This window comes from Microbacterium sp. MYb66, from assembly GCF_002979435.1.
GTDB lineage: Bacteria > Actinomycetota > Actinomycetes > Actinomycetales > Microbacteriaceae > Microbacterium.
Genome location: NZ_PCOV01000004.1, coordinates 109692 through 166152 on the forward strand (window position 1 = coordinate 109692; position 56461 = coordinate 166152).

General features: G+C 68.4%; 54 protein-coding genes and 2 tRNA genes (2 of these 56 only partly in view). 45 read left to right on the forward strand and 11 right to left on the reverse strand.

All coding sequences use genetic code 11. The features are described 5' to 3' along the window. Nucleotides 1–1060: the 3' portion of an NtaA/DmoA family FMN-dependent monooxygenase gene (locus CQ045_RS10530; protein WP_105723437.1), read on the forward strand. It extends 320 nt beyond the left edge of the window; only the last 1060 of its 1380 coding nucleotides appear in the window; the start codon falls outside the window, past its left edge; it ends in the stop codon at nucleotides 1058–1060. After that, complete coding sequence (locus CQ045_RS10535; RefSeq protein WP_105723439.1) at nucleotides 1053–1937, forward strand: ribokinase; 885 nt, start codon at nucleotides 1053–1055, stop codon at nucleotides 1935–1937. Before CQ045_RS10530 ends, CQ045_RS10535 begins: the two co-directional genes overlap by 8 nt. A gap of 4 nt (nucleotides 1938–1941) precedes the next feature. Here CQ045_RS10535 and CQ045_RS10540 read toward each other — a convergent pair whose 3' ends face one another. After that, nucleotides 1942–2541, reverse strand: coding sequence for a PadR family transcriptional regulator (locus CQ045_RS10540; protein ID WP_105723441.1), 600 nt, complete (start codon nucleotides 2539–2541; stop codon nucleotides 1942–1944). A gap of 103 nt (nucleotides 2542–2644) precedes the next feature. Between CQ045_RS10540 and CQ045_RS10545 the strand changes: the two genes are divergently transcribed. Next, a complete protein-coding gene (locus tag CQ045_RS10545) occupies nucleotides 2645–3154 on the forward strand; it encodes a flavin reductase family protein (protein ID WP_105723443.1) in 510 nt (169 codons plus the stop codon). A gap of 29 nt (nucleotides 3155–3183) precedes the next feature. Beyond that, a complete protein-coding gene (locus CQ045_RS10550) occupies nucleotides 3184–3558 on the forward strand; it encodes a riboflavin kinase (RefSeq protein ID WP_258131031.1) in 375 nt (124 codons plus the stop codon). A 118-nt stretch (nucleotides 3559–3676) separates the two neighbouring features. Here the strand turns inward: CQ045_RS10550 and CQ045_RS10555 are convergent, their stop codons facing one another. Beyond that, entirely contained in the window at nucleotides 3677–5185 is a 1509-nt protein-coding gene (locus tag CQ045_RS10555) for a PucR family transcriptional regulator (RefSeq protein WP_105723447.1), read from the reverse strand. Nucleotides 5186–5283: 98 nt separating this feature from the next. Between CQ045_RS10555 and gabT the strand changes: the two genes are divergently transcribed. From gabT to poxB, 8 genes are all read left to right on the forward strand, one after another. Next, entirely contained in the window at nucleotides 5284–6651 is a 1368-nt protein-coding gene (gene gabT, locus CQ045_RS10560; protein WP_105723449.1) for a 4-aminobutyrate--2-oxoglutarate transaminase, read from the forward strand. Between the two features lie 105 nt (nucleotides 6652–6756). Continuing rightward, on the forward strand, nucleotides 6757–8139 hold the full coding sequence (locus CQ045_RS10565; RefSeq protein ID WP_105723452.1) for an NAD(P)/FAD-dependent oxidoreductase: 1383 nt from the start codon (nucleotides 6757–6759) through the stop codon (nucleotides 8137–8139). Further along, nucleotides 8139–9023: a universal stress protein gene (locus tag CQ045_RS10570; protein WP_105723454.1), complete on the forward strand. Its 885-nt coding sequence runs from the start codon at nucleotides 8139–8141 to the stop codon at nucleotides 9021–9023. Before CQ045_RS10565 ends, CQ045_RS10570 begins: the two co-directional genes overlap by 1 nt. Next, nucleotides 9023–10567, forward strand: coding sequence for an APC family permease (locus tag CQ045_RS10575; RefSeq protein ID WP_105723456.1), 1545 nt, complete (start codon nucleotides 9023–9025; stop codon nucleotides 10565–10567). The genes CQ045_RS10570 and CQ045_RS10575 overlap by 1 nt, the downstream gene beginning before the upstream one ends. Nucleotides 10568–10592: 25 nt before the next feature. Continuing rightward, on the forward strand, nucleotides 10593–12059 hold the full coding sequence (locus CQ045_RS10580) for an NAD-dependent succinate-semialdehyde dehydrogenase (RefSeq protein WP_105723458.1): 1467 nt from the start codon (nucleotides 10593–10595) through the stop codon (nucleotides 12057–12059). A 56-nt stretch (nucleotides 12060–12115) separates the two neighbouring features. Then, nucleotides 12116–13480, forward strand: a complete 1365-nt coding sequence (locus tag CQ045_RS10585; protein ID WP_105723460.1) for an NAD-dependent succinate-semialdehyde dehydrogenase — start codon at nucleotides 12116–12118, stop codon at nucleotides 13478–13480. Nucleotides 13481–14055: 575 nt separating this feature from the next. After that, nucleotides 14056–14544 (forward strand): endonuclease domain-containing protein, encoded by a 489-nt coding sequence (locus CQ045_RS10590; protein WP_146115231.1) that lies wholly within the window; start codon nucleotides 14056–14058, stop codon nucleotides 14542–14544. A 111-nt stretch (nucleotides 14545–14655) separates the two neighbouring features. Further along, complete coding sequence (gene poxB, locus CQ045_RS10595) at nucleotides 14656–16380, forward strand: ubiquinone-dependent pyruvate dehydrogenase (protein ID WP_105723464.1); 1725 nt, start codon at nucleotides 14656–14658, stop codon at nucleotides 16378–16380. Nucleotides 16381–16389: 9 nt separating this feature from the next. Here poxB and CQ045_RS10600 read toward each other — a convergent pair whose 3' ends face one another. Beyond that, complete coding sequence (locus CQ045_RS10600) at nucleotides 16390–19188, reverse strand: hypothetical protein (RefSeq protein ID WP_105723466.1); 2799 nt, start codon at nucleotides 19186–19188, stop codon at nucleotides 16390–16392. Between the two features lie 24 nt (nucleotides 19189–19212). After that, nucleotides 19213–21042 (reverse strand): HSP90 family protein, encoded by a 1830-nt coding sequence (locus CQ045_RS10605; RefSeq protein WP_105723468.1) that lies wholly within the window; start codon nucleotides 21040–21042, stop codon nucleotides 19213–19215. A 187-nt stretch (nucleotides 21043–21229) separates the two neighbouring features. Between CQ045_RS10605 and CQ045_RS10610 the strand changes: the two genes are divergently transcribed. The 9 genes from CQ045_RS10610 to CQ045_RS10650 all read left to right on the forward strand — a co-directional run bounded on the left by CQ045_RS10610 (nucleotide 21230) and on the right by CQ045_RS10650 (nucleotide 26887). Beyond that, a tRNA-Trp gene (locus CQ045_RS10610) sits at nucleotides 21230–21302 on the forward strand. 40 nt (nucleotides 21303–21342) lie between these two features. Further along, a complete protein-coding gene (gene secE / locus CQ045_RS10615) occupies nucleotides 21343–21615 on the forward strand; it encodes a preprotein translocase subunit SecE (RefSeq protein WP_105723470.1) in 273 nt (90 codons plus the stop codon). Between the two features lie 42 nt (nucleotides 21616–21657). Continuing rightward, nucleotides 21658–22701: a transcription termination/antitermination protein NusG gene (nusG, locus tag CQ045_RS10620; protein ID WP_105723472.1), complete on the forward strand. Its 1044-nt coding sequence runs from the start codon at nucleotides 21658–21660 to the stop codon at nucleotides 22699–22701. A gap of 190 nt (nucleotides 22702–22891) precedes the next feature. Next, on the forward strand, nucleotides 22892–23323 hold the full coding sequence (rplK, locus tag CQ045_RS10625) for a 50S ribosomal protein L11 (RefSeq protein WP_105723474.1): 432 nt from the start codon (nucleotides 22892–22894) through the stop codon (nucleotides 23321–23323). An 11-nt stretch (nucleotides 23324–23334) separates the two neighbouring features. After that, on the forward strand, nucleotides 23335–24024 hold the full coding sequence (rplA, locus tag CQ045_RS10630) for a 50S ribosomal protein L1 (protein ID WP_046747865.1): 690 nt from the start codon (nucleotides 23335–23337) through the stop codon (nucleotides 24022–24024). Between the two features lie 177 nt (nucleotides 24025–24201). Continuing rightward, nucleotides 24202–25023: an amino acid ABC transporter substrate-binding protein gene (locus CQ045_RS10635; protein WP_105723476.1), complete on the forward strand. Its 822-nt coding sequence runs from the start codon at nucleotides 24202–24204 to the stop codon at nucleotides 25021–25023. A 3-nt stretch (nucleotides 25024–25026) separates the two neighbouring features. After that, nucleotides 25027–25692, forward strand: a complete 666-nt coding sequence (locus tag CQ045_RS10640) for an amino acid ABC transporter permease (protein ID WP_105723478.1) — start codon at nucleotides 25027–25029, stop codon at nucleotides 25690–25692. Continuing rightward, nucleotides 25679–26482, forward strand: coding sequence for an amino acid ABC transporter ATP-binding protein (locus tag CQ045_RS10645; RefSeq protein ID WP_105723480.1), 804 nt, complete (start codon nucleotides 25679–25681; stop codon nucleotides 26480–26482). Before CQ045_RS10640 ends, CQ045_RS10645 begins: the two co-directional genes overlap by 14 nt. Nucleotides 26483–26530: 48 nt before the next feature. Beyond that, nucleotides 26531–26887, forward strand: a complete 357-nt coding sequence (locus CQ045_RS10650) for an iron chaperone (protein ID WP_105723482.1) — start codon at nucleotides 26531–26533, stop codon at nucleotides 26885–26887. Nucleotides 26888–26893: 6 nt separating this feature from the next. Here CQ045_RS10650 and CQ045_RS10655 read toward each other — a convergent pair whose 3' ends face one another. Continuing rightward, nucleotides 26894–27556 (reverse strand): LysE/ArgO family amino acid transporter, encoded by a 663-nt coding sequence (locus CQ045_RS10655; RefSeq protein WP_105723484.1) that lies wholly within the window; start codon nucleotides 27554–27556, stop codon nucleotides 26894–26896. A gap of 70 nt (nucleotides 27557–27626) precedes the next feature. On the opposite strand from CQ045_RS10655, the gene CQ045_RS10660 reads away from it, so the two are divergent. Next, nucleotides 27627–28568: a LysR family transcriptional regulator ArgP gene (locus CQ045_RS10660; RefSeq protein WP_105723486.1), complete on the forward strand. Its 942-nt coding sequence runs from the start codon at nucleotides 27627–27629 to the stop codon at nucleotides 28566–28568. Here the strand turns inward: CQ045_RS10660 and CQ045_RS10665 are convergent. From CQ045_RS10665 to CQ045_RS10675, 3 genes are all read right to left on the reverse strand, one after another. Continuing rightward, on the reverse strand, nucleotides 28507–28995 hold the full coding sequence (locus CQ045_RS10665; RefSeq protein ID WP_105723488.1) for a MarR family winged helix-turn-helix transcriptional regulator: 489 nt from the start codon (nucleotides 28993–28995) through the stop codon (nucleotides 28507–28509). The genes CQ045_RS10660 and CQ045_RS10665 overlap by 62 nt on opposite strands. Further along, nucleotides 28982–30709, reverse strand: a complete 1728-nt coding sequence (locus tag CQ045_RS10670) for an MDR family MFS transporter (protein ID WP_105723490.1) — start codon at nucleotides 30707–30709, stop codon at nucleotides 28982–28984. Before CQ045_RS10670 ends, CQ045_RS10665 begins: the two co-directional genes overlap by 14 nt. Before the next feature lie 211 nt (nucleotides 30710–30920). Beyond that, nucleotides 30921–31601 (reverse strand): YqaJ viral recombinase family protein, encoded by a 681-nt coding sequence (locus CQ045_RS10675; protein ID WP_105723492.1) that lies wholly within the window; start codon nucleotides 31599–31601, stop codon nucleotides 30921–30923. 414 nt (nucleotides 31602–32015) lie between these two features. Here CQ045_RS10675 and rplJ point away from each other — a divergent pair, with 414 nt between their 5' ends. Further along, nucleotides 32016–32504, forward strand: coding sequence for a 50S ribosomal protein L10 (gene rplJ / locus CQ045_RS10680; protein WP_017829129.1), 489 nt, complete (start codon nucleotides 32016–32018; stop codon nucleotides 32502–32504). A 48-nt stretch (nucleotides 32505–32552) separates the two neighbouring features. Continuing rightward, entirely contained in the window at nucleotides 32553–32936 is a 384-nt protein-coding gene (rplL, locus tag CQ045_RS10685) for a 50S ribosomal protein L7/L12 (RefSeq protein WP_017829128.1), read from the forward strand. Between the two features lie 73 nt (nucleotides 32937–33009). Here the strand turns inward: rplL and CQ045_RS10690 are convergent, their stop codons facing one another. Then, a complete protein-coding gene (locus CQ045_RS10690; RefSeq protein ID WP_105723494.1) occupies nucleotides 33010–34014 on the reverse strand; it encodes a LacI family DNA-binding transcriptional regulator in 1005 nt (334 codons plus the stop codon). A 288-nt stretch (nucleotides 34015–34302) separates the two neighbouring features. Here CQ045_RS10690 and CQ045_RS10695 point away from each other — a divergent pair, with 288 nt between their 5' ends. The 8 genes from CQ045_RS10695 to CQ045_RS10730 all read left to right on the forward strand — a co-directional run bounded on the left by CQ045_RS10695 (nucleotide 34303) and on the right by CQ045_RS10730 (nucleotide 43378). Then, the gene (locus CQ045_RS10695) at nucleotides 34303–35622 is read left to right on the forward strand and encodes an ABC transporter substrate-binding protein (RefSeq protein ID WP_105723496.1); all 1320 of its coding nucleotides are present in this window, start codon (nucleotides 34303–34305) and stop codon (nucleotides 35620–35622) included. Nucleotides 35623–35725: 103 nt separating this feature from the next. After that, nucleotides 35726–36865 (forward strand): carbohydrate ABC transporter permease, encoded by a 1140-nt coding sequence (locus CQ045_RS10700; protein WP_105723498.1) that lies wholly within the window; start codon nucleotides 35726–35728, stop codon nucleotides 36863–36865. Further along, entirely contained in the window at nucleotides 36862–37821 is a 960-nt protein-coding gene (locus CQ045_RS10705) for a carbohydrate ABC transporter permease (protein ID WP_105723500.1), read from the forward strand. Before CQ045_RS10700 ends, CQ045_RS10705 begins: the two co-directional genes overlap by 4 nt. Before the next feature lie 97 nt (nucleotides 37822–37918). Continuing rightward, nucleotides 37919–39295, forward strand: coding sequence for a cystathionine beta-synthase (locus CQ045_RS10710; protein ID WP_105723502.1), 1377 nt, complete (start codon nucleotides 37919–37921; stop codon nucleotides 39293–39295). Between the two features lie 74 nt (nucleotides 39296–39369). Further along, a complete protein-coding gene (locus tag CQ045_RS10715; protein ID WP_105723504.1) occupies nucleotides 39370–40524 on the forward strand; it encodes a cystathionine gamma-synthase in 1155 nt (384 codons plus the stop codon). 130 nt (nucleotides 40525–40654) lie between these two features. Further along, nucleotides 40655–42085, forward strand: a complete 1431-nt coding sequence (locus CQ045_RS10720; protein WP_374955021.1) for a multidrug effflux MFS transporter — start codon at nucleotides 40655–40657, stop codon at nucleotides 42083–42085. Between the two features lie 31 nt (nucleotides 42086–42116). After that, nucleotides 42117–42746 carry a phosphatase PAP2 family protein gene (locus CQ045_RS10725; RefSeq protein ID WP_258131033.1) on the forward strand — a complete coding sequence of 210 codons (630 nt, stop codon included), beginning with the start codon at nucleotides 42117–42119 and terminating at the stop codon, nucleotides 42744–42746. A 29-nt stretch (nucleotides 42747–42775) separates the two neighbouring features. Then, nucleotides 42776–43378 carry a GNAT family N-acetyltransferase gene (locus CQ045_RS10730; RefSeq protein WP_105723508.1) on the forward strand — a complete coding sequence of 201 codons (603 nt, stop codon included), beginning with the start codon at nucleotides 42776–42778 and terminating at the stop codon, nucleotides 43376–43378. A gap of 80 nt (nucleotides 43379–43458) precedes the next feature. On the opposite strand, the gene CQ045_RS10735 is transcribed toward CQ045_RS10730, so the two are convergent. Continuing rightward, nucleotides 43459–43546 (reverse strand) — tRNA-Ser (locus CQ045_RS10735). A gap of 179 nt (nucleotides 43547–43725) precedes the next feature. Here CQ045_RS10735 and mpaB (CQ045_RS10740) point away from each other — a divergent pair. The 13 genes from mpaB (CQ045_RS10740) (at nucleotide 43726) to CQ045_RS10785 (ending at nucleotide 54429) form a co-directional block, all read left to right on the forward strand. After that, nucleotides 43726–44802, forward strand: coding sequence for a daptide biosynthesis RiPP recognition protein (gene mpaB / locus CQ045_RS10740; RefSeq protein ID WP_105723510.1), 1077 nt, complete (start codon nucleotides 43726–43728; stop codon nucleotides 44800–44802). Further along, a complete protein-coding gene (gene mpaB / locus CQ045_RS10745; RefSeq protein WP_258131034.1) occupies nucleotides 44799–45851 on the forward strand; it encodes a daptide biosynthesis RiPP recognition protein in 1053 nt (350 codons plus the stop codon). Before mpaB (CQ045_RS10740) ends, mpaB (CQ045_RS10745) begins: the two co-directional genes overlap by 4 nt. Then, entirely contained in the window at nucleotides 45848–47107 is a 1260-nt protein-coding gene (mpaD, locus tag CQ045_RS10750) for a daptide-type RiPP biosynthesis aminotransferase (RefSeq protein WP_105723512.1), read from the forward strand. Before mpaB (CQ045_RS10745) ends, mpaD begins: the two co-directional genes overlap by 4 nt. Further along, a complete protein-coding gene (mpaC, locus tag CQ045_RS10755; RefSeq protein WP_105723762.1) occupies nucleotides 47104–48294 on the forward strand; it encodes a daptide-type RiPP biosynthesis dehydogenase in 1191 nt (396 codons plus the stop codon). Before mpaD ends, mpaC begins: the two co-directional genes overlap by 4 nt. Before the next feature lie 12 nt (nucleotides 48295–48306). Further along, nucleotides 48307–48429, forward strand: a complete 123-nt coding sequence (mpaA1, locus tag CQ045_RS19055) for an MpaA1 family daptide-type RiPP (protein WP_258131035.1) — start codon at nucleotides 48307–48309, stop codon at nucleotides 48427–48429. A 41-nt stretch (nucleotides 48430–48470) separates the two neighbouring features. Further along, nucleotides 48471–48596 carry an MpaA2 family daptide-type RiPP gene (gene mpaA2 / locus CQ045_RS19060; protein ID WP_258131036.1) on the forward strand — a complete coding sequence of 42 codons (126 nt, stop codon included), beginning with the start codon at nucleotides 48471–48473 and terminating at the stop codon, nucleotides 48594–48596. 35 nt (nucleotides 48597–48631) lie between these two features. Then, nucleotides 48632–48751: an MpaA3 family daptide-type RiPP gene (gene mpaA3, locus CQ045_RS19120; RefSeq protein WP_308737017.1), complete on the forward strand. Its 120-nt coding sequence runs from the start codon at nucleotides 48632–48634 to the stop codon at nucleotides 48749–48751. Nucleotides 48752–48837: 86 nt separating this feature from the next. Then, nucleotides 48838–49641 carry a daptide-type RiPP biosynthesis methyltransferase gene (gene mpaM / locus CQ045_RS10760; protein ID WP_258131037.1) on the forward strand — a complete coding sequence of 268 codons (804 nt, stop codon included), beginning with the start codon at nucleotides 48838–48840 and terminating at the stop codon, nucleotides 49639–49641. After that, nucleotides 49628–51301 carry a daptide biosynthesis intramembrane metalloprotease gene (gene mpaP, locus CQ045_RS10765; RefSeq protein ID WP_308737018.1) on the forward strand — a complete coding sequence of 558 codons (1674 nt, stop codon included), beginning with the start codon at nucleotides 49628–49630 and terminating at the stop codon, nucleotides 51299–51301. The genes mpaM and mpaP overlap by 14 nt, the downstream gene beginning before the upstream one ends. A 13-nt stretch (nucleotides 51302–51314) precedes the next feature. Next, a complete protein-coding gene (locus tag CQ045_RS10770) occupies nucleotides 51315–52031 on the forward strand; it encodes an ATP-binding cassette domain-containing protein (protein WP_105723518.1) in 717 nt (238 codons plus the stop codon). Then, nucleotides 52028–52756, forward strand: coding sequence for an ABC transporter permease (locus tag CQ045_RS10775; protein WP_105723520.1), 729 nt, complete (start codon nucleotides 52028–52030; stop codon nucleotides 52754–52756). Before CQ045_RS10770 ends, CQ045_RS10775 begins: the two co-directional genes overlap by 4 nt. Continuing rightward, nucleotides 52753–53487 (forward strand): hypothetical protein, encoded by a 735-nt coding sequence (locus CQ045_RS10780; RefSeq protein WP_105723764.1) that lies wholly within the window; start codon nucleotides 52753–52755, stop codon nucleotides 53485–53487. The genes CQ045_RS10775 and CQ045_RS10780 overlap by 4 nt, the downstream gene beginning before the upstream one ends. Before the next feature lie 51 nt (nucleotides 53488–53538). Continuing rightward, the gene (locus CQ045_RS10785; protein ID WP_105723521.1) at nucleotides 53539–54429 is read left to right on the forward strand and encodes a rhodanese-related sulfurtransferase; all 891 of its coding nucleotides are present in this window, start codon (nucleotides 53539–53541) and stop codon (nucleotides 54427–54429) included. A 37-nt stretch (nucleotides 54430–54466) separates the two neighbouring features. Here CQ045_RS10785 and CQ045_RS10790 read toward each other — a convergent pair whose 3' ends face one another. Beyond that, nucleotides 54467–56461, reverse strand: partial view of a DUF3488 and transglutaminase-like domain-containing protein gene (locus CQ045_RS10790; protein WP_105723766.1) — the 3' portion only. It continues 270 nt past the right edge of the window; only the last 1995 of its 2265 coding nucleotides appear in the window; the start codon falls outside the window, past its right edge; it ends in the stop codon at nucleotides 54467–54469.

The window sequence follows — 56461 nt, forward strand, 5'->3', positions numbered from 1 at the left end:
CGCCACCGGCTCGACCCTGCTCGAGCCTCCCTATTCCTTCGCCCGCCGGATGGCGACGCTCGACATCCTCTCCGGCGGCCGTATCGGCTGGAACGTGGTCACCACGGGCACGGCCGACACCGCGGTGCAGGGCTTCGGGGTGCCGATGGTCGGTCACGACGACCGCTACCTCATGGCCGACGACTTCATGCAGGTCGTCTACAAGCTGTGGGAGCAGGCGTGGGAGGAGGGGGCCCTGGAGCGCGACAAGGCCGGCCGTTTCGCCGATCCCTCGAAGGTGCACCGCATCGCTCACGACGGCCCCTACTTCCGCTCGCACGGCTACGGCAACACGTCGCGCTCGCCGCAGGGAACTCCGGTGCTGTTCCAGGCGGGCGCATCGCCGGCCGGCCGCGAGTTCGGCGGCAAGCACGGTGAGGCGATCTTCGTCGGCAGCGGCTCCGTCGAGCAGCTCCGAGCGCACTCTTCCGCGATCCGCGAGGAGGCCGTGAAGAACGGCCGTGGAGCCGACGAGGTCAAGATCATGTCGGCGTTCGCCGCGATCGTCGGCAGCACGGAGGAAGAGGCGCAGCGCAAGTACTCCGAGGTCGCCGACGCGCAGAACCCCGACGTCACCGTCGCCTCCTACGCGTGGTTCACGGGCCTCGACCTGTCGGCGTACGCGCCGAACACGCCGATGTCCGAGTTGAGCACCGAGCTGTCGCAGACCCAGGTCGCCCGCTTCGCCGACAAGACGGTCGGCGACGTTCTCGGAGACTGGCACGCGCACGGTGTCGGCGCCCGCCCGATCGTGGGCACACCCGAGCAGGTGGCTGACCGGATGATCGAGCTCGCCGACGGCGCCGACCTCGACGGGTTCCTCTTCGCTCCCGTCATCCCGCCGGCATCGACGGTCGATTTCATCGAGCACGTGCTGCCGATCCTCAAGGAGCGCGGCGCGATCGTCGAGCCCTCCGCCGAGCCGCAGTCGCTGCGTGAGCGCCTGATCGGCACGCCCACGCCGGCGCTCGCCGATTCGCACACCGGATCGCAGCACCGGCGGACGATGTCGCGTGTCTGACACCCTCGCCGGTGTCGCCGTCGTGGGGAGCGCGAACCTCGACCTCGTGGTCGAGGTCTCGCGCCCCCCACGCGTCGGCGAGACCCTCCTCGGACGAGCCGGCGGACGCTTCTCCGGAGGCAAGGGGCTGAATCAGGCCGTGGCGTCCGCGCGCAGCGGCGCCCCGACGCGGTTCTGCGCCATCGTCGGAGCGGATGAGGCCGCCGACGTGCTGCAGCAGACGTTGGCGGATGCCGGAGTCGTGGCGTCTCTCCGCCGCAGTGACGCCGCTCCGACCGGGGTTGCTCACGTGCTCGCCCTCGACGGCGGGGACAACAGCATCGTCGTCGCGGCCGGCGCCAACGCCGACCTCGCGCCGGAAGACGCGGTCGCCGGGATCGCGGGAGCCGCGGTCGTGCTCGCGCAGCTGGAGGTGCCCGTCGAGAGCGTTGCAGCCGGACTGCGTGCGGGGCGAGCTGCAGGCGCACTGACGATCCTCAACGCCGCCCCCGCGCATGCCGCGACGATCGGGATGCTCGCCGACGTCGATGTTCTCGTGGTGAACGAGACCGAGTGCACTGAGCTCGGCGGCATCGACCGGCTGCACGCGGCCGGTGCGCAGACGGTCGTCCTCACGCAGGGCGCCGGGGGAGTGACGCTCCATCGCTCGGGGAGGAGGTCCGTGCACGTCGCGGCCTTCCGGATCGATCCGGTCGACACGACCGGTGCCGGCGACGCGTTCTGCGGTGCGCTCGCCGCTGCGCTCTCCCAGGGAGAGCGGATCGAGGATGCTCTGGTCCGAGCCTGTGCGGCAGGAGCCGTCGTGGCTCAGCATCGCGGGGCGACCACCCCGGCGCTGACGCCCGGATCGATCGCGAGGCTCGTCGCCTCCCGCTGAGTCGCTACTCCGCGGGGGCGGCGGCAGGTGCCGCCTCTTCCGTCTCGCCGGCGAACGTGTACTCCCCGCCGCGCAGACGCTCCAGAAGGTCGAGCAGCCACTGCTTCTCGGCCGTGAGCCGCGCCGTGGACAGGTCGAAGATCTCGCGCACGTACTTCGGGGTCGTCTCGGAGCGCAGCGTGTCCTGCACGTCGAAGCCGTTCTGCGTGACGATCGCGTCGCTCTTGATGAGGCGGTGCTCCAGACCGGCGATGACTTCCTGCCGACTCAGCACGAACATGAAGGAGGCCACCGTCATGATCGCCTGGGTGTCGAAGGCCGCCACGTTCCAGAGGTTCTCGCGCAGCATCCGTTGCAGCTCCACCTCGCCGGACGGCGTGATCCGGTAGGTCGTGCGCGCCGGGCGCTTGCCCTCGGCCTCGGTGCCGCTCTCGGCGATGTAGCCGTCGACCTCGAGGGCTCGCAGCGCGTTGTAGATCGACCCGGGCTGGATGTGCGCCCATTCGTCCACGTGCCAGGTCATGAGCTTGCGACGGAGGAAGTACCCGTGCACGGGCTGGAACTGCTTCACGGCGCCGAGGACGACGAGGCGGGTGGTCGACATGCCCCTCATGCTAACGGCTGCGATCTCAGATTCCGGTTGTTTGCATGATCAAGATTGTCTATTATCGAAACTAGTCAAAGTTGACTAACGAAAGGAAGCCGAAATGACGTCTGCCGTGACCGACGCCCTGCCCCGCGACCTGGCCCTCCGCCGGGCGTTCTCGGTGTACCCGACCGGTGTCGTCGCCCTCGCCGCGCACCTCGACGACCGTGCCGTCGGGATGGCGGTCAACTCCTTCACGTCGATCTCGCTCGAGCCCGCCCTCGTCGCGATCAGCGCGGCGCGCACCTCGAAGACCTGGCCGCTGCTCCGCGAGGTGCCCGAGCTCGGCATGAGCGTGCTGGCCGCGCACCACGAGCCGCTCAGCCGCTCGCTCTCGGCGCGCGAAGGCGACCGCTTCGGTGGGCACGATTGGCAGCGCACCGAGGGCGGTGCGGTGCTGATCTCGGATGCCGCGCTCTGGCTCACCTGCCGCCTGCACAGCACGTTCGACGGCGGTGACCATGAGATCGCCCTGTACGAGATCTCCGACGTCACGCTGTTCGACGACGTGGAGCCGCTCGTCTTCCATCAGAGCCGCTATCGCTCGATCGCCGCTCCCGAGAGCGCGTGAGCACCCCGCCGCTCGGGAGGATCGCCGGCGTGGTCGTCCCTGGTGACGGGCGGGGGCGGGAGCTCGGATTCCCGACGGCGAACCTGGCGCTCGACGAGGGCGATCTCCCCGAGGACGGGATCTATGCGGCCTGGGTGCGGATCGACGAGGAAACGCATCCGTGGGCGTCGAGTGTCAGCGTCGGCGCGAATCCGACTTTCGAGGGCGACCGCGAGCGGCGCGTCGAGGTGCACCTGCACGACGCCGACCTCGACCTGTACGGCCGGCGGCTGGCCGTGAGCCTCGTCGCGCACCTGCGTCCGACGCTGCGCTTCGATCGCGTCGACGCGCTGATCGCCCAGACGGCGGACGACGTCGTCCGCTGCCGGATGCTGTTGACCGATCATGCTCGGATCTCCCCCTGACCCTTCCCTCCCGTCGCCGTTCCTGTCGCCCGGGTGCCGGGAGGTTGTCAGGAGCGGCGACCGGAAGGTCTCCTGCAACGCGGGGCGTGCGCAGGAGGGACCCGGATGGGTGACCGGTTCAGTCCCGAGCGGTCTGCAGGATCGTCCAGAGCTCGGCGCGGGCGGGGAACGTCGACAGATCGATGTCGAGCATGGCGCCGGCCTGGGAGATGCGGGAGCGCAGCGTGTGCCGATGCACCCCGAGCGCGATCGCGGCGGACTCCGCCTTCGCATCGTGCTCCAGCCAGGTGCGCAGCGAGCGCTCCAGATCGGACCCGGTGCGGGCATCGTGTTCGCGCACCGGAGCCAGGCGTGACTCGGCGACCAGGCGCGCCTCATCCGTCGCGAGGGCGGTGAGGATGCTTGATCCGACCGTGTCGGCGTACCGTGCGGCGCCGTGCGTGCCCTGCTGCCGCAGTGCCGTGAGCGCCTGGGCATGCGCTCGGGCGAAGGAGTCGTACGCCTCGGGCTCGGAGACGCCGATGCGGATGCCGAAGCGCATCGCCACCTGATCGAGCAGCGCCTCGTCGCCGGCCGAGAGGCACATCGTGACGCCGTCCTCGGACTCGGCGAGGAAGACCGGAGTCCCGTGGTCGGCGCGGTGGCGCTCCCACCAGTCGGTGAGGGGACCGGCCGGGGCGTCCGCTGCCACCGCCACGACCACCGGGGCGGGGGGCAGGCTCCCGAGCACCCGCCTGGCCAGGGCGGGCTCGTCGGAGAGGAGCGAGCCGAGCAGCTGGGCATGCAGGCGGCGACGACTCCGCGCGAGCTGCTCGCTCTGCTCCATCGCGAGTCCGGCCATCGCGATCACCGAGGTCACGACCGCCCGCGCCTCGGGGTCGAGGGCGTCGATGGCCAGCGCGATCACTCCACGCAGGTGTCCGCCCCGACCCACCGTGAACAGCATGAAGGTGTGGTCGCCGAGAGTCAGCGACTGTCCGGCCTCCAGTCCGCGGGTGAGGATCTCCATGACGCGCTCGCCCAGGGCGTCGAGCAGCTCTGCATCGAGTCGGTCGCGCGGGTGCGAGACGAGGAGGGCGCCCGCTGCATCGAACATCCCCGACCACACGTCGAGTCGGCGTCCGAGCTCGGCGATCGTCGCCTCGAGGCCGCTCGGGCGCAGGGCCGCGAGGGCGAGGGCTCGCTGGGTGTCCAGTGCCCAGGACCGCCGGGCGTAGGCCTGCGCCGCGATCGCCTCGGAGTGGGCGCGGGCGACGGCGATGAACGGTGTGCGGTACGGCACCGAGAACAACGGCATCCCGTGCACCTCGCACGCGGAGATGAGCTCGTCCGGGATTCCGGAGCGGTGCACGTCGGTGCCGAACCCGAGGCCCAGGACGCCGCGATCGGCGAGTCGCCCGACGTAGGTGTCGATCGCCACCGCCTCGTCGAACTGCGTGCCGGTGGTCAGCAGCGCCAGATCCTCGGAGAGGAAGGGCGTCGGGTCGGCGAGGTCCGAGCTGTGCACCCATCGCAGCGGTCGATCGAGCGCTCCCTCGGGGAGGTCGGTCTCGCGGGGGACGAGCGCGAGGCCGAGATCGCGACGGCGAAGCAGGGCTCGCAGCGTCGGCTGATCGGTCGTGGCCATGGGGCACTCTCCCTGATGTACGCTGCGGCGAAGTCGTCTTGCAAATTGTACAGTTCGGCGAGTGCGGCGGCATCCGGTGGACACGTACGCTCGCGAACATGGCACTCCTCGACACCGCAGCTCCCGCAGTCCCTCTCGGCGGACCCGACCTCCCTCAGGAGCGTCGTCTGGTCACGGACCTCCCCGGTCCTCGCTCAGCGGAGATCCTCGCGCGCAAGGCGGATGCCGTGGCCGCCGGTGTCGGCCACACCGTGCCGATCGCCGCCGTCGCCGCCGGAGGTGGAGTCGTGGTGGACGCGGACGGCAACTCGCTCATCGACCTCGGGTCCGGTATCGCCGTGACCACGGTCGGCAACGCGCACCCCAAGGTCGCCGCAGCCGTCGCCGCACAGGCCGCGCAGTTCACGCACACGTGCTTCATGATCTCGCCCTACGAGTCGTACGTCGGCGTCGCCGAGGCGCTCAACCGCGTCACCCCGGGTGACTTCGCGAAGAAGAGCGCCCTGTTCAACTCGGGGGCGGAGGCCGTCGAGAACGCGATCAAGATCGCCCGCAAGCACACCGGACGCCAGGCGGTCGTCGCCTTCGACCACGGCTACCACGGCCGCACCAACCTGACCATGGCCCTCACCGCCAAGTCGATGCCGTACAAGAGCGGCTTCGGCCCCTTCGCCCCCGAGGTCTACCGCGCACCGATGTCGTACCCGTTCCGCGACGGGCTCGAGGGCGGCGAGGCCGCGGCCCGCGTCATCCTCCAGCTCGAGAAGCAGATCGGTGCCGACAACCTCGCCGCCGTCATCATCGAGCCCATCCAGGGCGAGGGCGGCTTCATCGTCCCCGCTGACGGCTTCCTGCCCGCGATCGTCGACTGGTGCCGTGCGAACGGCGTCGTCTTCATCGCCGACGAGGTGCAGACCGGCTTCGCCCGCACGGGACACATGTTCGCGAGCGAGATCTTCGGCATCGAGCCCGACCTGATCACCACGGCCAAAGGCATCGCCGGCGGCCTTCCGCTCGCGGCGGTGACCGGGCGTTCCGAGATCATGGACGCCTCGCACTCCGGCGGCCTCGGCGGCACCTACGGCGGCAACCCGATCGCCTGCGCCGCGGCGCTCGCCTCGATCGACGTGTTCGAGAACGACGGCGTGATCGAGCGGGCGCGGGAGATCGGCACGATCCTCACCGAGCGTCTCACCGCCATCCAGCAGAACGACCCGCGCGTCGGCGACGTCCGCGGCCACGGGGCCATGATCGCGGCGGAGTTCGTCGACCCCGAGACCAAGGCGCCGAATGCGGCTCTCACGGCCGCCGTGGCGAAGGCGTGCATCGCGCAGGGCGTCATCGTGCTCACCTGCGGAACCTACGGCAACGTCATCCGCTTCCTCCCTCCCCTCTCGATCGGCGACGACCTGCTGAACGAAGGACTCGACATCGTGGAGGCAGCTCTCGCCGCGGCCACGGAATGACGTGCGGTCGCGCTTCTGCGACCACACCCCCTTGTCCGGTCGCGACCCCAATCGGGGGATTTCGGGTCGCGACCGGCACTACTTCACCCAACGAAGGAGTTGCAGATGGCTGAGATCACTCGCGACGTACTGATCATCGGTGCCGGAGCCGCAGGGCTCACGGCGGCGAACGACCTGCGGAAGGCGGGCCTGTCGGTCGCCGTTCTGGAGGCCCGCGACCGCGTGGGCGGGCGCCTCTGGACCGACGTCATCGACGGCGCCATGCTCGAGATCGGCGGCCAGTGGGTCTCGCCGGATCAGGACGCCCTCAAGGAGGCGATCGAGGAGCTCGGGCTCGAGACCTACAGCCGCTACCGCGAAGGGGACAGCGTCTACGTCGGTCCCGATGGGAAGGCGCACCGCTTCACCGGCGAGATGTTCCCGGTCGCACCGGCGACCGAGGCGGAGATCGCCCGCATCACCGACATCCTCGACGCACTGGTCGCCGAGATCGACCCGGACCGCCCGTGGGCGCACCCGAACGCGGCCGACTGGGACTCCATCACCTGGGACGCGTGGCTGCGTCAGCAGACCGACGACGACGAGGCCGTGCGCAATCTGGCCTTCGCCACCGGATCGGCGATGCTCACCAAGCCGACGCACTCCTTCTCGCTGCTGCAGTCGCTGCTGATGGCGGCATCCGCCGGCTCGTACTCGAACCTGGTCGACGCGGACTTCATCCTCGACAAGCGGGTCGTCGGCGGCCTGCAGCAGGTGCCGCTGCGCCTGGCGGAGCGACTCGGCGACGACGTCCTGCTGAACCAGCCGGTGCGCAGCCTCGAATGGTCGGATGCCGGCGTCGTGGCCACGACCGATGAACTCACGGTCCGCGCCCGCCACGCGATCCTCGCGCACGCTCCCGTGCTGTACAGCCGCATCGCGTTCGTCCCGCCGCTGCCGCGCCGTCAGCACCAACTGCACCAGCACCTCTCGATGGGCTTCGTCATCAAGGTGCACGCGGTGTACGACCGCCCGTTCTGGCGCGAGCAGGGCCTCAGCGGCACCGCGTTCAGCCCGTACGAGCTCTCGCACGAGGCCTACGACAACACGAACCACGGCGACGAGCGCGGCACCCTGGTCGGCTTCGTCTCCGACGCCAACGCCGACGGCGTGTTCGAGCTGTCGGCAGAGGAGCGCAAGGAGCGCATCCTCGAGTCGCTGTCGCACTACTACGGCCCGGAGGCCAAGAACCCCGTCGTCTACTACGAGAGCGACTGGGGCAGTGAGGAGTGGACGCGGGGTGCCTACGCCGCGAGCTTCGACATGGGCGGCCTGCACCGTTACGGCGCAGACCTCCGCACCCCGGTCGGCCCGATCCACTTCGCCTGCAGCGACATGGCGGGCGCCGGATACCAGCACGTCGACGGCGCGATCCGGATGGGGCATTTCGTCGCATCGAACATCGTCGACGCGAGTCGCGAGGCCGGCGCTGTCGAGAGCGGCAGCTGATGACCGGCTCGGTCGTCGTCGGGTACACGGCGACGGATTCGGGAGCGGACGCCGCGGCCCTCGGTGCGCGGCTCGCCCGCAGCCTCGGCGCCACCTTGCACCTGGTGATCGTGCTCCCGAACGAGGGCACGCGCAACGCGGCGGTCCCGCCCGAGCGCGCGTACGAGGAGCACATCAGAGCCCAGGCCAAGAAGTGGCTCGGCGACGCGGTCGTCCGGCTCCCGCAGGAGCTGACCCGCAGCGGTCACGTGCGCTTCTCCGAGTCGTTCGCCGAAGGGCTGATCTCCGCCGGTGACGAGTTCGGTGCCAGGGTGATCGTGATCGGCGCCGCCGGCGGGGGCATCCTCGGACGGCATCGGCTCGGCAGCGTCGCCTCGGAGCTGCTGCACTCGTCGACCATCCCGGTGGCGCTCGCGCCGGTGGGCACCGCGCAGCAGGACGACCACGTCATCCCGCGCGTCACCGTCGCCGTGGGTTCTCGACCGGGGGCCGACGCGCTCCTCGACGAGGCCGTCGCTCTCGCCGGTGACAGCGGCGTCGACCTCCGACTCGTGTCCCTCGTGCCGTTCGACGTTCCCCCGGGGCTCGACACCGGCGCGATCCGCACGGTCGGCGACACGCATGCGCAGGAAGTGCTCGCCGTCGCCACCGAGCTGCTGCCCGACGGACGCACCGCCGCGGTCGAGAAAGCCCCCGGTGACTCCGTGGAGGATGCCGTCGCGCATCTCTCCTGGCTCCCCGGCGAGGTCGTCCTGGTCGGCTCCAGCCGACTGGCCCAGCCCCGTCGTCTGTTCCTGGGCTCCACGGCAGCGAAGATGCTGCACGAGCTGCCCGTCCCCATGATCGTCGTCCCGCGCACCCGCAACGAAGCAGGAGAACGCTGATGAGCAGCACCAACCGGGCGACGGAGCCCGAATCCGGTGTCACGACCGGGATCTCCACCAAGGGCCTGAGCGCCGGAACGGTCGGCCTCATCGGCGCGGTCGTGATCGGCATCTCGTGCATCGCACCCGCCTACACGTTCACGGCCGCCGTGGGCCCCGTGGCATCCACGGTCGGGTCGCAGATCCCGGCGATCATCCTCGTCGGCTTCATCCCGATGCTCCTGGTCGCCTTCGGCTACCGGGAGCTGAACAATCGGATGCCCGACTCCGGCACCTCCTTCACGTGGGCGGCACGCGCCTTCGGGCCGTGGGTCGGCTGGATGGCGGGCTGGGGCCTGGTGGTCGCCACGATCCTGGTGCTCTCCAACCTCGCGGGCATCGCGGTCGACTTCCTCTTCCTGCTGATCTCCCAGATCACCGGCAACCCCGACGTCGCCGGGCTGGCGAGCGTCACCTGGATCAACATCGGCGTCTGCCTGCTGTTCATGCTCGGGGCGACCTGGATCTCGTACCGCGACATGCAGACGACGCAGAAGCTGCAGTACTGGCTCGTCAGCTTCCAGATCCTCGTCCTGCTCTTCTTCGCCGGCGCGGCGATCGTGCAGGCGGTCAACGGCAACGGGTTCGACTATCAGCCGTTCGACCTGAACTGGTTCAACCCGTTCGCGATCTCGTCGTTCAGCGCGGTCGCCGCCGGTCTCTCGCTCTCGATCTTCATCTTCTGGGGCTGGGACGTCACCCTGACCATGAATGAGGAGACCAAGGATCCGGAGAAGACGCCGGGTCGGGCGGCCACCGTCACGGTCCTCATGATCGTCTCGCTGTACCTGCTGCTCGCCGTCGCCATGATCATGTTCGCGGGCGTCGGCACCGGGGCTCTCGGGCTCGGCAACGAGGACATCCAGGAGAACGTGTTCTTCCATCTCTCCGGACCCATCCTCGGCCCGCTCGCGTTCCTCGTGTCGCTCGCGGTGCTGACAAGCTCGGCGTCGTCGCTGCAGTCCACCTTCGTGGGCCCCGCGCGCACTCTGCTGGCGATGGGGCACTATGGCGCCCTGCCGAAGTCGTTCGCCAAGGTCAGCCCGCGCTTCTTCACTCCCGGATACGCGACCATCGTGTCGGCCATCGTGGCCTCGGCCTTCTACGCCGTCATGCGGCTGGTCAGCGAGGACACCCTCTGGGACACCATCCTCACGCTCGGCATGATGATCTGCTTCTACTACGGCATCACCGCCTTCGCGTGCGTCTGGTACTTCCGCAAGCAGTGGTTCGACTCGACCCGGAACTTCTTCTTCACGTTCCTGTTCCCGCTCGTCGGCGGCGCGATCCTCGCGGTGCTGTTCTTCACCACGCTGATCGACTCGATGGACCCGGGCTACGGCTCCGGTTCGCAGATCGGCGGCGTCGGCATCGTGTTCATCCTCGGGATGCTGATCATCGTCGTCGGCATCGCGGTGATGATCTGGAACGCCGTCCGTCGCCCCGCCTTCTTCCGCGGCGAGACGCTGGGCATCGACGCACCGCCCAGCCGACGCAAGCGGTAATAGCCCTCCTCACAGAAAGAGAATCATGAGCACTCAGACCGAACAGGCGCTCCTAGACAGCATCCCCACCGGCCTCTTCATCGGCGGCCAGTGGATCGACGGCGAGACCGGTGGCACCTTCGACGTGCAGGACCCCGCGACCGGCACCGTGATCCGGACGATCGCCGACGCGACGCCGGCCGACGGCCTCCGGGCCCTCGACGCCGCGGTCGCCGCTCAGGACGAGTGGGCTGCGACCGCTCCCCGGGTGCGCAGCGAGATCCTCCGCCGCGCCTTCGACCTCGTGCAGGAGCACAAGGAGGACCTGGCGCTGCTCATGACGCTCGAGATGGGCAAGCCGCTCGCCGAGGCGCGTGGCGAGGTCGTCTACGGCGGCGAGTTCCTGCGCTGGTTCAGCGAGGAGGCCGTCCGCATCAGCGGCCGCTACGGGATCAACCCCGAGGGCACCGGCCACATGGTCGTGTCGCAGCGTCCGGTCGGACCCTCGTTCTTCGTGACGCCGTGGAACTTCCCGTTCGCGATGGCGACCCGCAAGATCGCGCCCGCCCTGGCCGCGGGCTGCACCGTGGTGATCAAGCCCCCGGCACTCACCCCGCTGACGACGATCTTCTTCGTCTCGCTGCTCGAGAAGGCGGGCCTCCCCGCGGGCGTCGTCAACGTCGTGCAGACGTCGAAGTCCAGCGCGCTGTCGGCGCCGATCATCGCCGACCCGCGTCTGCGCAAGCTCTCCTTCACCGGATCGACGGAGGTCGGCCGCAAGCTCATCGCCCAGGCGGCCGAGGGCGTGCTGCGCGTGTCGATGGAGCTCGGTGGCAACGCGCCGTTCGTGGTGTTCGACGACGCCGACCTCGACAAGGCCGTGGACGGCGCGCTCGCCGCGAAGTTCCGCAACATCGGGCAGGCCTGCACCGCGGCCAACCGCTTCATCGTGCACAAGGATGTCGCGGGCGAGTTCGCCACGCGCGTCACCGAGCGTGTCAACAGCATGAAGATCGGCCGTGGCACCGAGGACGGCGTCTCGATCGGCCCGCTCATCGACGCGGATGCCGTCGCCAAGGCCGGCGAGCTCGTCGACGAGGCCGTCGGTCGCGGTGCGACGCTGCTCGCCGGCGGCAAGGCCGTCGAGGGCACGGGCACCTTCTACGAGCCCACCGTGCTCACCGACGTCGTCGCCGGCAGCGCGATCCTCCGCGAGGAGATCTTCGGGCCGGTGCTCGCGATCGCGACGTTCGAGGACGAGGACGAGGCCGTGCGTCTGGCGAACGACACCGAGTACGGACTCGTCTCCTACGTCTTCACCGAGAACCTGCAGCGCGGGCAGCGGATGATCGACAAGCTCGAGACCGGCATGATGGGTCTCAACGTGGGCGTGGTCTCCAACGCCGCGGCTCCCTTCGGCGGCGTCAAGCAGTCCGGCGTCGGCCGCGAGGGCGGGTTCGAGGGCATCCACGAGTACCTGTCGACCAAGTACACACTGATCCCCGTCTCCTGACTTCCGATGCGGGGCCCGCACCGCCGGGCCCCGCACACCACACGAGAGGACATGTCATGACCGACTACGCCGTCATCAACCCCGCCACCGGAGAGACGCTGGCGTCCTTCGACACCTTCACGGATGCGCAGATCGAAGAGGCCGTCGCGGCCGCCGACGAGGCCCACCGCGAGTGGTCCCGCTCGTCGACGGTCGCCGAGCGCGCGGCCCTGGTGCGCCGTGCGGCCGAGCTGCACAGAGAACGTCGCGAAGAGCTCGCCGACATCTTCGTGCGCGAGATGGGCAAGCCCCGCGAGGCCGCTCTCGGTGAGGTCGACTTCGCCGCCGACATCGCCGAGTACTACGCCGACCAGGCGGAGTCGATCATGGCCGATCAGCCGATCGCGATCCTGGGGGAGGGGTCGGCCATCATCCGCCGTTCCTCGCTCGGCCCGCTCGTCGGGATCATGCCGTGGAACTTCCCGGCGTACCAGATCGTGCGCTTCGCCGCTCCCAACCTGATCGTCGGCAACACGATCCTGCTGAAGCCCGCGCCGCAGTGCCCGGAGTCCTCGACCGCGATCGAGAAGATCTACCACGACGCCGGTTTCCCGAAGGGCGCCTACCAGAACGTGCTCGCGACCAACGAGCAGATCGCGACGATGATCGCCGACCCGCGCGTGCAGGGCGTCTCGCTCACCGGTTCCGAGCGTGCAGGCGCCGCTGTCGCCGAGATCGCCGGCCGCAACCTCAAGAAGGTCGCGCTCGAGCTGGGCGGGTCCGACCCGTTCATCGTGCTCTCGACCGATGACCTGGATGCGACCGTGCAGGCCGGCGTCGACGCACGTCTCGACAACAACGGCCAGGCCTGCAACGGCGCCAAGCGCTTCATCGTCGTCGACGGGCTGTACGACGCGTTCGTGGAGAAGTTCACGGAGAAGATGGCCGCCGTCGAGGCGACGGATCCCACGCTCGACGACACGGTCCTCGGACCGGTCTCCTCCGAGACGGCAGCGGAGAACCTGCAGAAGCAGATCGATCAGGCGGTGGAGCAGGGCGCGACGCTGCTCACCGGCGGCACCCGCGACGGTGCGTTCTTCGCTCCGACCGTGCTCGCCGATGTGACGCCCGAGATGAACGTGTACCGCGAGGAGCTCTTCGGCCCGGCGGCGGTCGTCTACCGCGTGGCTGACGAGGATGCAGCGGTCGAGCTCGCGAACGACACCACGTTCGGCCTCGGCTCCTACGTCTTCACGACGGACGCCGAGCAGGCCGAGCGTGTGGCCGACAAGATCGAGGCGGGCATGGTCTACGTCAACCTCGTGCTGGCCGACAGCCCCGAGCTGCCCTTCGGCGGCGTGAAGCGCAGCGGCACCGCCCGCGAGCTGGGACATCTGGCCGCAGACGAGTTCGTCAACAAGAAGCTCATCCGCATCGGCTGACGCTCTCGCCCTGAAGAGTCAAAGAACGCCGCCTCCAGGCCTCAGGAGGCGGCGTTCTTTGGCTCCTCGCCTGCTGCTTATGTCGTTCTGCACGGCAGCACACGCGGGAAGGGTGTGCACAGCACGTGGGGCTGGCGCACGCCCCAGTCGTGCGCAGAGGTCAAGATCGGCGGATGCATCCATCGCCACTGCCCTCCGGGACTCCGATCGGCTTCACCGTCGCCGATGCGCTCGCACGGGGAATCACCCCGCGCCGTCTGCGAGCGAAGGATCTCTCGAGCCCCTTCCACGGCACGCGTGCTCGCAGACGGCTCGTCGGCGCGGAGACCGTATCCCTGCTGTTGGCAGCGCTTCCGCCGCACGCGTTCGTGTGCGGCACGACGGCCGCCTGCCTGTGGGGATTGCCACTGGCTGCGCAGCATGAAGCGGAGGCGTGGGCGCGACCGCGAATCGGCGTGCCCTCGGAGGAGACCCGAATTCGCAGGACGGGTGTTCTCGGTCATCGGCTCGCGTTGGAAAGTGGCGACGTGGTGCCACGCCGAGGTCTGGCCGTGTTGTCGCCTGCCCGGATGTGGGTGGACGTGTCTCGCGTCCTGCGTCTGCCGCGGTTCCTCGCCCTCACGGATGCGCTCCTCAGTACCCGGCATCCGCTCGTCTCGGCGGAGGAACTCGCACGTCATCATGAACGATTCGCGGGTGGCCGCGGGGCGAGGGTGCGGCAGCGCGCGCTCGAACTGGCAGATGGTCGGGCCGAGTCCCCGCGCGAATCCATGGTGCGGCTGATTCTGATCGAGGCGGGGCTCCCGCGTCCGGAGTGCAATGTCGAGATCTGGCACGATCGCCGATTCGTGGCGCGAGTCGACATGCTGTACGCCGACGAATGGCTCATCATCGAGTACGACGGGGATCACCACCGAGATCCTCATCAGTGGAGTCGGGATCAGATCCGCCGCGCCGAGCTCGAATCGCTCGGCTATCGCATGATCGTGGTCACCCGCCGAGATTTCGACGATCCCGATGCGCTCGTGCGCCGGATTCGTCGTCTGCTCACGGCGGCTCGTTGAGGTGAGAAGCCAAAGGAAGTCGGCTGCTGAGGTTTGCGAGCGACGTTTCTTGACCTCTCAGCGTGGGCGTAGCCCCGCCCCGCACGAGCGCCTCGGGCGTAGGGTCGAAGTATGGCCAACGTCGCTGAGAACATCGTCAAGACTCTGCACGCCAACGGGATCGACCGTGTCTACGGCATCCCGGGGGACTCGCTGAACGGCTTCACGGATGCGCTGCGCAAGGACGGCACCATCCGCTGGGTGCACGTGCGGCATGAGGAGTCCGCCGCCTTCGCCGCCGCCGCGGACGCCGCCACGACCGGGGAGCTCGCGGTCGTCGCCGGATCCTGCGGACCGGGGAACCTGCACCTGATCAACGGGCTGTACGACGCCAACCGCTCCCGCGTTCCGGTGCTGGCGATCGCCGCGCACATCCCCACCACCGAGATCGGCACCGGGTACTTCCAGGAGACGCATCCGCAGGAGCTCTTCCGCGAGTGCAGCGTCTACGTCGAATACGTCGCCGACCCGAAGCAGATGCCGCGGCTGCTGGAGATCGCCATGCGCGCCGCGATCGAGCAGCGGGGCGTCGCGGTGCTCGTGATCCCCGGCGACGTCGCCCTCGCCGACATCGCCGATGACCGTGCCGTCGTGATCGAGCGTGCGCAGCCCGTGGTGGTGCCCAACGCGGCCGAGCTCGAGAAGGCGGCGACACTGCTGAACGCCGCGAAGAAGGTCACGATCCTCGCCGGAGCCGGTGTTGAGGGTGCGCACGACGAGGTGATCGCCCTCGCCGACAAGCTGGGTGCGCCGATCGTGCACGCCCTCCGCGGCAAGGAGTTCATCGAGTACGACAACCCGTTCGACGTCGGGATGACGGGTCTCCTGGGCTTCGCCTCCGGGTTCCGCGCCATGGAGGCCGCCGATGCCCTGTTGGTGCTGGGCAGCGACTTCCCGTACGAGCAGTTCTATCCGGACGGCGCGACCACGATCCAGGTCGACATCCGCGGCGCGCAGCTCGGCAAGCGGCATCCGCTCGATCTGGGTCTGGTCGGCGATGTCCGCGCGACGGCCGAGGCCCTCCTGCCCCGGGTTGCGAGGAAGGACGATCGCGGACACCTCGACGATGCCATCGCGCACTACCGCAAGACCAGGAAGAAGCTCGACGAGCTCGCGGTGCCCGCCAAGGGCAAGCGGCCGATCCATCCTCAGTACCTGGCACGGCTCCTCGACGAGTACGCGGCTGACGACGCGATCTTCACCGCGGACGTGGGGTCGCCGACCGTATGGGCGGCACGCTACCTCTCGATGACCGAGCAGCGTCGCCTGATCGGCTCCTTCACCCACGGCTCCATGGCCAACGCGCTGATGCACGGCATCGGGGCGCAGGTCGCGCACCCGGGCCGGCAGGTCGTCGCGCTCGCCGGCGACGGCGGACTGTCGATGATGCTCGGCGAACTCCTCACCCTGACGCAGAACAAACTGCCGGTGAAGACGATCGTGGTGAACAACTCGTCGCTGAACTTCGTCGAGCTGGAGATGAAGGCCGCAGGCTTCGTCACGTACGGGACCGGACTCGAGAACCCGAGCTTCGCCGCGATCGCCGAGGCGATGGGGATCTTCGCCCGCCGCGTGGAGCGCAGCGAGGACCTCCCGGATGCGGTGCGCGAGGTTCTCGCCCACGACGGTCCCGCTCTGCTCGACGTCGTGACCGAACGGCAGGAGCTCTCCATGCCGCCCGCGATCGAGGCCGCGCAGGTCAAGGGCTTCGCGCTGTATGCGATCCGGACGGTCATGTCCGGCCGCGGCGACGAGCTCCTCGACCTCGCCAAGGCGAACTGGCGCCAGCTGTTCTGAGCAGACCGCTCAGCTCTGCACGTGGGAGCGGACCTCTGCCGCTTCCGCGTGCCGCCCGAGGGCCTCGAGCACGTCTCCGAGTTCGAGCGAGGCCACCTGCAGCAGGGGCGGGTGAGCCGCCCCGTGCTCGATGGCGCTGCGGTACACGGGCACCGAGTCGGCTGAGCGGTCGTTGCCGGCGAGCACACGGGCGGCGAAGAGCTCTGAGCCTCCGGCGGAGCCCACGTCTCCGAGCGCGGCGAATCCGTCGGCGGCGGTGAGCGCGGCCGAGACGGCTTCGTCGATCCGGCCGAGCTCGGCCAGAGCCCGTCCGCGCGAATCGGTGACATCGGCGAGAAGCCATGCCGCCTCGTGCTGCTGCGCGAGAGAGGCGACCTCGTCGAAGAGGGGGAACGCCCGCTCGTCGCTCCGGCCGCCGTAGGCCTGACCGAGACTGTGCAGCACCTCGGTCAGGGCGCCGACGGCATCCGGTGCCCGTCGCACGATCTCGGCCGCCGACTCGAGCAGGGCGATCGCGTCGTCCTGCTCGTCGAAGCGCGCGAGAATCTTGGCCTGCTCCGTCATCGACATCGCCTGATCGGCGTGCTCCTCGGCCTGCCCGAACAGCTCCGATGCGTAGCCGTGAGCGCCCACGGCCTGGCCGAACTCGCCGGATGCGCTCAGGGCGCGCGCCAGCATCGACGCAGTCATCGCGCGGGAACCGGCAGCGACCTCCGCTTCCTCTTCGCGCTGCAGCACGTCTCCGAACAGCTCGGCCGCCTCTTCGGCATCCCCGACCCGCAGCATGGCGCGGGCGAGGCGGAAGTCGAGGCCGGTCGTGTCGCCGCCTGCCTCACCGCCGAGTCGTGCCGCGAGCCGGTAGCGGGAGACGGCCTTATCGGGCTCGTCCGCGTCTTCCCAGAGGGCCCCGGCGAGCACGTGGGCCTCGCCGAGCGCGCGCGTCGCTCCGATCTCCGCGAGCAGTCGGCAGGCCTCGTCGGCGTCGACGGCGCCCTCCAGGTAGGAGTTGCCACCGCCGCGCACGCGGGCGCGGGTCTGCAGCGCCTGCGCCCGGTGACCCGTGCTGAGGTCGTCCTGGTCGAGGAAGCGGTCCAGCAGCGAACTCCCCGCCTCGAGGTCGCCCTTGCGGAGCACGGCCGAGATCGCCAGCAGAGTCGTGGTGTTCGTCAGCCGCGTGTCCTCTGCCTCCGCGAACGAGCGGGCCGCGACCTCGGCGTGATCCAGGGCGGCATCCGCCTCTCCCGCCTGCAGGTGCAGTGCGGCACGGCTGATCGCGAGGTCGCCCCGCGTCCAGGCGGGAAGCGCGGCGGAGACGGCGATCTCCTCCTCCAGGGCGGCCGTCGTCTCCGGAGTGTTCAGGCCGAAGGTCGCAAGCCCCAGCCGCTCCTCCAGGTCGGCCTGCACGTCGCGTCCGGCGGCCCGCAGTGCCGCGACGCGCTCCGGAAGCAGCTGCAGGGCCTCGTCGGCCCGATCGAGCGCGATCAGGATGCCCAGGCGCATCGAGAGCAGCTGGGCGAGCTTGGCGGGGTCTTCGACCTCGAGGGCGCGAGGGAGGGCTTCGAGCGTCTCGTGCTCCGCACCGAACTGTGCGAGCTGCATCGCGCGCTCGAACCAGCCGTCCGCATCGACCGGGGTGTTCGAGGGGGCAGGGGCGACGAAGGCATCGGAGCGGATGGGCACGTCGTACTGCTCGCCGCGGAGAGCCCGCATCCGCTCCAGGCTGCGTGCGTGGCCGTCGGTGCCGTCGCGGCTGTCGAATCCGGCCCCGATCCGCTCGGCGGCGGCCCAGGCGGATGCCGCGAGGTCTGCGGCGCTCCATCCGCCGTCGTGCTCCCCGAAGAACGGGACGAGCGCGGCGGATTCGGCACCGCGCACCGGGGTGTCGCCGTGGCCGACCGCCGTGACGCGGTCCAGCGCGACGGCGAGCGCGGCGAGGGCGGCGAAGTGCGCATCGACGTTCAGCCCGTCGTGCGCGAGCCAGGCGATGTGCTTCTCGACCAGGGCGAGCGCACGGGCCTCGTTGCCGGTGAGCGCCGCGAACACGATGTTGTTGGCGACGATGCGCAGGTTGTCGGGGTTGTCCTTCGCGAGCCGGTAGCTGCGCAGGTGCGCGGTCTTCGCCTCGTCGAAGCGTCCGGCGCGGAGGTAGGGGAGCAGCACGCGCGAGAGGGCGTGCTCGGGCTCCTCACCGCAGGAGAAACCGCCTTCGATCATCTCCTCGACGAGGACGATGGCCTCCGCGTCCCGGTCGGTGTCCGCGAAGAAGCCGGCGACCTGACTGCGGCCGCAGGCGTCGCAGTGGCTGTGGTCGTCGCGCGGAGTGGCCTCCAGCTGCACCCGCAGCGCCTCGGCCTCATCCATGCGCCCGGCGTCCCACGCGTCCTCGAAGCGGGCGGTGAGCACGCCGCTCACGCCGAGGCCGCCGGCGCGGTAATGCGACTCCATGTCGTCGAGCACCGCGGCGATCTGCTCCTGCGAGAAGGCGGGGGAGGAGCGCAGCGAGGAGGCCATCCACTTGAACTGCCACATCAGGTCGGCGCCGCCGTTGTCGAGGTCGGCGGGGAAGCGCTGGGGGTCGGCGTCGTGGCGGGCGAGGCACCAGGCGAAAGAGTTGAGCATCACGTCGGTCGCACCGTTCATGTTGGCCGAGGCCGTCTGGCGCATCCGGGCCTCGTACTCCAGGCGCTCGTCGCCGATCTCGACCGCCAGCGCGACCGCCTCTGACACCAGGGCCTGCTCAGCAGGACCCCAGGGGGTGCGATCGATCTCCTCGATCAGCTGCTGGAAGCGCTTCTTCGGACGTGCCATGGACGGAACCCTTCGGTGGAGATGTCAGCGGGCGTCGCCGAAGGGGATGGTGTCCCCCTCCAGACCGGCCGAGAGCGAGACGAGGTCGGCCAGCGCGCTGGTCATCAGCGCACGGTCGGCATCGGCGAGCGGATGGTGTCCGGCGAGCAGCGCCTGGATGTAGAGCAGCTGCACGGTGCGGGCGAAGACGGCGTCGTCCTGCACGCGCACCAGGGCGCGCACGACCCGGTTCGACCAGTTCAGGCACAGTCGGGCGCGGAGGTCCTCCTCCCGCGCGGCGGAGAGGGTCTGGTCGATGCGGTCCAGGACACCGCCCCACAGGGCGCCGGTGATGCCCTTGGTGCGTCCGCGGTCGATCGCCCGCAGCACCTCGGGGTCGGCCACGTAGAGCCCGGCGAGGTCGGGGCGGTCGATGGATCGGACGACGACCGAGCAGTCGGATGCCGCGAGCACGGCACCCGCGCGGGCCTCGAGGGCTACGGCGGCGTCGCGGTCGTCGAGCGGTGGCGGGTCCAGGCGGTCGAGCTCGCCGGTCACGTCCACCTGTTCGACGGTGACGTGCGGGTAGAGGTCGGGCAGCATTCGCACCAGGTCGGCGTCGTAGAGGTATCCGCCGTTGACGAGTACCTCGTCGGCGGGGGAGATGCCGGCGACCTGGCGGAACTCGTCGACGGTCTGCGCGTAGCGGATGTGCGGATAGCGCTCGACCAGGTCGCCGATCCGCAGACTGCCGTGCGTGGTCTCGACGGTCAGCCAGCGGGAGATGAAGTGCGCCAGCTCCTCGTCGTGGCGCACCAGCGACTTGAGCCCGACCTCGTGCACCGCGACGAACTGCGCGAGGCGGTGCGGCTCGCGCAGGCCGAGCTCGAGCACCCAGCGGCGGATGCCGGCACCCAGCTGCTCGCGCACGTGTTCGAGCGACGGGTCCTCGACCAGGGACTCCCTGCTCGCGGTGGGAGCGAGACCGGTGGAGTCGATGACGGCGCGGACGAAGAACGCCCAGTCGGGGAGCACGTCGTCGACGCGCTCGGAGAGCAGCATGCGCCCGAGATACATGCGGGTCGCCTGCCGGGCGCCGGGCGGCGGTGCGTACGGCAGCACGTAGGCGAGTCCGCGGGTGCCGGTGGCCGGCTCGCCCAGCTCGATGATGTCGAGCGGGCTCGCCCCGAGCAGGTCCCGTCCGTACTGCAGGGCCGCGTCGGGATCCTGCCCGGCGTCGAGGAACGGAGCGCCCCGCGTGATGTCGATGTCGCCGGCGGCGGTGTCGACCGTCACCCGCACGGGCAGGAACTCGCCGAACGTCGTCGCCAGCTCGTGCACCGCGGCGGGTCGCAGCAGCTCGTCGGCGTCGAACCGCGGCACGAGGTGCACGCTGGTCCCGATCGGCAGCTCTTCGTCGATCTCGGCGACCTGGAAGGTGCCGTCCGCGCTGCCGGTCCACTCCACCGAGGCGCCGCCGCGGGCGCTGCGGGAGCGGATGACGATCGTGTCGGCGACCATGAAGCAGCTGAGCAGGCCGATCCCGAACTGTCCCAGGTAATCGCTGCGGGGGAGGTCGAAGATGTCGCGCTTGGAGCTGCGGCCCACGGTCGCCAGCAGATCGGCGACCTCTGCGGCAGTCAGTCCCACGCCGTCGTCGCGCAGCACGAACTCGCCGTTCTCCGCGGTCAGCGGGGTGATCCGGATGCGTCCGCCTCCGCCGTCGACCTCGCGGCGGGCCGTGATCGCGTCGCGCGCGTTCTGCAGGAGCTCCCTCAGGTACACCCGTGGGCTGGAGTAGATGTGCCTGCTGAGCAGATCCACGACACCGCGCAGATCCACCTGGAACTGCTGCACATCCGCGCCCACACGCACCTCTTCCCCCTGTATCCGCTCGCCGAGCCTAGCAAGAACGCGTGTTCTCGACCCCGGTTCGGCGCCACCGGATCGATGCCGTATGCTTGTGGGGCAGTTGTTTTCTGCATTCTTTCGCCATGCCTGGGGCCCACGCGCCGCAGGATCGTGACAGGGTGGGAAGACACCCCGAGACCTCCAGGTCTCTAGGGCGGTAGCTCAATTGGCAGAGCAGCGGTCTCCAAAACCGCAGGTTGCAGGTTCGATTCCTGTCCGCCCTGCGCGTCAGCGCAACGCTGACACACGAAAGGTACATTCAGGATGGATCAGGACGAACCGCGCGGCGAGGTCGTCGCGGCCGGCGCCACCCGCGAGAAGAAGGGCAACCCCTTCTCACGGTTCTTCGGGGGCATCGCCCTGTTCATCCGCCAGGTCATCGCCGAGCTCCGCAAGGTCGTCACCCCGACTCGCAAGGAGCTGTTCAAGTTCACCGGGGTGGTGCTCGTCTTCGTTCTGATCGTCATGGGCATCGTCTACGGCTTGGACACGCTGTTCGCGTTCCTGACGCACTGGGTGTTCGGAATCCCTGGCTGATGACCCTCGCGGCTCGCGCCGCAGCTATGGAGAAGAAACAACGTGTCTGAACGATATTCCGACGACGCCGACTGGGCGACCGCTGCAGAGCAGTCCAGCGAGGAAGACGAGGCCCAGGAGGGCAACGTCCTCGCCGAGGAAGAGCTCTCCGTCACCCCGGCCGAGCACATCGCGGTCCACGTCGAAGACGAGGACGGCGAGTCCGACGACACGGCTGACAACGACATCGACATCGACGACCCGGAGGCGGACGCGATCGTGAACGACGCTCTCAACCTGGACGAAGCGGCTGAATCTGAGGCTGCCGCTGAGGTCCTCAACGAATCTGTGGCCGAAGAGGTCGCCGAGCTGGATGCTGCGGCGGCTGACGAGGTCACCCCGTACGACGGCCCGGACCTCGGTGCCGATGACGCGCAGGGCGACGAGGACTCCTCCGCCGATGAAGACGACGAGGACGCCGAGGAAGACCCGTACGAGGCCTTCCGCATGGACCTCCGCATGCTCCCGGGCAAGTGGTACGTCATCCACTCCTACGCCGGTTTCGAGCGCAAGGTGAAGGCCAACATCGAGCAGCGCAAGTCGACGCTCGAGGTCGAGGACGAGATCTACCAGATCGAGGTGCCGATGGAAGACGTGGTCGAGATCAAGAACGGCCAGCGCAAGATGGTCACCCGCGTGCGCATCCCCGGCTACGTGCTGGTGCGCATGGAGCTCACGGAAGACACCTGGTCGGTCGTGCGCCACACCCCGGGTGTCACCGGCTTCGTGGGCAACGCCCACAACCCGACGCCGCTGCGCTTCGAAGAGGCCTTCAACATGCTGAAGTCGCTCGTCGAGGTCAAGGACGTCCCCACGGCCAAGAACATCGCGTCGAAGGGCGGCGTCGCCGTCGCTCGTCCGCTGCCGGCCGAGGTCGACTTCGAGGTCGGCGAGACCATCACGATCAAGGAGGGCTCGTTCGCGGGTCTTCCGGGTTCGATCAGCGAGATCAAGCCCGAGAGCGGCAAGCTCACGGTGCTCGTCTCCCTCTTCGAGCGTGAGACCCCGGTCGAGCTGTCGTTCGACCAGGTCACCAAGATGGTCTGACACATACCTCACGAGAACGGCCGCCCCTCCGGGGGCGGCCGTTCTCGCGTGATCGGCACCCGGTTCGATCAGGTAGACTTGTGTGGTTTGTGTGCCGCTTCGGCGTGCGCAGAGACGACCACGGTCCGGAAACGCCGGATCTGTGGGAGAAGCGGATGCTCCGGCATCCGATTCGATGAAAGGAAAGAGAATGGCACCGAAGAAGAAGGTGACCGGCCTGATCAAGCTTCAGATCAACGCCGGTGCAGCCAACCCGGCGCCGCCGATCGGCCCCGCGCTCGGTCAGCATGGCGTCAACATCATGGAGTTCTGCAAGGCGTACAACGCCGCGACCGAGTCGCAGCGCGGCAACGTCATCCCCGTCGAGATCACCGTCTACGAGGACCGCAGCTTCACGTTCATCCTGAAGACCCCGCCTGCCGCGGAGCTCATCAAGAAGGCCGCCGGCGTCCCCAAGGGCTCCGCGACCCCGCACACCGTCAAGGTCGCGAAGATCACCAAGGACCAGGTCCGCCAGATCGCCGAGACCAAGCAGGCCGACCTGAACGCGAACGACATCGAGGCCGCGATCTCGATCATCGCCGGCACCGCCCGTTCCATGGGCATCACGGTCGAGGGCTGAGGAGAATAATCATGGCTACCAAGTCCAAGGCTTACAAGGCTGCCGCCGAGAAGATCGAGGCAGACCGTTTCTACACTCCGACCGAGGCCGTCGCCCTCGCGAAGGAGACCGGCTCGTCGAAGTTCGACTCGACCGTCGAGGTCGCGCTGAAGCTCGCCGTCGACCCCCGCAAGGCGGACCAGATGGTGCGCGGCACCGTCATCCTGCCCCACGGCACCGGTAAGACCGCCCGCGTCATCGTCTTCGCCACCGGCCCCGCGGCCGAGGCAGCGATCGCCGCAGGTGCAGATGAGGTCGGCGGCGCCGAGCTCATCCAGAAGGTCGCCGATGGCTGGACCAACTTCGACGCCGCTGTCTCCACCCCGGAGCTCATGGGCCAGGTCGGTCGTCTCGGAAAGGTGCTCGGACCGCGTGGTCTGATGCCGAACCCGAAGACCGGCACCGTGACCCCGAACCCGGCCAAGGCCGTCGAGGAGATCAAGGGCGGAAAGATCGAGTTCCGCGTCGACAAGCACGCCAACGTGCACTTCGTCGTCGGCAAGGCATCGTTCACCGCAGAGCAGCTCGACGAGAACATCGGCGCAGCGCTCGAGGAGATCGTCCGCCTCAAGCCGTCGAGCTCGAAGGGCCGTTACATCCAGAAGGGTGCGGTGTCGACCACGTTCGGCCCCGGCATCCCGCTGGACGTCAACGCCATCTGAGTCTGATTCGCAGAACACGCCCCCGGGTCCGCCCGGGGGCGTTTCTGCGTCTTCCGGCGAGAGCCGCGAAACGCAACGTCATCGGATGCGGGGAACAGCGATGCGCCGCGTACTGTGGGTGAGTTCCCGCGACGGTCGCGTAAACTCGCACCCGCGCTTCTCACCCCAGGAGGGTCCATGTCTCGTCGTCTCATCGCCGTCACCGCACTCGTCGTCGCCGCTGCGGCGCTCACGGCCTGCAGCGGGTCGAGCACGCCTGCAAACACCTCGGACAGCGGCGAGAGCTCCGCGAGTTCGGACTTCGGCCTCGCGAAGGACGGCACCCTCACGGTCGGGACCGAGGGCACCTACCGCCCGTTCAGCTTCCACGATGACAACGGCGCCGGAGATCTGACCGGGTACGACGTCGAGATCATCGAGGCCGTGGCGGACAAGCTCGGCCTCGATGTGAAGTTCGAGGAGACCCAGTGGGACGCGATCTTCGCGGGTCTCGACGCGGGCCGCTTCGACGTCATCGCGAACCAGGTCACGATCAACGACGAGCGCGAGGCGAAGTACCTGTTCAGCGCCCCGTACACCGTCTCTCCCGGCGTGATCGTGGTCGCGGAGGACGACGACTCGATCACGTCCTTCGACGACCTCGAGGGCAAGACCACCGCGCAGTCTCTCACGAGCAACTGGAACGACCTCGCCACCGAGTCCGGCGCGAAGGTCGAAGGCGTCGAGGGATGGGCGCAGGCCGTCGAGCTCCTGCGCCAGGGACGGGTGGACGCGACCATCAACGACAAGCTGACCTTCCTCGACTATGAGACGACCAACAGCCCGACCGGTCTGAAGATCGCGGCGGAGACCGAGGACGCGGGCGAGCAGGCGTTCGCCTTCACCAAGGACAAGGAAGCACTCGTCGCGGCGGTGGACGGCGCGCTCGACGAGCTGCGTGCCGACGGCACCCTGGCCGAGATCAGCAAGAAGTACTTCGGCGAAGACGTCTCGCAGTAATCGATGGAGAGCCCCTGGCAGCTGTTCCTCGACTCGCTCGGCCCGATCGCGTGGGCGGGTCTGACGGCCACGGTGCCGCTCGCGCTGGCGTCGTTCGCCCTGGGGCTCCTCATCGCGATCGGCATCGCCCTGATGCGGATCTCGGTGAATCCGATCCTCTCGGGGGTCGCCCGCTTCTACATCTCGGTGATCCGGGGGACCCCGCTGCTCGTGCAGCTGTTCGTGATCTTCTACGGCATGCCGTCGATCGGGATCACGATCGACCCGTGGCCCAGCGCGATCATCGCCCTGTCGTTGAACGTCGGCGGCTACGGTGCAGAGGTGGTGCGTGCGGCCATCCTCTCGGTTCCGCAGGGGCAGTGGGAGGCCGCGTACACGGTCGGGATGAACCGCACCCGCACGCTCACCCGCGTCATCCTGCCGCAGGCGGCCCGGGTGTCGGTGCCGCCGTTGTCGAACACGTTCATCTCGCTCGTGAAGGACACCTCGCTCGCGTCACTGATCCTCGTGACCGAACTGTTCAAGGTGGCGCAGCAGATCGCGTCGACGACCTATGAGTTCATGGTGCTCTACCTGGCCGCGGCGCTGGTGTACTGGGTGTTCTGCCTGGTGCTGTCGTTCGGCCAGAGTGCCCTCGAGAGGAGACTCGACAGCCGTGTCGCCCACTGACAACACCACCGATGCGCTCCTCACCGCGCGTGGCCTGCACAAGAGCTTCGGCGACAACGAGGTGCTGCGCGGCATCGACCTGACCCTCCACCGCGGCGAGGTCGTCGTGCTCATCGGCCCCAGCGGTTCCGGCAAGACGACGGTGCTCCGCGCGCTCAACGGCCTCGAGACGCCGGATGCCGGCACGATCGTGGTGGCCGGCGGGCCGGACATCGACTTCGCCCCGGACGCGAAGCCCTCGACGCGCGTGCAGAAGCAGAAGCGCCTGGCGTTGCGCGATCGTTCCGCGATGGTGTTCCAGCACCACAACCTCTTCCCGCACCTCACCGTCCTGGAGAACGTCATCGAGGGCCCGTGGCGGGTGCAGGGGCGTCCGAAGGCCGAGGTCGTGTCCGAGGCGCTCGCGCTGCTCGACCGGGTGGGTCTGGCCGACAAGGCGGATGCTCGTCCGCACCAGCTCTCGGGCGGCCAGCAGCAGCGGGTCGGCATCGTGCGGGCGCTCGCGCTCAAGCCGGATCTGCTGCTCTTCGACGAGCCCACCAGCGCGCTCGATCCGGAACTCGTGGGCGAGGTGCTCCTCGTCATCAAGGAACTCGCCGACGAGAACTGGACCATGGCCGTCGTGACCCATGAGCTGAGCTTCGCGCGCGAGGCCGCAGACCACGTGCTGTTCCTGGACGGCGGCGTGATCGTGGAGCAGGGCCCACCGGACGAACTGTTCCGCGCGCCGAAGCACGAGCGCACGCAGCGGTTCCTCACCCGCATCATGCGACCGCTCGACGGGGCCTGATCGCGGACGATCCTCGCCCTGTGCGCCGATCGGTGGCAGGATGCCGCCGTGGAAACCATCGACGAATATCTTGCCGACCTCACCCCGGCCGACCGCGACGCGATCGATCGGGTGTACGCCGTCGCGCGCGAGGAGGTGCCCTCCGCCGAGCAGGGGAAGGGCTACGGGATGCCGGCCCTCGTGCACGACGGCAAGCCGCTGCTCTCGGTGATGCGTGCCAAGAAGCACATCGGGATCTATCCGTTCAGTCCGGATGCGGTCGCCGCGGTCGCGGGTCTGCTCGACGGGCATCCGGGTGTCAGCGTCGACAAGGGGACCATCCGGTTCCAGCCGGAGCATCCGATCCCCGTCGAGGTGCTCCGGGAACTCGTCCGGGCGAGGCTCGCTCAGATCGACGGCGCCTGACCGCCCTCAGGCGCCGAGGACCGGGAGCACGAGGCTGATCGCGATCGCGATCATGACCACGGCGATCACGGCGTCGAGGATGCGCCAGGAGCGAGGAGTGCGCAGCCAGCGTCCGAGGTAGCGTGCGCCGAAGCCCAGCGCCGTGAACCACAGGATGCTGGCGGCCATGGCTCCGCTCGCGAAGAGCCAGCGCTGATCGCCGTGGGTGGCGGCGATCGAACCGAGCATCAGGACCGTGTCGAGGTACACGTGGGGATTGAGCCAGGTCAGCGCGAGGGTGGTGAGGATCACCGGTGCCAGGCGGGTGCGGGTCAGAGTCGCCGTCGAGCCGTCGGTCGCCGAGGCGCCGGGCGACGCAGTGTCCGTCCCGTCGACGTCGAGCTCTTCGCCGCCGTGCCAGGCGCGACGCGCGGCCAGGATCCCGTAGGTCAACAGGAACAGAGCACCGGCCCATCGCGCGACGACGACCAGCCACGGCGCCGCGGAGAGGACGAAACCGAGCCCGGCGACGCCCGCGGCGATCAGGGCCGCGTCGGAGAGGGCGCAGATGATCACGACGGCGAGTACGTGCTCGCGGCGGATCCCCTGACGCAGGACGAACACGTTCTGCGCACCGATCGCGACGATGAGGGAGAGGCCGAGTCCGAGGCCGGCGAGGACGGTGAGCATGACTCCAGCCTAGGAAGATCGACACATGAGGAGAAGCGAAGGTTTCTACTGAACCATTAGAATCGCTAATGTGAGAATCGACCCGGAACTCGCCGCCACGCTCGCGGCGATCGTCGACGAGGGCACGCTGGACGCCGCGTCGAGACGGCTGCAGATCACGCCGTCGGCCGTGAGTCAGCGGCTGAAGACGCTCGAACAGCAGCTCGGCCGCATCCTGGTCGTGCGCACCAAGCCCGCCCGACTGACCGAGGCCGGCGAAGCCGTCGTCCGCCTGGCGCGGCAGATCGCTCTGCTGGAACACGACGCGCTCGTCGGGGTGGGCATCGATGAGGAGGGGGGAGCCCGTCGGATCAGCGTCCCGCTCGCGGTGAACGCCGACTCCATGGCGACGTGGTTCCTCGCCCCGCTCGCCCGCCTCTCCGCGGGTCACGACATCGACTTCGACCTGCACCGCGACGATCAGAACTTCACCGCGAGGCTGCTGGAGTCCGGCACGGTGATGGCCGCGGTCACGAGCGAGGAGGCGCCGGTCGCCGGATGCTCGGTGTCGCCGCTCGGCGTGCTCGAGTACCGGGCGATGGCGGAACCGGGGTTCGCCTCCCGCTGGTTCGCCGGAGGGGTGACGGCGGGTGCTCTCGCGGCCGCACCGTTCGTCGACTTCGACCGCCGCGACACCCTGCAACACGAATGGCTTCGAGAGATGTCCGTCGAGCAGGAGGGGGTGCCGCGGCACTACGTTCCGGCATCCCACGACTACGCCCTCGCCGTCGGGCTCGGCCTCGGCTGGGGGATGGTCCCGCTGCTGCAGGAGTCCGCGGGCCTGGTCCCGCTGGGCGGGCCGACCCTTCGCGTGCAGCTGTTCTGGCAGCAGTGGAACCTGCGGTCGGAGCTGCTCGACACGATCGCCGCGGAGATCGCCGCCGAAGCGCGACGTGTGCTCGGCGCGCCCCTCAGTCGCTCGCGGTCGAGCCCGGCGTCACGCCGGAGCCGAGGGCGTGCAGCAGCCGGGTGAGGTTCCCGATGTCGGTGAGGCTCCAGTCCTCGAGGGTGCGCAGCAGCATGCCCTCCTGCGGCAGGCGAGCGGCGGCGAGCCGATCCGTGCCGAGGGGCGTGAGCTGCAGCAGGAACGAGCGGCCGTCGGAGGGGTCGGCGGAGCGCTCGATCAGCCCGAGATCCTCCAGCTCGCGCACCATCCGGCTGACCTGGCCCTTGTCCATCAGCATCCGCTCGGACAGCGTCGACACCGTCACCCGCTCGCAGCGCGCGATCGTGGTGAAGATCTTGTAGGCACCGGGCAGCAGGCCCGGGCTCACCCGGTTCGCATTCTCGGTGATCACTCGGCGGAAGTGCGTGATCAGTTCGCCGAACTCCGCCTCCAGGGCGCGGACCGCATCGGCCCGCGCCTCCGGGGAGTCGGCGGTGTGCTCAGTGACGGACATCGGATGCCGCATCGCCGTGATCGCTCCGGCCGACGACGGTCACGCTGCCGGTCGGTGCTCCGGACAGCGCCGTGGCATCGGCGATCGCGACGTCGGCGGCGTCGTCGACCGACGTGCTGGTCCGTTCTGCCGCGGCCTCGGACTTCGCCGCATCCGCCTGGGCGCGCTCGGTCGTCGTCATCGTGGTGAGCGGGCGGTTCGGCAGGAACAGGATCGCGATGAGGCTGATCACGGCGAGCGGGATGCCGATGAGGAACGCGTGCGAGATGGCTTGCGCGTAGAAGTCCTCGACGATCGAGCGCACCGGCTCCGGGAGGAGCCGGACCTCGGGCAGCGTGCCGCTCGAGAGCTGAGCGGCGACTTCGGCGCCCTTGTCGCCGAGCTTCGCGATCGCGGTGCCCAGACGCTCCTTGCCGTCGGTGAACAGCCCGGTGAGGCTGTTCGCGAGCACGGCGCCCATGACCGAGACGCCGACCGTGCCGCCGAGGCTGCGGAAGAAGGTCACGCCCGAGCTCGCAACGCCCATCTCCGTCGGCTTGGCGACGTTCTGCACGATGAGTACGAGGTTCTGCATCGTCATGCCGACGCCCGCACCCATCACGAACATGTAGATCGAGACGAGGACGAAGTTCGTGTCGTAGTGCAGGGTCGACAGCATCACGGAACCGGCGATCAGCAGTACGGAGCCGAGGATCAGGTAGCCCTTCCACTTGCCGAAGCGGGTCACGAGCTGGCCGATGACCATCGACGAGATCAGCAGGCCCGCCATCATCGGCAGCGTCATGAGTCCGGCCTCGGTCGGCGTGGCGCCGCGGGAGAGCTGCATGTACTGCGCGAGGTAGACCGAGGTGCCGAACATCGCGACGCCGATCGAGATCGACGCGAGCACGGACAGGGTGAACGTGCGACCGCGGAACAGCGTGAGCGGGATGAGCGGCTCGCGCACCTTGAGCTCGACGATGATGAAGGCGACCGCCGAGACGATCGCGCCGCCGACCATGAGGACGGTCTCCGTGCTCCACCAGTCGAACGTCGAGCCGGCGTTCGTGATCCAGATGAGGATCAGCGACACCGCGGCCGACAGCAGCACGATGCCGACGTAGTCGATCGACACCTTGCGCGTGCGCTCGGTGCTGATGTGCAGTGTCTTCTGCAGTATGATCAGCGCGGCCACCGCGAACGGCAGCGCGACGAAGAAGTTCCAGCGCCAGTTCGCCACATCCGTGATCCAGCCGCCGAGCAGCGGGCCGCCGACAGTGGCGACGGCCATGACGGCACCGAACAGGCCCATGTATCGGCCGCGTTCACGCGGGCTGATGATGTCGGCCATGATGACCTGGCTGAGGGCGGCGAGTCCGCCACCGCCGATGCCCTGGATGGCGCGGAACGCGATGAGGGTGTTCGTATCCTGCGCGAAGCCGGCCGCGGCGGTCGCGCCCACGAAGATGACGATCGCGATCTGGATCAGCAGCTTGCGGTTGAACAGGTCGGCGAGCTTGCCCCAGATGGGGGTGGAGATCGCCGTGGTAAGCAGGGTCGCGGTGATGACCCAGGTGTAGGCCGCCTGGTCGCCGCCGAGGTCGTGCACGATGACCGGCATGGAGGTCGACACCACCGTGGTGGCGATCATCGAGACGAACATGCCGAGCAGGAGACCGGTGAGGGCCTCGAGCACCTGGCGATGCGTCATCTTGACGGGAGAATCCGTGGTCATGGGAGACCTTTCGCAGTCGGAGGAGAGGATGCTGCGACAGCTCTGGCGCGCAAAGAATGGTTGAACTGCGTCAACTATACGCGGATCGTTGATCTACGTCAACCATTCCCGAAGCGCCCTCGATCGGCGTTCCAGGACCTGGCTCAGCCGCCCGAACCGGCAGGGCGCGATGACGGCAGGCGCCTGCCGTGGAGCGGAGGGGAAGGATCGCTCAGTCGGCGAGTGCCAGTGCGCGGAAGGCGTCGCGTTCGCGGAGCTGATCGCGGCGGCTGGCCGCGGCATCCGTCGCCCTGCTCGGCACCTGCTGGCCGGTGGTGCGGCGATAGAGCTCGTCGATGAGGTCGGTGGCGAGACCGACGAGCTTGGCGATCTCGCGGTCGTCGCGGTCGATCCACACGCAGCGGGGCTCGTCGTGGATCGGCGAGAAGTCGACGTGCTCCTCCCAGACGAACAGTGTCCGCTCGGCACCCAGCACATGCTGCTGCCACCACACCTGGCGCAGGTATGTGCGGGGGATGCCTCGGAACGCCTTGTTCGTGGTCTTGATCTCGGCGAGCTTGACGCGCCCGTCGGCATCGACCGCGATGCCGTCGGGGGTGGCGAGATGGCGATGCTCGACCTCGGCCCGGAAGAGGGCGGACGACGGGAGGATGCCGTGGGTCGCGGCGACCCAGGCGGCGATCTCGGGCTCGCGGCGTCGGCCGTGATCGGTGTAGGCGTTTCCGCCGAAGCGCGGTCCGCCGCCGAGCTTGGAGTCCGCAGCCCTGGTGATCGACTTCTCGGAGGTGAGGCCTGCGACGTCGGTGGCGGTGATCCCGCGCGATCGTGCCCGCATCCACGCCACACGGTCGCGAGAGTCCGCGACGATGCGTGCGGCGAGTTCCGGGGTCACCCTTCGACCCTAACCCCGCCCGCGGACCCTCCTCACTCGTACACGCCGCCTTCTCCCGCCCCGCCCTCGCCGAGTGCGACGGCCGGGGCAAGTACCTGGACGATGAGTTGCGAGGCGAGCGCACAAAGAGGGGTAGCTCGATGACCAGTCGGGAGGGATGAGGGGCGGCTCGATCCCCGAGGTCAGGGCGGATTTGGGGGGAGAGGGGAGGTGAGGTAGAGTTGTCGCAACCGAAGACCGCTGGTCATCACGTGTGCGCAAGTACGCATGATCGAAGCTCTGCACAGCAGGGGCCCGCGCAGGACACGAACTTTCCAAAGCTCCGTGCGCTTGCGCCGGAGCTTTTCTCTTTGCAGGTGGTCAAGGTCGGCGCCTCACCACCGTGCGGCGCCTCGTACACACCAAGGAGTGACCATGGCGCAGAAGGATGCATCGGTCGCCGAGCTCACGAAGTCATTCGAGAACTCGACTGCCGTTCTGCTGACCGAGTACCGCGGTCTGACGGTTGCCCAGCTCAAGGAGCTGCGCAACAGCATCCGTCAGGACGCTGAGTACGCCGTGGTGAAGAACACGCTGACCAAGATCGCCGCCAACAAGGCTGGCATCTCCGCGCTGGACGACGACCTCAAGGGTCCGTCGGCTGTCGCGTTCGTGCACGGTGACTTCGTCGCCACCGCCAAGGCTCTGCGTGACTTCGCCAAGGCCAACCCGCTTCTCGTGATCAAGTCCGGCATCTTCGAGGGCAACGCCCTCACCGCGGACGAGGTCAACAAGTACGCCGCGCTCGAGAGCCGTGAGGTTCTGCTGGCGAAGGCTGCGGGCATGATGAAGGCGACGATGGGCAAGGCTGCCGCCACCATCGATGCTCTTCGCGAAAAGCTGGAGACCGCAGAGGCCGCGTAAGCGGCCTGCGATCTCGTCTACAAACCCCATCTATCTAGGAGATACATCATGGCGAAGCTTTCCACCGAGGAACTGCTCGAGCAGTTCGCCGGCCTGACCCTCATCGAGCTCAACGAGTTCGTGAAGGCGTTCGAGGAGAAGTTCGAGGTCACCGCTGCTGCTCCCGTCGCCGTTGCCGGCGCTGCGGGTGGCGCGGGCGCTGCTGAGGCTGAGGAAGAGAAGGACTCCTTCGACGTCATCCTCGAGGCTGCTGGCGACAAGAAGATCCAGGTCATCAAGACCGTCCGCGAGCTCACCTCACTGGGTCTCGGCGAGGCCAAGGCTGTCGTCGACGGTGCCCCGAAGGCCGTCCTTGAGGGCGCCAACAAGGAGACCGCCGAGAAGGCCAAGGCTGCTCTCGAAGAGGCAGGCGCAACGGTTACCCTCAAGTAATCGCGACGCTCACGCGTTTTCCACGAAGGCCCCGGGTTCGCCCGGGGCCTTCGTGCATTCCCGGATGACGCGGTCAGCGCGGCGGCGCGGTCGAGTTGCGCACCACGAGGGCGGATGCCGCGTCGATGCGTTCGAGCGGGGCGTCCGACTGATCCATCCGCCTCGTCAGAAGGCGCACCGCCTCGTGCCCCTGTTCTCTCGGGGACTGGCCGATCGTCGTCAACGCGAACATGTCGGCGTGCTCGTGGTCGTCGATGCCGACCACGCTGAGCTCCGTCGGTACGGCGATGCCCAGGCGTCGGGCGGCGATGATCGCCCCGATCGCCGCCTCGTCGCACACTCCGACGATGGCGGTGGGCCTGCGTCGTCGGTCTCCGAGGAGACCCGCCGCCGCGGTGTAGCCGCCGGGCATGGTGGGGGCGGCTCCGGCGACCCGGGCGTGCGCGGAGAGTCCCGCGGCCTGCAGGGCGCCGTGATATCCGTCGAGCCTGCGCGCATCTCCGAAGCTCAGCTCCGTGGCATCCGTCGATCCGCCGACGAAGGCGATGTCGGTGTGGCCGAGCTCGATCAGGTGCTCGGTGGCGATGCGCGCGGCCGCGGTGTCGTCGATGGAAACCGCACTCGAGCCCGCGCTGTACGGGCCGACGCTGACGAGTGGACGCCCGGTGTGCTGAAGACGCTCGAGCTCGCGCGCGCTCGGCTGGATGCCGACCGCGATGATGCCGTCGAAGCGACGCCGGGGGAGGACATGCTCGAACAGGCGCTCCCTGGTCTGGGTTCCCTCGGGGACGCCGTAGAGGGCGAGGTCGTAGTCGAGGGCGAACAGCGACTCCTGGATGCCGGCGAGCAGCTCGGCGAAGAACCACCGGTCGACCGGGGGCATGACGATCCCGACGGTCTGGGTGCGGCCGGTGGCGAGACTCGTGGCGGAGGAGTGGGCGACGTAGGCGAGGTCTCGGGCGGCGTCGGTCACGCGCAGACGCGTGTCGTCGGAGACATATCCCCGGCCGCTCAGGGCACGGCTCGCTGTGGCCTTCGACACCCCGGCACGCGCCGCGACGTCCGCGATCGTGCTCATCGGTCCTCCTCGACCTGATCACGCGGCTGCGTGGACCCGGCGCGGTGGGGGCGCGCCGGGTGACAGCGTAGCCTCTGCCCTCTCAAAAAGGAACCGGTTCCATACCCGTGGCGAGGGAGCGCTCCCATTCCGGACCGACTTGTGTGTCGAAAGGTTGTGAGCTTGTGACCCTTGCGTGTTGTGTCGCGGTGCGCAGGGACAGTAGGTTGGCCTGGAATCGGTTCCCTAACGATGCCGCGGCGTGGCATCGCACGAGGCGGGACCCTGTACTCGAAGAGGAGAATTCACATGACTCTGTCACAGCGTTCCCGGCGTTACGCGCCGATCGCCCTGCTGGGGGTCGCGGGCATCGCGCTCGCCGGATGCGGGGCTCCCGGTGGTGGATCGGACGGCGGCGGTGGAGGCGGCGGCGGAGACAACACCGTCACGATCTACGGCACGATCGTCGAGGGCGAAGCAGAACTCCTCGCGGAATCCTGGGCGGATTTCGAGAAGGAGAACGACATCGAGATCAAGTACGAGGGCAGCCAGGACTTCGAGACGCAGCTCGGCACCCGTGCACAGGGTGGCAACCCGCCCGACATCGCGATCTTCCCGCAGCCGGGTCTGTTCGCCGACTACGCGTCGCGTGACCTGCTGAAGCCGGCTCCGGAGGCGGTCAAGAAGAACGCCGAAGAGTACTGGACGCAGGGCTGGGTCGACTTCGGCACTTACGACGGCACGTTCTACGGCGCACCCCTGATGGCGAGCGTCAAGGGCTGGGTCTGGTACTCGCCGACCAAGTTCGCCGAATGGGGTGTCGAGGAGCCGACCAGCTGGGACGAGCTGCTGACGCTCACGCAGACCATCAAGGACAAGAGCGGCGCGGCCCCGTGGTGCGCCGGCTTCGAGTCCGGTGTCGCGACCGGCTGGCCGGGTACCGACTGGATCGAAGACCTCGTGCTCCGCAACGCGGGCCCCGACGTCTACGACCAGTGGGTCAAGAACGAGATCCCCTTCACCGACCCGCAGATCAAGGAGGCGTTCGACGCCACGGGTGAGATCCTGCTGAACCCGGAGTACGTCAACGCCGGCTTCGGCGACGTGCGTTCGATCAACTCCACCGCGTTCGGTGACGTGGCCGCGAAGGTTGCCAGCGGCGAGTGCGCGCTCACCCACCAGGCCTCGTTCCTGTCGGGCTTCTACCCCGAGGGCACGAACTTCGCCGAGGACGGCGACGTGTGGGCGTTCCTGACGCCGAGCCCGAACCCGGACGAGACCCTCATCACCGGTGGTGGCGAGATCGTCGGTGCGTTCAGCGACTCCGAGGCGACGCAGAAGGTGCTCGAGTACCTGTCCAGCCCCGAGTGGGCCAACAGCCGTCTCGCCCTCGGTGGCGTGACGTCGGCCAACAAGGGCGTCGACCTGTCGGTCGTCGAGGACCCGATCCTGCAGGAGTCGATCAAGCTGCTCCAGGACGACTCGGTCACGTTCCGCTTCGACGGTTCGGACCAGATGCCGGGCGCTGTCGGGTCCGGCACCTTCTGGAAGGGAATCGTCGCCTGGATCAACGGGACCTCCACCGATGAGGTGCTGACCCAGATCGAGACCGGCTGGCCTTCCAGCTGATCTGATGAGGAGGGCCGCCCCGATGGGCGGCCCTCCTTCTCACACCCGGTCAGCGCTCCGCCGCGCCGACCGCTGATCAGCTCCGTCTCATGAAGGGGAATCCATGAACGCGACTGTGTTCTTCCAATGGATCGGGACACTCCCGCCGATCCTCCAGGCCCTCGCCGTGGTCATCGCATTCGCGGTGGTCGTGGTGATCATCCTGCTGCTCGTCGACATCGCGCCGCGCAAGGGCGCGCTCTACACCGGCATCCGCCTCGCGATGTGCCTGCTCATCCCGCTCGCGGTGATGTGGTTCTTCAACTCCTACTACTGGGCGATGGGAGTCGCGGTCGCCGTCGGCGCCCTGTTCTTCTTCCTGGACTACCGGTCCCGCGACGGCGCGGGATACCTGATCCAGCTCGTGGCGTTCATGGCCCCGGCCATGCTGCTGCTCCTCGCCGGCCTCATCCTGCCGTCGATCCAGACCGTCTACGCGTCGTTCTGGAACTCGACCGGCAGCGACTTCGTCGGCTTCTCCAACTATCTGTGGATCTTCACGCAGTCCGACGGCGTGACCTCGGTGATCAACACGATCGTGTGGGTGCTGCTGGTCCCGACGCTCTCCACGATGATCGGCCTCGGGTACGCGGTGTTCATCGATCGGACTCGCGGCGAGAAGATCTACAAGCTGCTGGTGTTCATGCCGATGGCGATCTCGTTCGTGGGTGCCAGCATCATCTGGCGCTTCGTGTACGCCTACCGCGGCCCGGAGTTCGAGCAGATCGGTCTGCTGAACCAGATCCTGGTCTGGTTCGGCGGCGAGTCGCAGCAGTTCCTGCTGAACGGCCCGTGGAACAACCTGGCGCTCATCGTGGTGCTGATCTGGGTGCAGACCGGTTTCGCGATGGTCGTGCTCTCGGCATCCATCAAGGGCGTTCCGGCCGAGCTTCTCGAAGCGGCGGAGCTCGATGGTGCGAACGCCTGGGAGCGCTTCAAGTCGGTGACGATCCCCTCGATTCGTCCGGCGCTCATCGTCGTGCTGACCACGATCTCGATCGCCTCCCTGAAGGTGTTCGACATCGTCCGGACGATGACCGGTGGAAACTACGGCACGTCGGTGCTCGCGAACGAGATGTACACCCAGTTCTCGAAGTTCGAGGCGGGACGCAGCGCTGCGCTCTCCGTCATCCTGTTCATCCTGGTGCTGCCGATCGTCATCTACAACGCACGCCAGATCAAGAAGCAGCGGGAGATCCGATGACCGACACCGTGAAGACAGCCACCCGCGACAGCACGCGGGCCATCACGACCGCAGGCCGGTTCGATGCTTCCGCCGGACGCGCACGCAAGCGTCTCAGCCGGCCCTGGGCGAGTGTCGCCGCGATCCTCATCGCCGTGGTCTGGACCGTTCCCACGCTCGGCCTGTTCATCTCGTCGTTCCGCGACCGGGAAGCGATCGAGACCACCGGCTGGTGGACGGTCTTCACCGACCCGCGGCTGACGCTCGACAACTACGCGGCGGTGCTGCAGTCCGGCACCACCCAGCTGACGATCCTGGAGTCCTTCTTCAACTCGATCGTCATCACCATCCCGGCCACGCTCATCCCGCTGATGATCGCGGCGATGGCCGCGTACGCGTTCTCCTGGATCGAGTTCAAGGGACGCAACGCGCTGTTCATCTTCGTGTTCGCACTGCAGATCGTTCCGATCCAGATGGCCCTGGTCCCGCTGCTGTCGTCGTTCTCGCGAGGCATCAACCTCTTCGGCGTCCAGGTGACGCTGGGACTCGATGTCGCGGGCGGCTACGCCCAGGTGTGGATTGCGCACACGATGTTCGCGCTGCCGCTGGCGATCTACCTGCTGCACAACTTCATGTCGGAGATCCCCGGCGAGATCATCGAGGCCGCTCGCGTCGATGGTGCGTCGCGCGGTCAGATCTTCTTCCGCGTGGTGCTGCCGCTCACGATGCCGGCGATCGCGTCGGTGGCGATCTTCCAGTTCCTCTGGGTCTGGAACGACCTGCTCGTCGCTCTGGTGTTCGCCGACGGCGCTGCCTCGCCGATCACCAAGGTGCTCGCCGAGATCACCGGTCGCGGTGAGGGCTGGTACCTGCTCACGGCGGGCGCGTTCGTGTCGATCATCGTGCCGCTGATCGTGTTCTTCGCGCTGCAGCGCTACTTCGTCCGTGGCCTGCTGGCCGGATCGACGAAGGGCTGACGCTTCGGAAGACACAGGGGGCCTTTCGTGAGAACGGATGCCGCGGTCGGGTGAAACACAACCCCGCCCGCGGCATCCGCGCGTCTACCCTGAAGGCATGAAGTACGCAGACTCCATCGTCGACCTCGTCGGCGACACGCCCCTCGTGAAGCTTCAGCATGTCACCGAGGGTGTCGCGTGCACGGTGCTCGTGAAGCTCGAGTACCTGAACCCCGGCGGCTCGTCGAAGGACCGGATCGCGGCGCGGATCATCGACGCCGCCGAGGCCGCCGGCGACCTGAAGCCGGGTGGGACGATCGTCGAGCCCACCAGCGGGAACACCGGCGTGGGGCTGGCGCTGGTGGCGCAGCAGCGCGGATACAAGTGCGTCTTCGTGCTGCCCGACAAGGTCGGTGAGGACAAGATCGACGTCTTGCGCGCCTATGGGGCGGAGGTCGTCGTGACCCCGACGTCGGTCGCTCCGGAGAGTCCGGAGTCGTATTACAGCGTGAGCGACCGGCTGGCCCGCGAGGTCCCCGGTGCGTTCAAGCCGAACCAGTACGAGAACCCGAACGGTCCGCGCAGCCACTACGAGACCACGGGGCCGGAGATCTGGCGCGACACGGACGGCGAGATCACCCACTTCGTGGCGGGCGTCGGCACGGGTGGCACGATCACCGGGACGGGCCGGTTCCTCCGCGAGGTCTCCGACGATCGGGTGCGCATCGTCGGCGTCGATCCCGAGGGCAGCGTCTACAGCGGCGGCACGGGGCGTCCGTATCTCGTCGAGGGCGTGGGGGAGGACATCTGGCCCGGCGCCTACGACCCGACGGTGCCGCATGAGATCGTGGCGGTCGGCGACGCCGAGGCGTTCGCGATGACCCGGCGGCTCGCCCGCGAGGAGGGCATCCTCGTCGGCGGTTCGAGCGGGATGGCCGTCGTCGGGGCGCTGCGCGTCGCGCGAGAACTGCCGGCCGATGCCGTCATGGTCGTGCTCCTCCCGGACGGCGGACGCGGCTACCTGGCGAAGATCTTCAACGACGGATGGATGCGCTCCTACGGTTTCAGCGACGTGGAGGACGGGGAGACGGTCGCCGACGTGCTCGCCGCCCGGCCTTCTCGCACAGGCGAGGGCATCCCCGACCTCGTGCACGCGCATCCCACGGACACCGTGCTCGAGGCGATCGGGATGATGACCGAGTACGACGTCTCCCAGCTGGTCGTGCTCAGCGCGGAGCCGCCCGTCATGATGGGCGAGGTCGTCGGCACGGTCGACGAGAAGGGACTGCTCGATCTGCTCTTCCGCGGCGAGGCGAACCCGACCGACGCCGTGGGCGCGCACGTGGGGGAGCGACTCCCGCTCATCGGCATCCACGCCTCGGTCGGCCAGGCCAGGGGCGCGCTCGCCGAGGCCGATGCGCTGCTGGTCACGGAAGACGGCAAGCCGCACACCGTGCTGACGCGGCAGGATCTGCTGGCGTACCTGTCGCGCTGAGCGGCAGCAGCGCCGGCCGACCCGGGGCGTAACGGGACGACCTCTGCCGCGAGCACGGACGTAGGCTGAGGGACATGTCCGACCACGCTTTCGCCACCCGAGCCATCCACGCGGGACAAGCTCCCGATCCGACGACCGGGGCGATCATCCCGCCGATCTACCAGTCGTCCACGCACGTGCAGGACGGCATCGGGGGCTTCCGCGAAGGCTACGAGTACAACCGCGCCGGCAACCCCACGCGCTCCTCGCTCGAGACGCAGCTCGCCGCGCTCGAGGGCGGCGCGAGCGCCCTCTCGTTCGCCTCAGGACTCGCGGCGGAGGACGCGCTGCTGCGGGGCATCCTGAAGCCAGGGGACCACGTCCTGCTCGGCAACGACGTCTACGGCGGAACGTACCGGCTGCTCACCAAGGTCCTGGCGCCCTGGGGCATCGACACGACCACGGTCGAGCTCTCCGATGTCGACGTGCTCCGGGCCGCGATCCGCCCCGAGACGAAGATCGTCTGGCTGGAGACGCCGAGCAACCCGCTGCTGAAGATCGTCGACATCGCACTGATCGCCGAGATCGCGCACGCGGCCGGGGCGATCGTGGTCGTGGACAACACGTTCGCCTCGCCGGCACTGCAGCAACCCCTGGCCCTCGGCGCCGACCTGGTCGTGCACTCCACGACGAAGTACCTCGGCGGACACTCCGACGTGCTCGGCGGCGCCGTCGTGTTCGGCGACGACCGCTTCTTCGACCAGGTGAAGTTCCAGCAGTTCGCGGTCGGCGCGGTCTCCGCGCCCCTGGACGCCTGGCTGACCACCCGCGGCATCAAGACCCTGGCGCTGCGGATGCGTCAGCACTCCGAGAACGCGCAGGCGATCGCCGAGTGGGCAGCCGCACGCCCCGAGTTCGCGCAGGTGTTCTTCCCCGGACTCGCCTCGCACCCGGGCCACGAGATCGCCGCGAAGCAGATGAGCGGATTCGGCGGGATGCTCTCGCTCGGGCTCGCCGCGGGCGCCGACGCTGCACGGGCTTTCGCCGAGAGCACCTCGCTGTTCCAGCTCGCGGAGTCGCTCGGGGGCGTCGAGTCCCTCATCGGGTACCCGCCGGACATGACCCACGCGTCGGTCCGCGGCACCGAGCTCGCGGTGCCCGAGAACGTCGTGCGGCTCTCGGTCGGCATCGAGGACATCGGCGACCTGATCGCCGACCTCGAGCAGGGCCTCGCTCGCATCGCCCGCTGACGCCCCGCTCGACAGGAGCAGAGACGCACCTCCGGCACGCGCCGGGGGTGCGTTCTCGATCCCGGCGCTGGACGGGCGGGGGCGGGGCGGCGGTAACATGGGGTCTTCCCCTGGCCGAATCGATTCGACCATGCACGCCCCGAAACTCTGGAAGGACGTCGTGTCCGACGCTCCCCGCACTGACTCCATCCCCGTCGCACGACCGGAGCAGCCCTCCACCGACACCGCCCCGACTCCGCAGCCCGAGCGCACCCTGACGGGGAGCATCCGCACCTCCACCGCCACCGGCGCCATCCGCACGCTCGGTGCGAACCCGGCGACCGCGCCGATCATGCTGCACCCGGGAGACGCGATCTCCCTCGGTCGCCGGACGCTCTACATCATCCTGTTGGGCGCCCTCACCGCCCTCGGTCCGTTCACGATCGATCTGTATCTCCCCGCCTTCCCGGTGCTGGAGGAGGATTTCCAGACCACGGCCGCCGCCATCCAGCTGACCCTGACCGGCACCATGATCGGGTTCGCACTCGGACAGCTCGTCGTCGGTCCGCTCAGCGACAAGGTCGGACGCCGGGTGCCGCTGATCGCGGTCACCGCCCTGCACGTCCTCGCCAGTGTGGGCGCGGCGTTCGCACCGGACCTCGGGCTGCTCAGCGCCGCCCGGGTGCTCATGGGCGTCGGCGCGGCGGCCGGCGGTGTCGTGGCCATGGCGATCGTCCGCGACCTGTTCGGCGGGCGCCGGCTGGTCGTCATGCTCTCGCGCCTCGCCCTGGTCTCCGGCGTCGCGCCCGTCATCGCCCCTCTCATCGGCTCGTGGCTGCTGACGCTCATGCCCTGGCGCGGGATCTTCGGGGTGCTCGCGGCCTACGGCGTGGTGATGCTGCTCTCGACGATCCTGTTCGTCCCGGAGACGCTGCCCGTGGCACGGCGACAGGACCGCGGCGGTGCCACCATGCTGCAGCGCTACCGTTCGGTGCTCTCGGACCGGGTGTTCCTCGGCGTGCTCGTGATCGGCGGCATGACCTTCTCCGGCCTGTTCTCGTACCTGTCGGCTTCGCCCTTCCTGTTCCAGGTGACACACGGGCTCGATGCGCAGCAGTACGGCATGCTGTTCGCCGTGAACTCGCTCGGCGTCGTCGTCGGCGTGCAGACCGCTTCCCGACTCGCCGCGCGGTTCGGGCCGCAGTGGGTGATGGCCTACTCGACCGCGGTGCTGCTTCTCGCCGGAATCGCGATCATCGTCACCGATCAGCTCGGGCTCGGGCTGTGGGGCACGGTCATCCCGCTGTTCGTCTTCATGACCGCGTGCGGCTTCACCTTCCCGAACGTCCAGGTGCTGGCGCTGGACCGCCACGGCAAGGCGGCCGGCACGGCGGCGTCGATCATCGGAGCCACGAACTTCGGCGTCGCCGGACTCATCTCCCCGGTCGTCGGCTGGCTCTCGCACGACGCCGGCATCACCGCGACGACCATGGCCTCGGTCATGGTCGGCTGTGCCGCCATCGGCATCCTCTCGCTGTGGTTCGTCGTGCGTCCGCGCAGTGTCGGCATGCTCACTCCCTGAGTGCTCAGGAGTCATCCGACAGAATGGGACGATGAACAGGCGGATGCTGCTGTGGTGGGGAGTGGGCCTCCTCGCGCTCGCAACGGTGCTCGGTGCCGTGGTGGTGTTCGCGTATCCGGAGACGCCCGGCTTCGACCGCTGGTGGAACGACACGGTCGCGGGCTTCCGGGCCGAATGGATGCTCGACTTCGCCCTCGCTCTGAACTGGATCGGCGGCGGCTGGGTCGCGATCCTCGGGGTGCCGGTCTTGGCGATCCTCGCCCTCGTGCTCGCGCGTCGGTGGCGGGGTGCGGTGTTCGCGGCCGCGTGCTTCGCCGCGAGCGCCGGAGCCGTCCAGCTCCTCAAGCAGCTGTTCGGGCGCGCGCGGCCGGACGACATGCTGGTGGTGAGCGACTACGGCTCCTTCCCGTCGGGGCACACCGCGAACGCCGCGACGATCGCACTCGTGCTCTGGGTCCTGTTCCCACGGGTGTGGGTCGCGATCGTCGGCGCGCTCTGGGTGCTCGCGATGGCCCTCTCGCGCACCTTCCTGTCGGTGCACTGGGCCACCGACACCCTCGGCGGGGCGATCGTCGGCGCGGGCGTGGTCCTGGTGCTCGCGGCCTGGCTGCTGCCGTGGGCTCAGCGGACGAAGGCGCAGGTCGACGCGCCGATAGGCTGAACGGACCCGATCCGTCCAGAGGAGCCTTCGTGTCGCGCATCCGTCCGTACCGCCCCACCGATCGTGCCGCGCTGTACGAGATCTGCGTGAAGACGGCCGATGCCGGAGCCGATGCGACCGGCATCCTCTCCGACGACTCGCTGTGGGGGGAGCTCTTCGCCGTCCCCTACGCCGAACGGCATTCGGACCTCGCGTGGATCGTCGAGAGCGACGACGAGCGAGCGATCGGCTACATCGTGGCGACGGACGACACCGACGCGTTCTACACCTGGTTCCGGGAGGAGTGGTGGCCGACGCTGCAGGAGCGGTACCCCCGCCCTTCGGTGGTCACCACGCGCGAAGACCGGATGGTCGACTACGGGTACACCCGTGCGCCGGGCATCGAGCCCAACGCCGCCGAGTACCCGGCGCACCTGCACATCGATCTGCTTCCGGAGACGCAGGGGCAGGGGCTCGGGCGGCGGCTCATGGAGACACTGTTCGCCGAGCTGACGCGCCGCGGGGTGCGCGGCCTGCATCTGGGGATCGACCCGAACAACGCCGGAGCAGCCGCGTTCTACGAGCGGCTCGGGATGACGCGACTCCCCGCAGCGCCCGGCGGGCAGATCTACGGCGTGCGCTTCGACGGCTGACGGCGGAGGGGGCGAATCCCCCGTACTCGAGGGAAACGCAAGAAGGGCCCCCGCTGGCGCGGAGACCCTTCTTGCGTTTCTGGCGGTGACGGCGGGATTCGAACCCGCGGTTGCTTGCACAACACACGCTTTCCAAGCGTGCTCCTTCGGCCGCTCGGACACGTCACCAAGGAACAACCTGTCCATCCTATCCGATCGGGGGAGGGCGGCGTGACAGGGGCGTCGCGCTCTGTGATGGCCGCTTCCGACGGACCTGTGGACGGAATATTGCATGTCACACGTCGCGTGTATAACCTCAAACGAGGACAGATCATCTTCAAAAGGGATTCGTGCTTCTGGGGGGAAACATGCAAGACAGCTCGACCACGGCGTCACGGCCCGGCCACCGCGCGGCGACCGCTTTCGAGCAGTACGTCACCGGCAGGCGAGGGATCGTCGAGGGTGCGGTGTTCTTTCTCGAATCCGGAGACCACCTCGACGAAGTGCTTCGCGTGGCAGAGCCCTGCGACGTCGTGATCGCGCCCGCCGCCGCCCTCGCACCACATGCGGATCCCCGGACCATCGGATACGACGGTTCTTACATGGAGCCTGGCGACGAGATCATCTTTGACGGGCGACGCGCCTTCGAGCTGCAGGACTACATCGCCCTCCCGTTCCTCTCCGTCGTCGGACCGACCGTCGTCCGCCAACGCTCCGCAGCAGGCATCGCCGCCTTCCTCAGCGATGCCGACACGGCGTGGGAGTCTGGAGTCTTCGTCGGACAGCTCCTGAGCGCCGATGTGCTGTTGGATTCCCGCGACTCCTTTCTCCCGGCTGACCCCGTCGGCGATTCTCTTGTACGAATCCATGTCACGCGTCGGGGTGAGTATCGAGACGGACCCGATGGGCTTCTCCTCGGGAAAGTGGGGGAGGAACGGGCCGACGTCGAACCGGAAGCAGCGTCGAGGGAGGGGCGCGGCCGATCATTCGCCGGGATCGTCGACCCGAGTGTCCTCGAGGCGGACCTCGACAACCGCCCGTGGTTCGAGCGCTATCTGGCGGCTCTCGACCTGCTGCGACTCTGGGCCAACGCGCCCGAGCGCCCCGCCATTTCCGGCTTCGGTGGCCACCTTGTCGCGGCGCTCGAGGAGGGCGGATCGTACCCCGCGGCACTGTCGCCACGCGCACCCTTCCTCGTCACGGGGGACGGCGATGAATACGTCCTGGTCGATCGGATCAACCGCAGACACTTACGTCTCACCGTCGATTCCGCGAGGGCGGCCGAATGTCTGATCGCCACGTCTGACGAGTCGGAGGCCGCGGCACTGCTTGCGATCGAACTCGGGAGCCGGGTGAGCAGTGTGACTCCGTTGGTGCGCGAGCTACGAGACAGATTCGCCGCGGCGGGGCTCGACGTCACGGCGATGCGGCGGGGTGGAGCATGACGCGGGACGAAGCGGCAGGCGTGGAGATGGACGCCGTCGGAGCCCGGGCGCTGCGGGACTGGATCACCGGATCGCGTGAACAGCACGCGCGGGTCTTTCTCGTCGAGCGCGGAGCTTCGGCGCGGAGCCTCAACACTGCGGCGGGCAAGGGGGACGTCGTTCTGCTGCCGGCGGACAGCGAGCCACATGCAGGACCCGCCACGGCCGTCCATTACGGCGGAGAGCTTCATGATGTCGGTGACGAGCTGTTCTTCGGCGAACGCAGAGTCGAGCTCCAGGACTATGTCGCAGCCGACTACGTGCAGATCGTCGGACCCACTGCAGTGTGCTTTTTCGATATGTCGAGTTGGCGTGCCTTCCTCGACGACGCTGAGCTCGCCCGCCAGACGGGCGTCTTTCCCTCAGCGTTGATCGACCACAGGATTCTCCTCGCGAACCGCGCAGCGCTCGACGACCCCGGTGCTCTCGAGGCTCCGAGCGCCATCCGAGTGAGTCCTGATGGCAGTGCCAGCATCGGTGTTCGAGGGCCCGTCATCGGCCACGTCGACGACCTGCACCGCTTGCTCACGGTCCCGCTTCCCCATGTTGCTGTGTGGGAAGACATCGCACCCAGGGAGGTCTTCCTCGCTGATCTCGCGAGTCGGAGATGGATCGGTCGATACCTCAACGCAACGGATCTCATGAAGATGCTCCGGCTCGCCAACGGTGCGGCGAAGATCGCGGGGTTCGGCTGGTCGCTGATCGACGATGCCCTCGACGATGCCGAACCGCGGACAAGCGATCCATTCTTGCTCGAGACGACAGAGGGCTTCCTGTTGGCCGACCCCACCACGCTGAGGCGCCAGCTGCTGTCACCTCTGACAGCCATGGTGGTCGCAGTCGTGCAGACTTCGAGCGCCCCTCAGCTCGCGGCGGAGCGCGTGGCGCGGCAGCTCGGCATTCCCGTGCCGGAGGCGGGATCCCTGTGCGGTGAGGCCCTTGCGGCTCTCGGCATACATTTCGGCAGCCGCGCTGCCTCCGTACGACGCATCACGGGAGTCGACGCATGACCGACCCGCACGCGCTGTGGACCTCGATGCTCCCGGCAGACGCGACTTTCACGCGTGACCGGATCGCCGTCGGCGCCGCCGGAAATCGAATCGAGTTCGCAGACGGCTCGACTCGGCTCTGCGCGACGAGTGGGCTATGGAACGCTCCACTCGGCTTCGGCAACCCCGCGGTCGCCGAAGCAGTGAGCAGGGCGACACATGATGCCTCGTACCTCTCCCTGTTCAGAGCGCCGCACAGGTACGCGGAAGTCGCGGCGGAGGCTCTCGTCGAACTGGCGAACCCGAGCAGGTACGGCCGTGTCATCTTCTCCACATCGGGCGGAGCAGCGAATGATGCGGCCGTGAAGCTGACACGGCAGTACTGGGCACAGAAGGGGGCCGGATCCCGCTCGCTCGTCGTCGGTCTGAAGGGCAGCTATCACGGCACCATGTACGGCAGTCACGCGCTGAGCGGCGATGACCTCCTCCAAGCGGTGTATTCGGTCGACCGCAGGTCAGTGCGGCACGTCTCGCACAGCGACGACGGGGAAGAGCTGGCGACATTGCTCTCACGCGAAGGCTCGCGGGTGGCCTCGGTGGTCGTCGAGCCCGTCCTCGGCAGCGGGGCGTACGCGCTCTCCGCTGCCTTCGTGTCCCGTCTTCTCGCTCTCCGAGAGGAGTACGGGTTCCTGATCGTGGCCGATGAGGTCGCGACAGGATTCGGCCGCACCGGGACGATGTTCGCCACTGACCGCTGGGCCGCCGCACCCGACGTCCTCATTCTCTCCAAAGCGCTGACGAACGGCGCGATGGGCGCCGCCGCACTCCTCATCGGGCACCGAGTGGCCTCCGAGTTCGTCCGAGGAGGCTGGACGTTCGTTCACGGCGAGACGCAGGCGGGCACACCCGCGTGCGCGGCGGCCATCGTCGCCGTCATCGAAGAACTGCACCGCATCGACGTGGAATCGGTGACCACGTCACTGGCCGACGACTTGTCGCAGCTCACGACGCGGTTGGTGTCGGACGGTGTCGTCGACCGGGTCGCGGGACGCGGCTGCTTCCTTGGACTGGAACTCCACGACCGAGACGGGAATCCGCTGTCCGGCCCCGAGGTTCTCCGCGTCGTCTCCGCAATCGCGGAGAAAGGCGTCGTCGTGCAGCCGGGACCGAGTTCGATCGAACTGATTCCCGCATATGGGTTCACCGCTGGCGAACTCATCGAGATGGATACGGCGGTGCGTGCGGGTGTCGTGCAGGCGTGGGAGCTCTCCGCATGACCCGGGAATCTGCCGAGCGCATTCCCACGCTGTGGCACGGGACAGGGCTGGCGCGCGAGAGGGTGGTATCCCTCACGGCAGGGCGCGAGACTCTCGTGATCGCGGATTCGGCCGTCACCGTTCCCCTGCTGGACGACTACTGCGCGCGGATGATCGCCGTCGACGCACTCGCGGTGGATGTCACGACGGTGACGGACATCGCACGCGAGATCGTTCGTCGTCCTCCCCGAGTCATCGTGGCGGTCGGCGGGGGGAGCATTCTCGATGCGAGCAAGATCGCGGCCCTGGCGCTCGCCCCCGGGCGGGTGTTCGATTACGCCGTCGGGCATGCATCGAGGTCAGCGCTGACCTTCTTGCCCGATTCGGCACCGCCCCTGGAAATCGTGGCGGTGCCGACGACGCTCGGCACTTCGTCGGAGACGAACAGCGTCAGCATCCTCAAGAACGAAATAGGTTACCGGCTCATCGTCGGGCGCTCTCTGAGACCGCGTCACGCGATCATCGATCCCTCCAACCTGATCACCCTCTCGCACGCCGCAGTCAGGGAAGGGGCGATGGAGGCGTTCCTGCGTCTGGCGGGTGCGTCGACGAGTTCGCGACGAAGCGCCAGGGCGAACGGCGACGCCGTCGCCCTCGGCAGGGCGCTCCTCGAAACGGCCGCTCGCGACTCGGTGTCCCCCGCGGGGAGGCTGCGTCTCGCTCGCTTGAGCGCAGCCACGCAGCGCACGGCGGCACTGCGCGGCGGCGACCCCTACAGCGCGCGCCACTGGTACCTCGCGAACGAGGTCGCCTTCCTGCTCGAGGTGCGCAAGATGGTCGCCACGGCCGCGGTCATCGCTGCGATCTGGCGTCGGATCTGCTCGGGAGACGCGAGGTGGGGCGATCGGGAGAGCCTTGAGGACTTCTGGACGAGGATCGCAGGCGGGGTGGCACTGCCCCTCCATCCACCCGCCGGCATCGCTGCGCTCATCGACCGCTGGGGGATCCCGTGTCCACGGCAGCCGAGCGCTCACGATACCGGCCGCATCTCCGCTGCCACAGAACGAGCATGGGGAAATCACCGACCGATGCTCCCAGGTCTCGTCGCACAGGACTTCTGCGACGTGCTCCGCGATTCCTGCTGGAGCCCTCAGCCGGTCGGCAACGCGTGCCGACCATCGACATTCGCATCGGAGGAGGTGAATTGAATGAACCACAGCATGGAAAAGCAGATCCACTTTCAAGAGCTGGAGGAGATGGATGCCCCCGACTGGGAGAGCTTCTACAGGGGCGTCGGAAGCGCTCTGATACTCATCGGGATCGGCGCGGCCGCTGCCACGTGATCTCATCGGCCGGATCAATCGACAAGAGAAAGGAAGTCAGCATGCAGGCCACAACCCCCAAGCTCGAGTTCACCGAACTCGAGGCTATGGAAGCACTGAACGACGCTGATGACTACATGCGGGGCTTCGCCGTTGGCGTGATCATCGGAATCCTCGCGCTGACGTAGGAGTCGCATTCGCATGTCGACCCAGGAGGTATGAATTGCAGACGAAGTCGCTGGAGTTCCAGGAACTCGAACAGATCGACTCACCGCTCGAATGGTGGGAGCACGCGAGCTACATCATCGCCATCATCGGCGGTGCGGCCGCGATCGCGACCTGACCGAGGGGTGCGGGCGCATCGCGCCCGCCCCCTATTGCTCCCCGCTGAGAGGCGATTGTTGAATGCAAGGTTTCATCACCGAAGCCATGTCGGCGCGACTGGAGATGGTCGGCGCAGTCCCGCAGGAGCTGGACCTGTACGCGGGCGCCGGCACCGATTTCTACGAGCGGCTGGTCGGTTCCGACCGCGCAGAGATTCGAGAAGTGCTGGCGCTCGCAAGAGACACCGCCGGTCCGATCCTCGATGTCGCTGCTGGCAGCGGGAGACTGACGATCCCTCTGGTGAGATCCGGTAAGCGAGTCACGGCCGTCGACCTCTCGGACGACATGCTCGCCCATCTGCGTCGTGCCCTGCCGGACCAGTCGACATGGGAGTGCGTCGTCGCGGACATGCGCGACTTCTCCCTGGGGCGTCGATACGGGCTCGTCGTCATCGGCGCGACATCCATCACGTTGCTCGACCGCGCGGGGAGATCGCTTCTCTACGCGAACGTGCAGCGTCACCTCGCGCCGGAAGGGGTGTTCGCCTTCACCGTCGCCGCAGGGGCGTCTGCGCACAGCCTCGCCGTGCCGAGGGAGCAAGAGATCAGGGTTCCCGGCACAGGCCAAGACGAGATCTATCTCTTCTCGCAGCAGGTGGAACCGGACGGCGCGGCCCGGGTGGTCAATTGGGTCCGTGCCTCTGACCTGACAGACGGCGGAGAAGTCACGGTTCTCACGAGTCGATTGCAGCTTCTCAGCCACGAAGTCCTCTCGAGAGAACTCGTTGAAGCCGGCTTCGACGAGCCCGCTGTATCTCCCGTTCGAACACACCTCGGAGCGGAGATCCTCCTTCTCAAGACTTCGTGGCCGGGAACTCTGGGGCTGGCGGATGGCGATGTTTCCGACTAGCTCGCTTCGGTGGCGGAAGAGATCCACAGCGACTCCGCTCACTGCCGGTGCGTGTCCGCTTCTGTCGTCCGGCGTCACGTTCGTGGGAGCCGACGATGAATCGATGGCGATAGCAGTGCTGCACGGCGTGCCTTCATCCCGGGTCTCGCCGCCGGTCGTCGCGCTGCTGTCGGCGATGGACGGCACGACCTCGCTGCAGGATCTGCATCTGCGCTTCGCCGCATCCGAGTCGTCCGAGAGCTTTCTCGAGCTGGTCGAGCGTTTCCGCGCCACGGGGCTGCTCGAGGGCGACACGAAGCTGCCGCCCGGTCGGCTGACCTATCGGCCCCCGTTCACGCTGCAGATCGCGACGCTTCGTGCGGCCGCCATCTTCGGTCGAGTGGACCGTCTGATCGCGCCCCTCTCACGCCAGGCGATTCTGGTACCCGTTGCCACCCTGCTCTGCCTGGGGTTCGTGGCCGCCGTCCTTCAGGCGAGAGCGCTGCTGAACGTCGTCACCACGCCTATACCCTTGGTGGCGATCGTGGTTCTCGTCGCCGTTCTCGCTTGCCTCACCCTGCTCCATGAGAGCGCCCACGGCCTCACACTCACGCGCTACGGTGGCAGGCCCCGGCGCGCTGGCGTCATGCTCTTCTACCTCGCTCCCGCCTTTTTCGTCGATGTGACGGATGGCTGGCGCCTGCCTCGCCGCCGGCAGCGCGTGGACGTGGCGCTTGCCGGACCGGCCGTCCACGCTGTGGTCGCCGCGATCGCACTCACGGCGGCACTGGTGGCTCCGCAACCGGTCGTCCGCGAGACCCTGCAGATCCTCGGTCTCTCCTGCACGGCCATCGTTCTCGTCAATCTGATCCCGTTCGTGCGGTTCGACGGGTATATCGCGCTCATGAGTGCGCTGGACGAGCCGAACCTCAGGAATCGGACGATTCGCGACGGAGCGAACTTCCTGACCCGCCTCCTCTTCGGCGGACGACGCATGAGCAAGAGCGTGAACACGTGGTGGAGCGTGCCGTTCGGCCTCGCGAGCCTCATCGCACCGATCGTGCTGGTGCTGTTCGCCGTCACACGCGCGGTCCGATCGCTGGCCGCGGGCGGACCGATTCTCGGGATGTTCGTGGTGGCGCTGGAAGCCGTCGTCGTGCTCGTCGGGATGGGGCTTTTGTGGAGGGCCCTGCACCGGGTGCTCCGGTCGGGCAGGTCGCGGCTGCGGTTCACCTCGGTCTGCGCCGCGCTGAGCGTGAGCATGGTGATCGCCGGAGCCTTGATCTCCGTTCCGACGACCGCCACATTCGGCTTCTCCACAGAAGGCGGCCGAGTGGTCCTTGTCCACGCCGACGGGCAGACGCCCGTGAAGATACGGGCCGGGACCCCTATCGTGCTCTTGAGCAGCGGCATCCTCGGGAGCCGGCAGGTCGGTGAAGGAACGGCAAGACCGCAGCGACCCGAAGCGACGAGGGTGCCGCTCGATGCTCTGGTCCCTGCAACGGCGGAGGGCGTGTCCGTCCCGGCAGTGTCCTTCGCCGAAGTGGATGTATCCGACAGAAGCGGGAGTCCTCCCGAGGCCGGGCAGGCGAGGGTCGAGCTCGGCGCGTCGAGTCTGTGGGAGTTCCTCTGGTTCACCGGCGTGATTCAGCCGCTGTCGGCCCACCCGAGCGAGAAGTAGGAAGAGGATCAAGATGAACGATCATGCAATCGAAGTCCGAGCACTCACGAAGCGATATGGGAAGCGGACGGCCGTCGAAGCGCTGTCGTTCGCTGTGCCGCGCGGTTCCATCGTCGGTCTGCTCGGTCCCAACGGCGCGGGCAAGTCGACGACTCTGCGCAGCATCGTGGGCCTGCTCGCACCGACCAGCGGCGACAGTCTCATCGATGGTGCGCCGTTCACCGCACTCGACAACCCTGCCTCGCACGTCGGCGTCCACATGGACGGGTTCGGGTTCGAGTTGGGTATCACCGCGAGAAGGCATCTGGAGATATCTCGAGTCGCGGCGGGCGCATCACCCGACCGGGTCGACGAGGTGCTGGAGGTGGTCGGACTCGCAGCAGATGCGCGTCGCCGCGTGAAGACCTTTTCGACGGGAATGGCCCAGCGGCTCGGACTCGCTGCTGCTCTCATCGGTTCGCCCCGGACTCTCATCCTGGACGAGCCGGCGAACGGGCTGGACCCCGACGGCATCCGGTGGCTCCGGCGGTTCCTCCGCGGCTTCGCGGACAGCGGCGGCACCGTCTTGATCGCCAGTCATCAACTGCCCGAACTGCAACAGGTCGTGGATGAGGTCGTCGTCATCAAGCGGCGCGCGCTGTACGCCGGACGGCTCGGCGACCTCGTGACGGGTGACGGCGACTCGCTCGAGAGCAAGTACTTCGACCTCGTCGAAGGAGCACCCGCATGAGCAGCGCCATTCGGAGCGAAGCGCTGCGTGCCATGAGCGGACTCTCCATTCTGCCGGTGTACTTCATAGCGATCCTCATGCCTCTGTTCGTGCTCTTCTCCGACGGCTCCCGCTTCGATCTCGCCGGCCTCGATGCCGGTGCGGCGACCGTCCGGCTCCTGGAGCCGCTCGCCTGGTCTGCCGTCGCTGCGGCATTCGTCGGGGCATACGGTGTCACCCGTGAGTACTACTACGGCTCGATGGACCGGACACTCACCGGAGTCGGCTTCCGTCGAGTGTTCACCGGGAAGCTCGCGGCCGGTGCCATCGTCGCCGTCGCACTGTCTTCTTGCATCATGGTGCTGTGGACCGTGGGCGTTCATTTCATCCTGATCCAAGACGGACTGGCGCTCGCTCTCACCACGGATGCCTGGCGCATGTACGCCGGCGCTCTGCTGGGGGCGGCGCTCGGCGCTCTCGTGGGAGGCGCCATCGGCTGGATCACCCGTAACTACTACGTGACTGCGGCACTCGTGCTCGCCGTTCCGATGGCGGTCGAGTTCGCGCTGCTGCGCAGCGCGCCTGAAGTGGCGAGGTTCTCGCCCGGGTTGGCTCTCGCCGCGCTGAGCGTTCCTGGATACCAGGACCGACTGCTCGAGTTCGTGCCTGCCCTCGGCGTCGCGCTCGCATGGACTCTCGGCCTCGTCGCACTCGCATGGCACCGACGGCGAAGGGCGGTCGCGTGATCCGGCGGGCTCTCCGAGCACAGGCCCGCAGCTTCAGGTCTGACGTCGTCCTCCTCTGGAGCGCGGTGGCGGCGATCGTGGTGTCGCTCTCCCTTGCGACGAACATCCCGCCGGAGTTCGCGGACGCCCCTGCTGATGCTCGCGAGGCGCTCATCGCGCCCTTCGCGGCCGTGCTCGCGACCTATGGAGCAGTTCTTGCCGCTGTATACGGCTCGTTCCGATACACCGTCGACCGGCGAGATGGTGTCATCGCGCAGCGGCTGATGCTGCAGCCTCGCTGGGCGATCCTCCTCGTCCGGCTGCCCACTTCCGCCCTGGGTGGGGCGGTCGTCGCGCTCGCGGGCGTCGTCGGAGGTCACGTTGCGCTCACGATCGCCATGGGCGGCATCCCGGTGCAGTGGTCATCGGTCGGGACCGCCGTCGCGCTCGGTGCTGTCGCCGGCCTCTGGGGTCTGGGGCTGGGGATCGTCATCCAGGCCCATCTGGTGGCGTTGTTCGTCACCTCCATGTCCATGGCGGTGGCGTTGCTGGTCGCGCCGTTCTGGAGCGTCGGCGCTGCCTACTTCCCGCTGCTCGCGATGCTCGAGGCGTTTCAGTTCGACCTCGCCACCGTGGGACTGGCACCGGAAGACGCCCTCGACACCTCCCTGGCCGTGCTGGTGGCAGCAGGGTGGGTGGTGGTGGCGCTCGCGGCCGGTGCCGTCGCGTTCCTGAAGCGCGACGTGAAGTAGCGACTCTGAGCGCATTCCACCCACCACCCGCACCCGACGTAGGATTCCTGGGTGGCAACCCCCAAGATCGTCCTCTTCTACGCCTTCACGCCCCTCGCCGACCCCGACGCGATCCGCGTCTGGCAGCGCGACCTGGGCGAGGCGCTCGGCCTGCGCGGACGCCTGCTCATCTCGAAGGACGGGATCAACGGCACGCTCGGCGGAGACATCGGCGCACTGAAGAAGTGGCTGCGATCATTCCGCTCCTATGCGCCGTTCGCCGAAGCCGACATCAAGTGGAGCGAGGGGACCGGAGTCGACGCCGAGGGACACAGCCTCGACTTCCCCAAGCTCAGCGTCAAGGTGCGCGAGGAGATCGTGTCCTTCGGGGCTCCGGGCGAACTCCGCGTCGACGAGAACGGCGTCGTGGGCGGGGGCGTGCGTCTGACGCCCGAGGAGCTGCACGGCCTGATCGACGAACGCGGCGACGACGTGGTGTTCTTCGACGGAAGGAACGCCCTGGAGGCGCAGATCGGGCGGTTCCGCGGCGCGGTGGTGCCCGACACCGAGACGACCAGGGACTTCGTCCAGCTCCTCGACTCGGGCGTCTACGACGACCTCAAGGGCAAGCCGGTCGTCACGTACTGCACCGGCGGGATCCGCTGCGAGGTGCTGTCGAGCCTGATGACCGCCCGAGGCTTCGGCGAGGTCTACCAGCTCGAGGGCGGCATCGTCCGCTACGGCGAGAAGTACGGCGATGACGGTCTCTGGGATGGATCGCTCTACGTGTTCGACGGCCGTGGCTCGGTCGACTTCTCGGACCATGCCCGCGTCATCGGCGAGTGCGTCGGATGCGGGGCGCCGACCAAGCGCACCGCGAACTGCCCCGACCTGTCGTGCCGATCGCAGTTCGTCGTGTGCGACGCCTGCGAGGCCGTGCCCTGCACGGCCCACGCCGCCTGACTCGCGGGCCCATCCGTCCGTCCGGAACGCGTTCTTCTCAGACCGCCAGTCCCGGCTCGGCGGCGCGCGGCGCATACAGAGAACGCGGCAGCACCGCTGCACGCACCCGCGTCGGCCGATCGACGCTGTGGCGCAGCTGCACGAGCACCTCGCGCAACGGCGCGGCGAGATCAGCGGATGCCTCGCCCGCGCGCGCGTAGTTCGCCTGCTCGACGGCATCCGTCAGCTGCCGGAGTGCGGAGGCGTCCGCACCGCTCTCCCGCACGAGTCCGGCCGCGCGGACCCGAGGAGTGTCGGCGTCCGAGACGGGCAGCTGCAGATCGATCAGCGTGTCGCGGAGTTCGGCCCACGCTGCGGCGGGATCGCCGCGCCGGGCCCGTCCCAGGCGGTTGCGGCGTTCCACGAGGCGGATCAGGGCGGGGAGGAGGAGCAGCACCACGATGCCGATGGCGGTGAACAGGACCGGCATCGGATCGAGGCGACGCAGTTCGCCGCCCCCGGTCGACTCGTTTCCGGCTTCGCCGCGATCGACTTCCGGGCCTGAGGTCTCCTCGGCCTGCGGAGCGGTGGTCGGCGCGGGGGCCGACGGACTGCCGGGGCCGCCGTTCTGCGTCACCCCGGCGCGGAACGCGGTCGGAACACCGAGCGATGCGGTGGGCTCGAACGGAACCCAGCCCACTCCGGGGAACCGCACTTCCGGCCAGGAGTGCAGCTGATCGCTGGTCACGGAGAAGACCGATTCGCTGCCGCGCTTCTCCTCTGTCATCGAGCCGGGGAGGTAGCCGACGACGATGCGCACCTGCATGCCCAGGCTCTCCGCCATCAGGGCGAAGGCGCCGGCGAAGTGCACGCAGTAGCCGGAGCGCTCCTCCAGGAACTGCGCGACGGCTTCGGCGCCGGTGCCGTCGAAGCCCTCCTCCACCGGGGTCTCCAGCGAGTAGGCGAACTGGGAGCGGAACCAGTTCTGCAGGGCGACGAGCCGGTCGTAGTCGGTGCTCGCAGCGGCCGTCACATCGGTGGCGAGCTCGGCGATGATGCCGGGGAGCTCGACGGGTTCGGCCTCGGGATCGACGATCGGCGCGGCCGCGTCGATGGCGCGGATCTGTTCGAGAGTGGGGATGAGGCGCGACGATGTGACGGTGTAGTCGTTGCCGACCGCGTCCGCGCTGCGCGAGAAGAGGGTTCGGTTCTCGGGCGACACCCGCCATGATCCGGTGAGCCCCTGCACCTCGGTGGCGGGGTACGGGACCGGGAGCCAGGAGCTCGACATCCGCAGCACGCGGATCGAGGTGTTCTGCTCCTCCGTCGCGATGTCCTCGCCCCATTCCGGCGCTCCGAACCCGTCGGCCTGCGACTGCAGGTCTCCGCGGTCGGGCTGCCAGACGCGGCCGTCGAAGCGGGAGAGCGTCGTCAACCGCAGATACGGGGCGGTCTCGCCCTTCGCGGCCACGGTCAGCACCTCGACCGGGTTGGGCTGACGCAGGTCGTCGCCGAGGCGCAGTGACGCATCGACCGTGACCCCGACGCCGTTGCCGTTGAGGCTCGCCGTGACCGGCAGCAGGGGCGTGACGATCACCGTCGCCGCGAGCGCGGCGGCCCCGACCGTGACAGCGAGGGAGGTCGATGACCGGCGAGGGGATTCCGGATGCCGGCGGGCGGTGTACCGGAAGATGAGGAGCGCGAGCAGGCCGAACAGCACGAACCAGACGACGTTGGTGTCGCCCAGGGTGATGATCATCGGCACCGCGCCGATGGCACCGGTCAGCAGCGTGGCCAGAACGGCCGAGCGATGTGCCAGGAGGTGGTCGAGGAGGATCGCGACGACCGCGAAGCCGGCCCCCATGACCGCCGCGAGTGCGGGGGAGGGATCCAGCGGCGCCGACCCGAAGACGACCGCCTCCCAGGCGACGGCGCCCAGCGCGCCGAACAGTGTCAGGGTCGTCGATGTCGGGAGGATCCCGAAGAGGGCGGTGTCGCCGGCGACGAGCAGGGTCAGGACCGCGACGGAGACCAGGATCTGGGCGCTCAGCGT

Bases quoted from the DNA above. Each gene is read 5' to 3' on its own strand.
- CQ045_RS10540 (WP_105723441.1), bottom strand. From the start codon at position 2,541: ATGTCGACCACCCGCCTCGTCGTCCTCGGCGCCGTGAAGCAGTTCCAG.
- CQ045_RS10545 (WP_105723443.1), top strand. From the start codon at position 2,645: ATGACGTCTGCCGTGACCGACGCCCTGCCCCGCGACCTGGCCCTCCGC.
- CQ045_RS10555 (WP_105723447.1), bottom strand. From the start codon at position 5,185: ATGGCCACGACCGATCAGCCGACGCTGCGAGCCCTGCTTCGCCGTCGC.
- gabT (WP_105723449.1), top strand. From the start codon at position 5,284: ATGGCACTCCTCGACACCGCAGCTCCCGCAGTCCCTCTCGGCGGACCC.
- CQ045_RS10565 (WP_105723452.1), top strand. From the start codon at position 6,757: ATGGCTGAGATCACTCGCGACGTACTGATCATCGGTGCCGGAGCCGCA.
- CQ045_RS10570 (WP_105723454.1), top strand. From the start codon at position 8,139: ATGACCGGCTCGGTCGTCGTCGGGTACACGGCGACGGATTCGGGAGCG.
- CQ045_RS10575 (WP_105723456.1), top strand. From the start codon at position 9,023: ATGAGCAGCACCAACCGGGCGACGGAGCCCGAATCCGGTGTCACGACC.
- CQ045_RS10580 (WP_105723458.1), top strand. From the start codon at position 10,593: ATGAGCACTCAGACCGAACAGGCGCTCCTAGACAGCATCCCCACCGGC.
- CQ045_RS10585 (WP_105723460.1), top strand. From the start codon at position 12,116: ATGACCGACTACGCCGTCATCAACCCCGCCACCGGAGAGACGCTGGCG.
- poxB (WP_105723464.1), top strand. From the start codon at position 14,656: ATGGCCAACGTCGCTGAGAACATCGTCAAGACTCTGCACGCCAACGGG.
- CQ045_RS10600 (WP_105723466.1), bottom strand. From the start codon at position 19,188: ATGGCACGTCCGAAGAAGCGCTTCCAGCAGCTGATCGAGGAGATCGAT.
- secE (WP_105723470.1), top strand. From the start codon at position 21,343: ATGGATCAGGACGAACCGCGCGGCGAGGTCGTCGCGGCCGGCGCCACC.
- rplK (WP_105723474.1), top strand. From the start codon at position 22,892: ATGGCACCGAAGAAGAAGGTGACCGGCCTGATCAAGCTTCAGATCAAC.
- rplA (WP_046747865.1), top strand. From the start codon at position 23,335: ATGGCTACCAAGTCCAAGGCTTACAAGGCTGCCGCCGAGAAGATCGAG.
- CQ045_RS10635 (WP_105723476.1), top strand. From the start codon at position 24,202: ATGTCTCGTCGTCTCATCGCCGTCACCGCACTCGTCGTCGCCGCTGCG.
- CQ045_RS10640 (WP_105723478.1), top strand. From the start codon at position 25,027: ATGGAGAGCCCCTGGCAGCTGTTCCTCGACTCGCTCGGCCCGATCGCG.
- CQ045_RS10655 (WP_105723484.1), bottom strand. From the start codon at position 27,556: ATGCTCACCGTCCTCGCCGGCCTCGGACTCGGCCTCTCCCTCATCGTC.
- CQ045_RS10665 (WP_105723488.1), bottom strand. From the start codon at position 28,995: ATGTCCGTCACTGAGCACACCGCCGACTCCCCGGAGGCGCGGGCCGAT.
- CQ045_RS10670 (WP_105723490.1), bottom strand. From the start codon at position 30,709: ATGACCACGGATTCTCCCGTCAAGATGACGCATCGCCAGGTGCTCGAG.
- rplJ (WP_017829129.1), top strand. From the start codon at position 32,016: ATGGCGCAGAAGGATGCATCGGTCGCCGAGCTCACGAAGTCATTCGAG.
- rplL (WP_017829128.1), top strand. From the start codon at position 32,553: ATGGCGAAGCTTTCCACCGAGGAACTGCTCGAGCAGTTCGCCGGCCTG.
- CQ045_RS10690 (WP_105723494.1), bottom strand. From the start codon at position 34,014: ATGAGCACGATCGCGGACGTCGCGGCGCGTGCCGGGGTGTCGAAGGCC.
- CQ045_RS10695 (WP_105723496.1), top strand. From the start codon at position 34,303: ATGACTCTGTCACAGCGTTCCCGGCGTTACGCGCCGATCGCCCTGCTG.
- CQ045_RS10700 (WP_105723498.1), top strand. From the start codon at position 35,726: ATGAACGCGACTGTGTTCTTCCAATGGATCGGGACACTCCCGCCGATC.
- CQ045_RS10705 (WP_105723500.1), top strand. From the start codon at position 36,862: ATGACCGACACCGTGAAGACAGCCACCCGCGACAGCACGCGGGCCATC.
- CQ045_RS10710 (WP_105723502.1), top strand. From the start codon at position 37,919: ATGAAGTACGCAGACTCCATCGTCGACCTCGTCGGCGACACGCCCCTC.
- CQ045_RS10715 (WP_105723504.1), top strand. From the start codon at position 39,370: ATGTCCGACCACGCTTTCGCCACCCGAGCCATCCACGCGGGACAAGCT.
- CQ045_RS10720 (WP_374955021.1), top strand. From the start codon at position 40,655: ATGCACGCCCCGAAACTCTGGAAGGACGTCGTGTCCGACGCTCCCCGC.
- CQ045_RS10725 (WP_258131033.1), top strand. From the start codon at position 42,117: ATGAACAGGCGGATGCTGCTGTGGTGGGGAGTGGGCCTCCTCGCGCTC.
- mpaB (WP_105723510.1), top strand. From the start codon at position 43,726: ATGCAAGACAGCTCGACCACGGCGTCACGGCCCGGCCACCGCGCGGCG.
- mpaB (WP_258131034.1), top strand. From the start codon at position 44,799: ATGACGCGGGACGAAGCGGCAGGCGTGGAGATGGACGCCGTCGGAGCC.
- mpaD (WP_105723512.1), top strand. From the start codon at position 45,848: ATGACCGACCCGCACGCGCTGTGGACCTCGATGCTCCCGGCAGACGCG.
- mpaC (WP_105723762.1), top strand. From the start codon at position 47,104: ATGACCCGGGAATCTGCCGAGCGCATTCCCACGCTGTGGCACGGGACA.
- mpaA1 (WP_258131035.1), top strand. From the start codon at position 48,307: ATGGAAAAGCAGATCCACTTTCAAGAGCTGGAGGAGATGGATGCCCCC.
- mpaA2 (WP_258131036.1), top strand. From the start codon at position 48,471: ATGCAGGCCACAACCCCCAAGCTCGAGTTCACCGAACTCGAGGCTATG.
- mpaM (WP_258131037.1), top strand. From the start codon at position 48,838: ATGTCGGCGCGACTGGAGATGGTCGGCGCAGTCCCGCAGGAGCTGGAC.
- mpaP (WP_308737018.1), top strand. From the start codon at position 49,628: ATGTTTCCGACTAGCTCGCTTCGGTGGCGGAAGAGATCCACAGCGACT.
- CQ045_RS10770 (WP_105723518.1), top strand. From the start codon at position 51,315: ATGAACGATCATGCAATCGAAGTCCGAGCACTCACGAAGCGATATGGG.
- CQ045_RS10775 (WP_105723520.1), top strand. From the start codon at position 52,028: ATGAGCAGCGCCATTCGGAGCGAAGCGCTGCGTGCCATGAGCGGACTC.